Source organism: Planctomycetota bacterium (assembly GCA_018242585.1).
GTDB lineage: Bacteria > Planctomycetota > Planctomycetia > Pirellulales > PNKZ01 > JAFEBQ01.
Map to the genome: position 1 here is coordinate 1 of JAFEBQ010000037.1, position 57671 is coordinate 57671.

Annotated in this window: 44 protein-coding genes and 1 tRNA gene (1 of these 45 running past the window's edge); 26 read left to right on the top strand and 19 right to left on the bottom strand. The window is 62.9% G+C overall.

What is annotated here, in order from left to right:
• Positions 1-339: 339 nt before the first annotated feature.
• Positions 340-1377 carry a hypothetical protein gene (locus JSS27_17520; GenBank protein MBS0210744.1) on the bottom strand — a complete coding sequence of 346 codons (1038 nt, stop codon included), beginning with the start codon at positions 1375-1377 and terminating at the stop codon, positions 340-342.
• A 133-nt stretch (positions 1378-1510) separates the two neighbouring features.
• On the opposite strand from JSS27_17520, the gene JSS27_17525 reads away from it, so the two are divergent.
• A complete protein-coding gene (locus tag JSS27_17525) occupies positions 1511-2374 on the top strand; it encodes a hypothetical protein (protein MBS0210745.1) in 864 nt (287 codons plus the stop codon).
• Between the two features lie 101 nt (positions 2375-2475).
• On the opposite strand, the gene JSS27_17530 is transcribed toward JSS27_17525, so the two are convergent.
• Positions 2476-3192 carry a hypothetical protein gene (locus tag JSS27_17530; GenBank protein ID MBS0210746.1) on the bottom strand — a complete coding sequence of 239 codons (717 nt, stop codon included), beginning with the start codon at positions 3190-3192 and terminating at the stop codon, positions 2476-2478.
• Positions 3193-3413: 221 nt separating this feature from the next.
• Between JSS27_17530 and JSS27_17535 the strand changes: the two genes are divergently transcribed.
• A complete protein-coding gene (locus JSS27_17535) occupies positions 3414-3701 on the top strand; it encodes a hypothetical protein (GenBank protein ID MBS0210747.1) in 288 nt (95 codons plus the stop codon).
• Between the two features lie 77 nt (positions 3702-3778).
• On the top strand, positions 3779-5218 hold the full coding sequence (locus JSS27_17540) for a hypothetical protein (protein MBS0210748.1): 1440 nt from the start codon (positions 3779-3781) through the stop codon (positions 5216-5218).
• Positions 5219-5228: 10 nt separating this feature from the next.
• Here the strand turns inward: JSS27_17540 and JSS27_17545 are convergent, their stop codons facing one another.
• The 3 genes from JSS27_17545 to gmd form a co-directional block, all read right to left on the bottom strand.
• On the bottom strand, positions 5229-6224 hold the full coding sequence (locus tag JSS27_17545; protein ID MBS0210749.1) for an aldo/keto reductase: 996 nt from the start codon (positions 6222-6224) through the stop codon (positions 5229-5231).
• A 37-nt stretch (positions 6225-6261) separates the two neighbouring features.
• The gene (locus tag JSS27_17550) at positions 6262-7818 is read right to left on the bottom strand and encodes an arylsulfatase (GenBank protein ID MBS0210750.1); all 1557 of its coding nucleotides are present in this window, start codon (positions 7816-7818) and stop codon (positions 6262-6264) included.
• A gap of 303 nt (positions 7819-8121) precedes the next feature.
• The gene (gene gmd, locus JSS27_17555) at positions 8122-9114 is read right to left on the bottom strand and encodes a GDP-mannose 4,6-dehydratase (protein ID MBS0210751.1); all 993 of its coding nucleotides are present in this window, start codon (positions 9112-9114) and stop codon (positions 8122-8124) included.
• Between the two features lie 771 nt (positions 9115-9885).
• Here gmd and JSS27_17560 point away from each other — a divergent pair.
• Together JSS27_17560 and JSS27_17565 are read left to right on the top strand one after the other, a co-directional pair.
• Positions 9886-11568 carry a tetratricopeptide repeat protein gene (locus JSS27_17560; GenBank protein ID MBS0210752.1) on the top strand — a complete coding sequence of 561 codons (1683 nt, stop codon included), beginning with the start codon at positions 9886-9888 and terminating at the stop codon, positions 11566-11568.
• Between the two features lie 251 nt (positions 11569-11819).
• Positions 11820-13430, top strand: a complete 1611-nt coding sequence (locus JSS27_17565; GenBank protein MBS0210753.1) for a tetratricopeptide repeat protein — start codon at positions 11820-11822, stop codon at positions 13428-13430.
• 487 nt (positions 13431-13917) lie between these two features.
• Here the strand turns inward: JSS27_17565 and aroA are convergent, their stop codons facing one another.
• From aroA to JSS27_17580, 3 genes are read right to left on the bottom strand one after another with little or no spacing between them, the layout of a single operon-like run.
• A complete protein-coding gene (gene aroA, locus JSS27_17570; protein MBS0210754.1) occupies positions 13918-15216 on the bottom strand; it encodes a 3-phosphoshikimate 1-carboxyvinyltransferase in 1299 nt (432 codons plus the stop codon).
• Positions 15213-16469: a PQQ-binding-like beta-propeller repeat protein gene (locus JSS27_17575; protein ID MBS0210755.1), complete on the bottom strand. Its 1257-nt coding sequence runs from the start codon at positions 16467-16469 to the stop codon at positions 15213-15215. The genes aroA and JSS27_17575 overlap by 4 nt, the downstream gene beginning before the upstream one ends.
• Positions 16444-17667 (bottom strand): hypothetical protein, encoded by a 1224-nt coding sequence (locus JSS27_17580; protein MBS0210756.1) that lies wholly within the window; start codon positions 17665-17667, stop codon positions 16444-16446. The genes JSS27_17575 and JSS27_17580 overlap by 26 nt, the downstream gene beginning before the upstream one ends.
• 262 nt (positions 17668-17929) lie before the next feature.
• Here JSS27_17580 and cysK point away from each other — a divergent pair, with 262 nt between their 5' ends.
• The gene (gene cysK / locus JSS27_17585; GenBank protein ID MBS0210757.1) at positions 17930-18892 is read left to right on the top strand and encodes a cysteine synthase A; all 963 of its coding nucleotides are present in this window, start codon (positions 17930-17932) and stop codon (positions 18890-18892) included.
• 117 nt (positions 18893-19009) lie between these two features.
• Here cysK and JSS27_17590 read toward each other — a convergent pair whose 3' ends face one another.
• The 3 genes from JSS27_17590 to JSS27_17600 all read right to left on the bottom strand — a co-directional run bounded on the left by JSS27_17590 (position 19010) and on the right by JSS27_17600 (position 23881).
• Positions 19010-20023, bottom strand: coding sequence for an endonuclease/exonuclease/phosphatase family protein (locus tag JSS27_17590; GenBank protein MBS0210758.1), 1014 nt, complete (start codon positions 20021-20023; stop codon positions 19010-19012).
• 158 nt (positions 20024-20181) lie between these two features.
• Positions 20182-22560 carry a HEAT repeat domain-containing protein gene (locus tag JSS27_17595; GenBank protein MBS0210759.1) on the bottom strand — a complete coding sequence of 793 codons (2379 nt, stop codon included), beginning with the start codon at positions 22558-22560 and terminating at the stop codon, positions 20182-20184.
• Between the two features lie 49 nt (positions 22561-22609).
• The gene (locus JSS27_17600) at positions 22610-23881 is read right to left on the bottom strand and encodes a hypothetical protein (protein ID MBS0210760.1); all 1272 of its coding nucleotides are present in this window, start codon (positions 23879-23881) and stop codon (positions 22610-22612) included.
• 643 nt (positions 23882-24524) lie between these two features.
• Between JSS27_17600 and JSS27_17605 the strand changes: the two genes are divergently transcribed.
• The 7 genes from JSS27_17605 to JSS27_17635 all read left to right on the top strand — a co-directional run bounded on the left by JSS27_17605 (position 24525) and on the right by JSS27_17635 (position 30791).
• A complete protein-coding gene (locus JSS27_17605) occupies positions 24525-25463 on the top strand; it encodes a histone deacetylase (GenBank protein ID MBS0210761.1) in 939 nt (312 codons plus the stop codon).
• A gap of 40 nt (positions 25464-25503) precedes the next feature.
• A complete protein-coding gene (locus JSS27_17610; GenBank protein ID MBS0210762.1) occupies positions 25504-26685 on the top strand; it encodes an acyl-CoA/acyl-ACP dehydrogenase in 1182 nt (393 codons plus the stop codon).
• 336 nt (positions 26686-27021) lie between these two features.
• Positions 27022-28074 (top strand): redoxin domain-containing protein, encoded by a 1053-nt coding sequence (locus JSS27_17615; GenBank protein ID MBS0210763.1) that lies wholly within the window; start codon positions 27022-27024, stop codon positions 28072-28074.
• 124 nt (positions 28075-28198) lie between these two features.
• Entirely contained in the window at positions 28199-28660 is a 462-nt protein-coding gene (locus tag JSS27_17620) for a hypothetical protein (protein MBS0210764.1), read from the top strand.
• A 42-nt stretch (positions 28661-28702) separates the two neighbouring features.
• Positions 28703-30067, top strand: a complete 1365-nt coding sequence (locus JSS27_17625) for a hypothetical protein (GenBank protein ID MBS0210765.1) — start codon at positions 28703-28705, stop codon at positions 30065-30067.
• 59 nt (positions 30068-30126) lie between these two features.
• Positions 30127-30384, top strand: a complete 258-nt coding sequence (locus tag JSS27_17630; protein MBS0210766.1) for a hypothetical protein — start codon at positions 30127-30129, stop codon at positions 30382-30384.
• A complete protein-coding gene (locus JSS27_17635) occupies positions 30381-30791 on the top strand; it encodes an HNH endonuclease (protein MBS0210767.1) in 411 nt (136 codons plus the stop codon). The genes JSS27_17630 and JSS27_17635 overlap by 4 nt, the downstream gene beginning before the upstream one ends.
• On the opposite strand, the gene JSS27_17640 is transcribed toward JSS27_17635, so the two are convergent.
• The gene (locus JSS27_17640; GenBank protein ID MBS0210768.1) at positions 30792-32117 is read right to left on the bottom strand and encodes a hypothetical protein; all 1326 of its coding nucleotides are present in this window, start codon (positions 32115-32117) and stop codon (positions 30792-30794) included. It abuts the gene before it with no gap.
• 144 nt (positions 32118-32261) lie between these two features.
• Complete coding sequence (locus JSS27_17645; GenBank protein ID MBS0210769.1) at positions 32262-33011, bottom strand: AraC family transcriptional regulator; 750 nt, start codon at positions 33009-33011, stop codon at positions 32262-32264.
• A gap of 187 nt (positions 33012-33198) precedes the next feature.
• Here JSS27_17645 and JSS27_17650 point away from each other — a divergent pair, with 187 nt between their 5' ends.
• The 8 genes from JSS27_17650 (at position 33199) to JSS27_17685 (ending at position 46183) form a co-directional block, all read left to right on the top strand.
• On the top strand, positions 33199-34086 hold the full coding sequence (locus JSS27_17650; protein MBS0210770.1) for a hypothetical protein: 888 nt from the start codon (positions 33199-33201) through the stop codon (positions 34084-34086).
• A complete protein-coding gene (locus tag JSS27_17655; GenBank protein ID MBS0210771.1) occupies positions 34073-34855 on the top strand; it encodes an HAD family hydrolase in 783 nt (260 codons plus the stop codon). Before JSS27_17650 ends, JSS27_17655 begins: the two co-directional genes overlap by 14 nt.
• A 9-nt stretch (positions 34856-34864) precedes the next feature.
• Positions 34865-35770, top strand: a complete 906-nt coding sequence (locus tag JSS27_17660) for an aminotransferase class IV (protein ID MBS0210772.1) — start codon at positions 34865-34867, stop codon at positions 35768-35770.
• 246 nt (positions 35771-36016) lie between these two features.
• Positions 36017-36090, top strand: a tRNA-Ile gene (locus tag JSS27_17665).
• Between the two features lie 115 nt (positions 36091-36205).
• Positions 36206-38344: a site-specific DNA-methyltransferase gene (locus JSS27_17670; protein ID MBS0210773.1), complete on the top strand. Its 2139-nt coding sequence runs from the start codon at positions 36206-36208 to the stop codon at positions 38342-38344.
• Positions 38341-40911, top strand: coding sequence for a DEAD/DEAH box helicase family protein (locus JSS27_17675; protein ID MBS0210774.1), 2571 nt, complete (start codon positions 38341-38343; stop codon positions 40909-40911). Before JSS27_17670 ends, JSS27_17675 begins: the two co-directional genes overlap by 4 nt.
• Before the next feature lie 196 nt (positions 40912-41107).
• Complete coding sequence (locus JSS27_17680; GenBank protein ID MBS0210775.1) at positions 41108-45724, top strand: protein kinase; 4617 nt, start codon at positions 41108-41110, stop codon at positions 45722-45724.
• A 66-nt stretch (positions 45725-45790) separates the two neighbouring features.
• Positions 45791-46183, top strand: a complete 393-nt coding sequence (locus JSS27_17685; protein MBS0210776.1) for a hypothetical protein — start codon at positions 45791-45793, stop codon at positions 46181-46183.
• Between the two features lie 7 nt (positions 46184-46190).
• On the opposite strand, the gene JSS27_17690 is transcribed toward JSS27_17685, so the two are convergent.
• The 4 genes from JSS27_17690 to JSS27_17705 form a co-directional block, all read right to left on the bottom strand.
• A complete protein-coding gene (locus tag JSS27_17690) occupies positions 46191-47171 on the bottom strand; it encodes a DUF4105 domain-containing protein (GenBank protein ID MBS0210777.1) in 981 nt (326 codons plus the stop codon).
• Between the two features lie 200 nt (positions 47172-47371).
• Positions 47372-49234 carry a patatin-like phospholipase family protein gene (locus JSS27_17695; protein ID MBS0210778.1) on the bottom strand — a complete coding sequence of 621 codons (1863 nt, stop codon included), beginning with the start codon at positions 49232-49234 and terminating at the stop codon, positions 47372-47374.
• 46 nt (positions 49235-49280) lie between these two features.
• Positions 49281-50558 (bottom strand): polysaccharide pyruvyl transferase family protein, encoded by a 1278-nt coding sequence (locus tag JSS27_17700; GenBank protein MBS0210779.1) that lies wholly within the window; start codon positions 50556-50558, stop codon positions 49281-49283.
• Positions 50559-50611: 53 nt separating this feature from the next.
• Positions 50612-51337 (bottom strand): polysaccharide lyase family 7 protein, encoded by a 726-nt coding sequence (locus JSS27_17705; protein ID MBS0210780.1) that lies wholly within the window; start codon positions 51335-51337, stop codon positions 50612-50614.
• Positions 51338-51494: 157 nt separating this feature from the next.
• Here JSS27_17705 and JSS27_17710 point away from each other — a divergent pair, with 157 nt between their 5' ends.
• The 3 genes from JSS27_17710 to JSS27_17720 all read left to right on the top strand — a co-directional run bounded on the left by JSS27_17710 (position 51495) and on the right by JSS27_17720 (position 54398).
• Positions 51495-51887: a hypothetical protein gene (locus JSS27_17710; GenBank protein MBS0210781.1), complete on the top strand. Its 393-nt coding sequence runs from the start codon at positions 51495-51497 to the stop codon at positions 51885-51887.
• Between the two features lie 34 nt (positions 51888-51921).
• The gene (locus JSS27_17715) at positions 51922-52557 is read left to right on the top strand and encodes a GNAT family N-acetyltransferase (GenBank protein MBS0210782.1); all 636 of its coding nucleotides are present in this window, start codon (positions 51922-51924) and stop codon (positions 52555-52557) included.
• 560 nt (positions 52558-53117) lie between these two features.
• Entirely contained in the window at positions 53118-54398 is a 1281-nt protein-coding gene (locus JSS27_17720) for an acetylxylan esterase (GenBank protein ID MBS0210783.1), read from the top strand.
• Between the two features lie 143 nt (positions 54399-54541).
• On the opposite strand, the gene JSS27_17725 is transcribed toward JSS27_17720, so the two are convergent.
• Both JSS27_17725 and JSS27_17730 read right to left on the bottom strand, forming a co-directional pair.
• Positions 54542-55756 carry a hypothetical protein gene (locus tag JSS27_17725; GenBank protein ID MBS0210784.1) on the bottom strand — a complete coding sequence of 405 codons (1215 nt, stop codon included), beginning with the start codon at positions 55754-55756 and terminating at the stop codon, positions 54542-54544.
• Positions 55757-55964: 208 nt separating this feature from the next.
• Positions 55965-56519, bottom strand: coding sequence for a hypothetical protein (locus JSS27_17730; GenBank protein MBS0210785.1), 555 nt, complete (start codon positions 56517-56519; stop codon positions 55965-55967).
• Positions 56520-56804: 285 nt separating this feature from the next.
• Here JSS27_17730 and JSS27_17735 point away from each other — a divergent pair, with 285 nt between their 5' ends.
• Positions 56805-57230 carry a hypothetical protein gene (locus JSS27_17735; protein ID MBS0210786.1) on the top strand — a complete coding sequence of 142 codons (426 nt, stop codon included), beginning with the start codon at positions 56805-56807 and terminating at the stop codon, positions 57228-57230.
• A 294-nt stretch (positions 57231-57524) separates the two neighbouring features.
• Positions 57525-57671: the 5' portion of a ketoacyl-ACP synthase III gene (locus JSS27_17740; GenBank protein ID MBS0210787.1), read on the top strand. Its footprint extends 858 nt past the window's final position; the window shows 147 of its 1005 coding nt (coding positions 1-147); it begins with the start codon at positions 57525-57527; its stop codon lies off the right edge, out of view.

Genomic DNA, 57671 nt, shown 5'->3' on the forward strand with positions numbered 1-57671 from the left:
GCGGTGGATTAACTAGGATTTAGCGAAAATACCTCGCCTGGAAGAGTTGCATCTCATTAATACCAAAGTCACCGACGCCGGGCTGCCTGAATTAGCCAAGCTTACGAACCTGAAATCGCTGTGTATCGACGGGGGTTCGATTTCGGCCGATGGAGTCAGTGCGCTACGCGAGGCGATGCCGAACACCAAAGTGTGGCGTCCTCCTTTTCGATAAAGAAGTGCCGTCACGGCTGATGGAATCGATGCGCTCCGCCAGATGATGCCAAACACGAAGATTTGGATGCCGAAACTTCATTAGCAATGTAAGTCATCCGATATCGCCACGCTGACGGCTGTTTATTATTCTGCCTTGATCCACTTCAACTGCACGGCCACGCGCGCGGCCGCGTCGCGGCAGTCGGCCCGGCCCAGTAACTCGCTGCCGTAGACCAGCGCCATCAACACCGCCTTGTTGTCGACCGTCTTGGCGGTGCCCGAGCGCCCCGTCTCGGTGTTCACGCGTGTGCTTCCCTCGGTGACGATTCTCCCCACGGCGTCGATCTTGCTCAGCTCGTAGCTCAAGCCGCGGTCAAGCATCTGGCGAATCGACGCCCGCAGCTTGGCGTCGTCGCAGACGGTGTAGTACCGCGCCGCAAGCATCAACCCGACGGCCTGGTAGCTGACGTCAAAGCCTTGCTTCTCGGGATTCACGCCGCTCGTTTCCTGCAACGCCAGCCCTTCGCGGGCGCTCTCGGCGGCGGCCGTGGCCAGTTCCTTGTCCTTGGTTACCCGCGCGGCCATGCCCCACGCCGCCGCCACCAGCCAGCGGCGGTGCGTGTAGGGCTGGTTGTTCCTGAGGCCTCGCTTCAAGACCTCGGGTCGCCGCATCCAGGCCGCGGCGGCCGCGATCTTGGGCCCGTAGTGCGCCGTCACTTGCCTCGCATCGTCGGCCGGCAATTGCTGGGCCATCAGCACGGCCCGGGCCGACGCCTCGACAAAGAAGCTGGTGCTGTGAAACGGGTCGCCCGTCGTGCCAAAGCCGCCGTCGCTGGACTGGTGGTCAAAGCCCCAATCGATGATCTTCCAACCCAAGGCGACCAGCTTGGGATCGCCGCACAGATAGCCCGCCTCGACCGCGTCGCCACCGTAGCGCTGGGCTTCGATGAACCACTGCTTCAAGCCATCGCGCTCGGCTTCGACGTTGCTCGATGACGCGCCGTTCTCCGAAAACCGGATGTGATGATCGGTGTGCGACGACAGCCGCCGAAAGATCGCCCGGTCGAGCAACGGATCACGGTTCAATTCCAGGAACGTCGGCTCGGCCGCGACGACGGCGCCCGCCAGCGCAAGCAGCCAGCTCGTCATCACCATCACGATCGAACATGTGCGAAGCTTCATGCTGCGATTCCATTACGGCAATGCAAGCAAGTCAAGCCCCCGCCGCTGAACAGCTCTGAAAGCCGCTCCGTAACAATATCTAGGCATTACTCTTTCAGGTTACGCGGCAGCCATCGAACAAGCGAGCAGGGCCATGGAACCTTCACGATTTGGTCAGCGGGAATCAGCCATCACGATCTTTGACGATCCGTCGTTTTTGGAAGGATTGGTCGCCGTGCCCGGCAACCCGCCGGCGGTCGAAATGCCGCTGCGGCGATTGTACGAGTTGGTCGCCGCGGCGCGGCAACCGACGTTCGCCGGCGACTTGGAATTGAAGCACGAATGGAAGGCCCGCCGGGGCGAATATCCGCTGCCGTGTCAGCAATTCGAGTCATTGATCGATGCGGCCCGGGCGCGAGTCGACCGGCTCAGGGCGATGAACACGTTGGCGTCGCCGCCGACGTTGAAGGGCGAACTGGCGCTCGTGGCCGGGGCTCGCTGCCTGCCGCCGAACTATCATCCCAATCTCCCGGTTCGTGTTCGGTTGGCCAAAGCGAGGTTGGAGCGATTGCAACTCGTCGAGCGGCTGCTGACCGAGAATGGCTCGGACGTGCGCCTGGCCGCCGCCTGGCAGGCCCTGGGCGAGGTTCATGGCCACGGGCTGCTGCCGGTCGAGCAGAACGAGCGTGTGGCGCTGGCGGTCAAGCGCGCGGGCTTACTTGGCCGCTTGCAGGCCCTCGAAGCGCTGTCCGATTTTGATCGCGCTAGTCAGTTGGTCACGCTGTGGGACGATTACCTGCTGGCCGACTGTGCCGACGCGGCCACGTTGCGCCTTGAATGGCGGCGTGCTCGCGAAGCGCTCGGCTTTGCCGGATCGGTCGAAGCAGCCTGCCGCAATGGCGACGGCCACGCATTGAACGAGCTGCTGGCCTCGCCCCAGTACGAGCAACTGATGCTCCCCGAGGAATTGACCGCCCTGGTCGAAGAGTTCCACCAGTGTCGCGAACGACGCGGGTAGCGCGGGAGCGGTCAGTGGTCCGTTGTCAGTGGCGGGGAAGCGATTAGCCAGAAGTGGTCTTATCTCGCGCAACTAGCAACCAGCAACTTGCAACTTTTTCCTCACCACACCGGTGCCATGTACATCGGCGGGGGCGGGTAATAGTACATCGGCGGCTGGGCCATCATCAGCGGCGCGGCACCGGTGGCCACGGGTTGCACGCCGCGCGGCGGCGACGACTGCATGGTGGCAATGACGTTCTTACTGACGCCTTGTTGTTGCAGGGCGATCAACTCGCCGGCTTGCAGCGGCTGGATCATGCCGTTGGCGCGGACGTGGTTGACGATCAGTTCCTCATCGACGCCCGAGCGTGTCATGGCGACGACGTCGTTGACTTGCACGCCGCCGGGCTGGATTTGTCGTCCCATCTGGGCGGCGATTTGGGCGCGATTCTTGGCTTCGATCTGATCCAGCCCGTTACCAACCAGGCTGCCGCCGGCCGCGCCGACGCCAGCGCCAATCAGCGCGCCGGCCAGTGGATGTCTGGTTGCGCCGCCGACCAACGCCCCCACGCCAGCGCCACCCAGCCCGCCGTAAAGCGCTCCTTTGTCTTGATAGTAGGGCGACACGCAACCGCCCGCCGCCAAAGCGAGCAACAGCAGAGTTTTCGACAGCGGCGATGACATGGCCGTAGGCACTCGCGAGCGGAGGTGGAAGAACAGCGGGCAGGAATGTTCCAGCGCCCCCGATTCATGGTCAAGGTCGATCTCATTCGGGGGGGCCTGATAGCGGCCGACGCTACCGACGACGAAAGCGATGCCGGCAACGCGATGGCGCAATAACGTGCCGTCCTGATTCGCGCGGAATTGTAATGAAACCTGGCCCAGTCAAACGCCAATTAGAGCTAAGAGTTGAGCAGTGCTGTCGAGCCAGCTGCGCGCGATCGCCGGCGACGATGGCAACTGCTCTACGCGGTGATCGCCGGTTGTCGTATAAGTTCTCAATCGCGTGAACGCAAAGTTGCACCTGGGCAGGATATCAACGAATCAGGAACGAAATCATGAAGGCCGCGATTGCTTCGATCGTCGTGTTGATTGCCTTGTGTGTGGCCGATTCGGCCCAGGCCTATCATCATCACGGCCGCGGCCCGGGCTTCGCGTTTGGGTTCTACGCTCCGCCGCCGGTCTACATGGCTCCCGCGCCGGTCTATGCCGCGCCCGTGGGCCAAGTGATCGCGGCCCCAGCGCCGATGTACGCCGCGCCGGTGCCGGTCTATGCCCCCGCGCCAGTCTATTACTACCCACGCCCCGTGATGCAGCCGGGCATTTCGTTCTACTTTGGGCGATAGGCGACGCCGCACCACATAGCGTAACTTGTACCTTGGGCATGTGGCGGCGCGTGCGCGGAGCCGTCATAATTGTCGGCATGAAACATTCGACGAATCCGCGATCCGTTGTTACGCCTTGCCCCATAGTATTGCCCACGCGGCGCGATGCGCTGGCCGTTTTGGCCGGCGGGGCACTGTCAGCGCTCGCGGCCCCGACGTTCGCCGCCGAGCCGGCAAATTACCGGCTGGCGACGTTTAGCGTCGCCATCACGCCGCCGGTGGGGCATCCGCTGCTGGGCGGCTCGTTCAAGCCTTCGACCGGCGTCGACGATCCACTGCATGCGATCGGTTTCACGCTGCTGGGGCCGGCGAAGCCAATCGTGATCGTGGCGCTCGATTGGTGCGAGCTGCGCAACGACACTTATCAGCACTGGCGCGAAACGCTGGCCGCCGCGGCCGGCACGACCATTGACCGCGTCTTCGTCAGCTCGGTCCACCAGCACGACGCTCCCTATGTCGATACCGGCGCTCAGCGTTTGCTCGATGGCGTGCAAGCCGGCGTGATGTGCGATCCGGAGTATTGCGAAGCGACGCTCACGCACGTTGTCGCCGCGCTCACCAGCAGCTTGCCCCACGCTGAAGTCGTGACGCACTTGGGCCTCGGCCAGGCGCGCATCGAAGGGATTGCTTCGAACAGGCGGATTGTCGATGCCGACGGGCGCGTCAGCTTTCGCCGCTATAGCTCGGCACGCGATGCCGCGATCCGCGCGCTCCCCGAGGGAACGATCGATCCTTGGCTCAAGACGATCAGCTTTTGGCGCGACGAGCAACCGGTGGCAGCCCTCAGCAGTTACGCCACGCATCCGATGAGCAACTATGGCGGCGGCCGGGTTTCCACCGACTTTGTCGGCCTGGCGCGCGAGCGGCGGCAACGCGACGACCCGCGCGTGAAGCAACTGTATCTGACCAGTTGTTCGGGCGATGTCACGGCCGGCAAGTTCAACGACGGCTCGCCGACGGTGCGCGGCGAGCTGGCCGATCGGCTCTACGCTGGCATGAAAACCGCCTGGGAACAGACGCGACGCGTGCCGCTGAAACAAGTCGAGTGCCGCTCAAAGCAAGTCGTGCTGCCGTTCTGGGACACGCCGGCTTTGTCCGAATCGGCACTGCGTGCGAAACTGGCGGATGCGAAGCTGCCTTTCTTACAGCGCGCGATGGCGGCGCTGGGACTCAGTTCACTCGAACGCAATCGCGCAGGTCATGCGATTGACATTCAAGCGATCGACTTTGGCTCGGCGCAGTTCCTGCTGCTGCCGGCGGAGGCGTTCGTTGAATATCAATTGGCGGCGCAACAGATGTGCCCTGACAGCTTTGTCATGGTGGCCGGCTTCGGCGAGTGCGCGCCGGGCTACCTGCCGACGATCTCGGCCGTGAAGGAAGGCTTTCGCGAAGAGCACGGCTACTGCTGGGTCGGCGAAGCAGCCGATCCCATCCTGCGCGAGGCGATGCGCGAGGTGTTGAGTCCCAAGCAGCCGTGACGCACGCCGCTCAATTCCACGCCAAGGCGTTGCGGGTGTGCCAGTAGAGTTCAGAGGGTTCGGCCAGGAACACCAGCCGCCCGGCAGCCTCGGCGTCCCAGCGCACGTTCACTGCGTCGACATTCGACGTTAGTTGCTCTTGGGTGGCCGCGCCGCTGAGAACCACGTCGCACCAGGGCTGAGCCAGCACGGCCGCCAGAGCCAGCGCGTCGACCGTCGTGCCAAGCCTCGCCGCTTGGGCATCGAGGACCGCTCGGCGCGACGCGAAGCCGGCGTCGATGTTACGAGCAGTCAGGCGGCCATTGGCCAGTGCTTCCTTGATGATCACGCCGAGGCCGGCCGCATGGGCTTCGCCGAGCGCCACGCCCGCCGCAGGTTCGAGCAGGTTCCAGGTCGCTTGAACGCAATCGAACAGACGCTCTCCGGCCACTTCAACCCCCAACGCGCGGCAGAGCGTTTCCGCCTGGCGCGGGCCACTCAGCGACAGGCCGATCTTGACCCCCTCGGCGCGCAATCGCGTCAGCCGCTCGTGAACCGCGTGATCCACCAGCACACCGCTGTCGAGCGTGGCGCTGTGAATCTGGTACAGGTCGAGCTGCCGGCCCAGTCGCTCGCGCGTTTCGGCCAGTTGCCGTTCCAAGACCGGCAGGGTGTGATCCTTGACTTCGTGCCGCTCGGCCCGCACCTGCCAATCGGCCGTGTAAGTGTAACCCCATTTCGAGGCAACAGTCACCTCGCTCGGCGCGATGCCGCGCGCCGTCAGCCAACGCCCCAAGAACTCCTCGGCGCGGCCGTACGATCGAGCGGCGTCGAAGTAGCGCACGCCGGCGGCCCAGGCGGCGTCGAGCACGCGGTGGCAATGAGCCTCCATCGCCGTCGCGTCATAGTCATGGTGTAAGTCGCCGGCGTGCCCCAGGTTGATATAGCCGGGCCGCCCCAACGCGGCCAGTCCCAGGCCGAGCGGCGTGACCGATAGCGCGGTGTTACCCAACGGGCGAAGTTGCATAGTGACTTATGAAACAACCCATCAGCCACTCACGGCGCTAATTAGCGCTGGCTGGCTTTTTCTTCTTGCCGACGGCAGGGTTGGCAGGCTTGTCGCTTTGCGCGAGCTGTCTTGCTTGGTCCGCTTGCCGGGTCCAGACGGCTTCTAGTTCGCGAACCCGGTCGGGATACTGGCTGGCCAGGTTGTGCGACTCGCCCCGGTCGACCGCCAGATTGTACAGCTCCCACGGCTGGTTTTTGAGGGCGACAATCTTCCAATCGCCTACCCTCAACGCGCGGTTCCCTTCGTGCAACCACCACAGGTATTCATGTTCCACCGTGCCGTCCTTCGCAAAGGCCGGGACCAGGCTGCGCCCCGGCGGCACCGGAACCTTGGCGCCGGCGAACTCGGCGGGAGCTTTCATGCCGGCCACTTCCAACACCGTCGGGACAAGGTCAATCACGTGGGCCGGATTGTGACGCAACTCGCCCCGGGCCTTCAGGCCTCGCGGCCAATGGACGATCAGCGGCGTGTTGATGCCACCTTCGTGGACCCAGGTCTTGTGCCGGCGCAGTGGCGTGTTGGCGACGCTTGACCAGCCGGGGCCCAGCGACAAGAACGTCGTGGCCGATCCTGGCGGCGCGGCCGGGTCGTGACCTGCGCCGCGAACCATCATCTCGGCGCTCGCGCCGTTGTCGGACAGAAACAGGATCAGCGTGTTGTCGAGCGCGTTCATCGCCCGCAACTGCGCGATCACGCGGCCGATGTTCTGGTCCATGCGATCGATCATCGCGGCATGGATCGCCATTTTCACCGACTGGAAGTCGCGCTGCGCCTCGGATAGTTCGCTCCAGGGGATCGGGCGATTGACTTCGTTCGGCCCCAACTGCTTGATCGCGTCGGGAAAGTCGTACGGCGGGCCGACCTCGCGTTCCATTTCGGGCAACGAGTGGTGGACGATGCCACGCTCGGTCAGGCGCGCGTGCCGCCGCCGCGCTTCCTCGTTCCAGCCGTCGCGGAACTTGTCGCGATACCTGGCGATATCCTCTGGCAACGCGTGCAGTGGAAAGTGCGGCGCGGTGTAGCACAAATAATGAAAGAACGGTCGATCGGCGTACTTCTCGGCATGTTCTTTTAGGCACCGCACGGCATGATCGGTCATCACGTTGGTGACGTAATAATCGTTGGTTTGCGGTGAGGGCTGACCGTCGTCGGTGTTGCCGGCGGCGCGGAAGAAATTGCTCTGACCTGGCGCGCCGGTATCAAAGCTATGATCGAAGCCGTTCTTCAACGGCTCGCCGTCGATGTGCCACTTGCCCGAGTGATAACACCGGTAGCCTTCGGCCCCAAGCAGGGTCGATACCAGCGGGGCCCAGACGGGCCGGGTTCCCTTGCCCCCCGCCGTTGCGACGCCCGGCAAGGCGTCGCGGCGGATTTGCTGGGCGTAGTAGCCGGTCATCAGCGCGCCGCGCGTGGGCCAGCAACGGGCCGTGTTATAGCATTGAGTAAAGCGCAAACCGCCGGCCGCCAGCGCGTCGAGATTCGGCGTGGCGATCGAACTGCCGTAACAGGCCAGGTCCGAAAAACCGAGGTCATCCGCCAAGATGATCAGCATATTCGGACGTTCGCTCGACGGCGCGGCCCAGGCGGCGGCTTGCCAAGCGAAGGTCGCCGCGACCGCCAAGACAGCTACGATCAATGAACGAGCATCCCGGCGCAAGTGCCTGGGAGTCACGCCAAAACGGAACCAACGATGTGGTGACACAGGCGTTGCCTTTCAATGCAAGTCCAGCAAATGCCAAGAGGGCCAACGAGCCGCAATATGGACTGCGGCGCGGCCACGGTCAACTTTTGCGGCTGGCAATGGCAGGCCACGAGCGGACGGCCTGCTGTTTTGACGGTCAAGGCGGCAGTGTGCTCAGCGAACCGAGCATTGGCCGTGCTCGATCTCGAACTGGACCCGTTCCAGATCGGCGTCGACCATCATCTTGACGAGTTCTTCAAAGTTGACCGAAGGTGTCCAGCCAAGCACATCGCGCGCCTTGGTGGCGTCGCCGCACAGATGGTTCACTTCGGCCGGGCGGAATAGCGCCGGATCGATCTCGATGAACTCGTCGGGGTCGAGTCCCACATGAGCGAAGGCGATGTCGACCAGATTGCGAACCGAGTGCTTAATGCCGGTCGCCACCACGAAGTCATCTGGCTGGTCTTGCTGCAGCATCAACCACATCGCCTGGACATAATCGCCGGCAAAACCCCAGTCGCGCTTGGCGTCCAGGTTGCCCAGTTTCAGCTTCTTTTGCACGCCCAGCTTGATTCGCGCCACGGCGTCGGTGACCTTGCGGGTGACGAATTCCTTGCCGCGGCGTGGCGACTCGTGGTTGAACAGAATGCCCGAGCAGGCAAACAGGTCGTAGCTCTCGCGATAGTTCACGGTGATCCAATGGCCATAGACTTTGGACACGCCGTAGGGGCTGCGGGGATAGAACGGCGTGAGCTCGGTCTGGGGCTCTTCACGGACGTCGCCAAACATTTCGCTGCTGCTGGCCTGATAAAAACGGATACCAGGGTCGACCAGGTGAATCGCGTCGAGCACGCGCGTCACCCCCAGCGCCGTGAACTCGCCGGTCAGAAGGGGCTGGAGCCAACTGGTCGGCACGAACGACTGGGCCGCCAGATTGTAAACTTCGTGCGGCATCACCTCGCGCATCAGGTTCACCAGCGACAACTGGTCCAACAGGTCGGCCTGGTGCAGTTGCAGCCGGCCTTCGAGGTGGGCAATTCGCTCGAAGGACTCGGTGCTCGCGCGGCGGACCATGCCGTGGACTTCGTACCCTTTTTCCAAAAGAAATTGGGCCAGATAGGAACCGTCCTGGCCGGTCACGCCGGTGATTAACGCACGCCTGGTCATAGGTTGTTCATGCTCAAGTTGTTCATGCTCAAATGGTGAAGAAAGTCTGCCCCCACGGGTCTGTGTACCGGGTGCCCACAAGTGGGAACCAATCACGCCGCAGGCTATCGCCAGTTTGATAAGCCAGAGCCAGTACGTCAAAAGAGAATCTTGGCCGAGTTGGTCGAACGCGCAAAACAACCGGCAAGACATTCCTTAAGACTGGGGCGCTTGGGCAATCTGTGTTGCATATGCCGGTAATACCGGGCAGGAGTCCGGTGCAAACTCCTGATGCCTCATCCACAAACGAGCGTCGTCGCGACAAGCGTCCGGGGGCAGCCCCGCCTGCGTGGCTCGCTCCGCGCTGGGCGGGAAGCGGCCAACGACGGCGCGCAGCTCCTTTTGGGGAAGCTGGCAAAAATCTTTGGAATAATCCGCAAGACGCGACGCCTGGTGCGCAACAACTAGACAGTTTCCTTTACATTTCGTTGACCCTCGTTCCGGGTAGCCATAGGATAACTAAATCGGGTGTCGTCAGCCGTTCGTGCCAACGACGACACAGGGCCTGGACTGGGTTGGTGTGGGTGGAACGCTGGTGTGTTTTCGAGTGTGCCGAGCAGGAATGACGTCGCCGCGCATGCGAGCTAGCGACCGTTCGACAGGCGTTCGCCGGAGTTAGGTGTTTCGGGCCTTTTCCTCGTTGCAGCCAGCGCCGCGGGCTTCGTGTCTTGGCGCCGCGGGTCGCGCCAGTTTTTCAATCAGCCGTCGCAAGCAAGTTCATTCGGAATCTTCATGGGACGCAACCCCTACCGAGGCTGGCGCCGCAGCATCTGGAAACAGATCGAAGACGTCCTGTCACGCATTGTGACGTTCGTCATCGAGACGTTCCTGATTCCGATACGGCTGGTGTACCAGTGGTGGGGCGCGCTGACGCGCTTGCCGTTCCGCCTTCAACGCCGCGTCCGCAGCGTTTATTGGACGCGGCTGCTTTGGTCGACCCTGTTGTGGCCGATCTATTTCACGATCTGGAGCCTGAATTGGGTCGTCGAAGCGGTCGCCACCTGGTGGCCGCGCGTGCAGTGGATGTGCCTGCTGCAAGGGCTGCCAGCGGTGATCGTGGCCGTGCTGGTGGCCGTGCCGTTGTTCGGCAAGTCGCGCGACGCGCTGACTTATGACATCGAAGCCCGCGGCGCCGTGGCCAGCCATGATTACGACCGGGCGGAAATGCTGTTTCGCGCCCTATTGAAGATGGACCCGGAAGACGACGACTACCGATTCAACCTGGCCCGCGTCTGTTGGGCGCGCGGCGAGCGCGAAGCGGCGATGCGGATGATTCGCTCGTTGGCCCCGCGCAATATGAAAGGTTTCCCGCCGGCCCACTATTGGTTGGCCGAATATCTCTACCTGACCAATCCGCACAACCAGCAGGACATGGCCGAAGTCGACGCCCACCTAAAGCGGGCGATCAGCGGCAGCGGCGAGTATGTCAAACGCGCTCACGCCTTGCTGGGCCAGCGGTATCTCGACTCCGGTCGGCTGGCCGATGCCGAAAAGGAATTCAAGGAAGCAGCCAAGGACGAACCGCGGCTCTGGATTCGCCTGGCCGAGATTCACGCTCGACAGGGGATGATGACCCAGGCCAAGCGCGACGCCGAGCAGGCGCTGAGTCACTTCGGGGACATCGAGAAAAAAGACCCTGAAAACGACGAAGCCCGCATGTACGCCGCCCAGGCGTTGACGTTTTTGGGACAATTCGCCGAAGCGGCCGCCATGCTCGAGGGCGGTCTGGTGATGAAGCAGGACCGTCGCTACACCCAGGCGCTGGGCCAGGTCTATCTGAGTTGGGCCGACGCCACCCGAGCCCAGTCCCGCAGCAATCGCCAGCGTGAGAAAGAACTGCTGCTCCAGTCGTTCAAGTACGATCCGTTCAATCCGCTGTTGCTGCGCTACTTGATCAACGGCCTGACTGCGGACGGACCCGACGGCGAAATGGTTCGCGGCCTGATTCGCGACGCCTCGTCGGCCAACTTGTCTCCTTCCGTGATCAGCTTGCTGTTGGCGGTCGAAGCCGACGCCCGGGGTTACAACGAATCGGCCCGCACCTATCTGGAAAAGGCCAAGCTCCAGGACGAACGCTCCTCGCGGCTGATGTCCGAGTTGGCCATTCACTATGTCAATCAGCCGCCGGCGAGCGACGCCCAGGCCAACGCGCTGGTTGAGTTGGGGCTGCGGGCCTGGCCGCGCGACCCGTTCCTGAGCCACGCTCGGGCGGTGCTGCGGGCGCGGCGGCGCGAATGGCTGGACGCGCTGATGGACATGAACGTGGCGGCCAAGAGCTCCGTCAAAACGAACGATGTGAGCTTTCAACGGCTGTTCGCGCATATCTACCAAGAATTGAACATGGTCGACAAAGCCCAGCAGCACGAACAGCGGGCCCGGCAGATTGAGCTGTCGACCAACACAAACCGCAAATAGCCGAACAACGAATGGCTGAGGAGCGGTACAACTTTTTGCGTCGCGGCGAGTGAACGCCGTGACGTTTGAATTGTCCGAAGGAAATCACTGTCCGAGAGGGAGGAGTTCTGGCAGTCGTGAAATCTGCCGAGCGATCGGTGCCGCATAAGCCTCCGAGGGGGGGAACTGCAAGGCCGGGCCTGCTGGGCGTCGACCGATCGCTTGTGACCAGGGTACGCAACGCTCGTTTCATTTTTCAGGAGTACTTTCGCATGTCCGTATTTGGTTGGAACAAATGGCGCCTGGGCGCGCTGGGCTTGATGCTGAGCGCCGCCTGCTTGCTGGGCGCCAACGCTAGCGCCCAGGAAGACAAGAAGGACGAAGCCGCCGAACGTCAGAAGGCGATGATGCAAATCTACGGTCTCGACGCCAAGCACAAGGGCCCGGACGTGGCGCGACTGCGCGCCGCCTTCGACGCCCTGCAACGCGGCGACGGTGACAAGACCCTCAGCGAACTGGAAGACGCCCGCAAGGCCAACAAGTCGCTGCCGCCGGCCCGCGTGATGCTGGCCCGGCTGCTGTTCGCCGCCAACCAGCAACAATTGGTGACCCTGGCTCGCCAGTCGTTGGAACAAGCGGCCAAGGACGAGCCGAGCGCCCCGGAAGTGTACATCCTGTTGGGCAACGTCGCCCTGAGCGAAGGCCGACTGACCGACGCGCAGCTTGAGTACACCCACGCCTCGGAACTGGTCAGCCCCAAGTTCGCCGACCCCAAGGCGCCGGACGCCCAGCGTTTGATGCGGCAGATTTACTCGGGCATGACCAGCGTCGCCGAGAATCGGCAAGAGTGGATGAAGGCCGTCCAGATGGCCAGCCTGTGGATCGAAAACGCCAAGGACGACGACAACCAGATGGCTCAGGCCAAGCAGCGTCTGGGCCGCGCCATGTTCTTTCGCGACATTGATGGCAAGGATCCCAAGAACGAAACCGACGTCGTCAAGACACTGGAAGAAGCCTATGGCCTGGACAGCAATCTCGAGCACCCGTTGATTTCAATGGGCTTGCTGGCCACGCAAATGGCCACCCAGGTTCGCGCCGAGCGCGACACCAGCAAGTACGAGCGCGACGCGAAGGACTATGACCAGATGGCGCAGAAGTACATGGACCAGGCCGTCAGCGCCGCCAAGAGCGACAGCAAGCTGAATGAGAAGGCCAAGTCGGGCATCTATGCCGCCGTGTCGCAATGGTATCTGGGCCAGGGGAACGAACACCTGAGCCAAGCCGCCGAGTTCGCCTCGAAGGCGTTCCAGGCCGATCCCAAGTCGCCGGCCCTCAAGCGCTTGACCGCGCTGTTGAAGCTGTTGCAGCACGACTATGACGGCGCCGCCAAGGAACTGGAAGCTCTCTACCAGGAGAATCCCAGCGACTTCTTCGCCAGCAACAACCTGGCGTTGGCGTTGATCGAGTCGAAGGACGACACCAGGTGGAGCCGCGCCACCCAATTGGCCGAAGTGAACGCTCGTCAGTACCAGAAGAACCCTGAAGCCCTAGCCACCGTGGGCTGGATCTACTTCAAGGTCGGTCGCGTCCAGGAAGCCGCCCAGTTGCTGCAAGCCGCGGTTCAGAACAACCAGGCTTCGCTCGACACGGCTTACTATCTGGCCAAGGTGTTGCAACGGCTCGATAACCTGAACGACGCCAAGCGCATTCTGCGCCAGGCCGTCGAGAGCAACGGCCCGTTCATGCACCGCAAGGAAGCCGAAGACATGTTCGTCATGCTGGGTGGCGAGTTGCCCAAGCGGACGTCGTCTTCGAGCGACGAGAAGAAGGCGACGCCGGCCACCCCGGCCGCTTCGTCGACGACTCCGCCGGCCGCGAAGTAAGCGGTTGAGTCAATGAGCCTGGTCCGATGGGGCCAGGACAGCGCGTTTTGCATGGCCGCCGGCAACTCCAAGTTGCCGGCGGCCTTTTTTGTTGCTCTCCCGTCGCCGGCATAGCCGGCACACCTCTCCCTTTAGAGCGGGTCCACCATTACTGTAGCGCTGCTAGCGGGCGTGTCCGCTCTATGTTTTACGAACTGCCGTCTTTGCTCGGTTGCGTTTTCGCCGCTACGTCAATGATGGAACCGCTCTAAGGGAGAGGTCGCGAGCGCAGCGAAGCGGGTGAGGGTAAACGCGCGGCAGGCCAACGGACATTCAGCAAAGACGCAGCCTGCGAGGAATATCGATTGGCCCGCGGCGCCGTTACCCTCCCCCTGCCCCTCCCTGAAAGGGAGGGGTGTTCATTGCAAGTGGCGCTGGAACCCTTCCGAAGAGCAATCGCCAATAACATAGCGACTTGTCTCCTTCGTCATTCGGATTTCGTCATTCGTCATTGCCACGAGCTGACCAGCGCCAGGTCGCGGAAAAACTCCGGGTACGTCTTGTTCACGCACGCCGGATCGCGAATCACGACGCCTGGTACTTTCAACCCGACGAGCGACATGCTCATCGCCATTCGGTGATCGTCGTAGGTGTCGATCACTGCGCCGCGAAGACTCGAGCCGTGCAGCTTGGCCGGCGTGATCGTCAAGCCATCCGGGCGCTCGTCAACCGTGGCGCCGAACTTGCGCAGTTCGACCGCCACGGCATGCAGCCGGTCGGTCTCCTTGTGGCGAATGTGCTCGACGTCGGTGATCACGGTCGGCCCCTCGGCGAACAGGGCCACGGCCGCCAAGGTCTGGACCGTGTCGCTGATGGCGTTCATGTTCACCGTCACGCCGCGCAATGACCCACCGATGACGGCAATCTCGTGGGCGCGGCGCTCGACCCGACAGCCCATCTGTTCCAAGACGTCGACCAGCGCCACGTCCCCTTGCAGGCTTTGCGCCGACAGCCCCGACACCGTCACCGTGCCGCCGGCAATCGCGGCCGCGGCGAAGAAATAGCTCGCCGCCGAAGCGTCGGGCTCGATCGCGTAATTCATGCCGCGGTATTTGCCACGCGGCACATCGAATCGGGACAAGGCCGGTTCGGCCCGCGGCACATCAACGCCGAACGAGCGCATTACCGCCAAGGTCATCTCGACGTAGGGCTGTGAAACCAGCACGCCCTCGACCGCCAGTTGCACTTCGCGCTCGGCATACGGCGCGGCCATCAACAGACCGCTGAGAAACTGGCTCGAGATATTGCCGCGAATCGAGGCCAGGCCGCCCGGCAAGCCGCGGGCGTTGACCAGCACTGGCGGGCAATCGTTGGCCGTTTCGCTGCTGACATCGACTCCCAGTTGTTGTAACGTGGCCAGCAGATCGCCGATCGGCCGCTCGCGCATCCGCTTCACGCCGTCCAGGCGATACCGCCCGTGCCCCGCCGCAACCAGCGCCGTCAGAAACCGCATCGTCGTGCCGCTGTTGCCGACGAACAACTCGGCGTTGGCGGCCGGAATCTTGCCGCCACAGCCGGCCACGCGCAGCGTTCGCTGTCGCGCGTCTTCGGTCACTGGAATGCCCAAAGCCGCCAACGAGTCGAGCATGACCCGCGTGTCGTCACTGGCCAACGCGCCGGATAGAACGGACGTTCCTTCGGCCAGCGCGGCGCAGACAAGCGCGCGGTTGGTGATGCTTTTCGAGCCGGGAGGTCGAATCGTGGCCCGCAACGGGCCAGCGGGCTGAATCTGAATCGTCTCGGTCACTGCGTCTCCCGTGGGCCGGCCAGTTTCCACAAGTGAGCGTCGGTGCGAATGAATATTGCGTTGCCCGAGACCGCCGGCGAGCCGAGCACCGCTTCGCCCAGTTTGTTCTCCTGGACCACTTCGCCCTTTTCATCGCCGATCCGCACCACGCTCGTCAAGCCGTCTTGGTTGACACAGTATAAATGGCCACCGGCAAAAACGGGCGTCGTCCAAAAGGTGCCGCGCACGCGCTGCCGCCAGGCCACTTCGCCGTCGGCCAACAGCCCGCAGCTCATCGCGCCGGCCCGGTTCAATGTATAGACCTTGTCGCCGATCACCACGGGGCTGGCGTTGCCAGGTTCGAGCTTGCTCTGCTTCCACAGCACCTCGGCCGAACTGGTTTCGGGCTGGCGCTTCAGCGCCGTCAGGCCACCCGACGCGACCAGAATGATGTCATCATGCCCCAGCGGCGAAGGAATGCCGCCGCACTCCTTGTCATAGCCCCACAACAACTGTCCCGTCGCCGGGTCGTGGGCCGAGCAACCCTGTGGATCCTGCAAGATCAGCAGTTCGCGCTCCCCTTGGTAGGCCGGCGCGATCGTCGGCGAGCACCAGTTGGCGACCTTGGGCCGTTCGATTCGCCAGCGCGTCTCGCCGGTGGCGCGCTCGATGCCGGCCACGAACGAATCTCCCTGGCATTCAAGCTGAACGATCACCAACTCGCCCGAGATGACCGGCGAACTCGACATACCCACATCATTGGCCGCGTCGGGAAAATCGTAGGTCAGCCCCCGATACCAGATCAGATTCCCGTCCAGGTCGAGGCAGGCCAGATCGTTCGACGAGTAGAAGGCATAGACGTATTTGCCGTCGCTGGCCGGAGTGGGCGCGGCCACGGCGCTGGTCGGATGGCAATGGGTGCGCCCGGTGGCCCAAAACTCGCGATGCCAGCGCTGCTTGCCGCTTTCGGCGTCGAAGCAGAAGACATGCAGCAGATTCTGCCCCGCGCCGCTCGAGGCCGTGACGAACACGCGACCAGCGACGACGATCGGCCCGCACACGCCGCGCCCCACCAATGGCGATTTCCATGCTATGTTCTTACCGGTTTCAGCGTCCCACTCAAGTGGTGGCCGGCTGTCCTGGGCGATGCTCGCCGAGCGCGGACCGCGAAACTCGGTCCAGTCGGCGCCGCAGGCGGCTCCCAGCGCCACCAGCAGCGCGCCGAACCAAGCCAGTTGCGCCCGATGGCTAGTTTCGAGCTTGTTGAGTCTCATGCTTCGCTCGCTTGACGTGGGCCGCTGGGTTGGATGTTTTCGACGATAGAACGGCCGTCCCGATGGCATCGCAAACGCGCAACTGGAACTCCCAGTCCTGCGCCCATTTTTCAGTCTGCTCGTTCTGGCAGATTTTCACCAGGATCACGTTGCGACCCGACTTCAGTCGCGCCCGGGCCTGGTATTGATCGATCGACGAGCCCGCGTGGTAAATATGGTGCGTCCCCAGCAGCGTCCCGTTGAGCCAATATTTGCAGGCACAAATGCAGCCTAGCCGAATGTCAATGTCGCGCTCGGCCGGGGCATGGAACTCGACCGCCGCGTAAGCGACGCAGCCCATATCCTTGCCCAGCATGGTGTTCAAGTCGAACTTGCCGTGACGGTCGGCCGACGCGTGCTCGACCCAGCCGATGTCACCTGCCTTGCCCTGGTACTTGGCGGCGAAGTCGATTTCCTTCTCGGGCGGATAGGCCACGTCAAAGCCGACGCCGTTCCGGTTGTCGAACGGCCCGATCAGGCGCCAGTTCATGACAAAACCAAAGTGCTTGGGCAAATCAACTTTGACTTTGAGTTCCCCCAGCTTCTTATCGAGCGCCGCGATCTGATCCAAGTCGCGGGCCGCGGCGAACGCCTTTTCCAATTTCGACACGCCGGACTGTCGCGCCAACTCGTCTTCCTGAGCCGCTTCGATCTGCTGGGTTCCCTCGGCAATCGCCCGGGCGACCGCGTCGCGGCGCAACTCCAAGCTGGGGTCGTCGAGAAAACCAGGAATCAAGCGATCCCCCGCCGTCGGGTCAATCTTGCCGAGCCACTCGAAAGCCAGCCGGCGCGAGCGCGGGCCATGCGTCGTCGTGAGGACATACTTTTCCAAGGCGTCGTGCGGTAACGGTTGCCCTTGCTGCAACGACCGCTCGGCAATCGCATCGACCGCCGCGCGCAAGTAGTTCGCCCCCACGGGGCCGGCCTTGTCGAGCGCCGCTAGAATCGTCGGCAACTCGGCCGGCGTGGCCGCCGCCACCTGGGACCAAGCCGCGGTCGCCGCCACATTGCCCGCCCCTTCGCGGCCGACCTGTTGCAACGCCCCGAGCGCGCCAGCCAGCGGCTCGGCGGCGCTGGTTGGCTGGACTAAAGCGACCGCCAGGACAAACACAGCGGCAGCAAACGCGCCGCGACCAGCAATCAGGAGAACTCGATTCATAATCGCGTCCAAAGTTAGTAGCGCGGCCGGGGAGGAGCGACTTCACCACGGAGCAGGCAGGCAACCAGGGCGTGGGTCAAATACACCATTGTAAATCGCCCCTCCGCGGTGGTGAACCCACACGCCCCCCGCGTGGCAAAAGTCGCGGTTTTTCCCGTGCTTTGCCGCGCGCGTTGGTGTTGACCCTGATTTTCTCGGTCAGTTATACTCCCGCTGTTACAGCAGCATCGTTACTTTTTCCGTCAACTTTGTGAGGAATGCCATGGCCACGGCTGCCGCACCCGCCGGAATTCGGGATGACATCACTCAGTGCATCGGCAACACGCCGCTGGTCAAACTGAACCGTATTGCCCAAGGCTGCCAAGCGACCATCGCGGCCAAGATCGAGAATTTGAACCCGCTGTGGAGCGTTAAGGATCGCATTGCCCGGGCGATGATCGACGCCGCCGAGCGCGATGGCAAAATCAAGAGCGACACCGTCATCATTGAACCAACCAGCGGCAACACCGGCATCGGGCTGGCGTATGTCTGCGCGGCGCGCGGCTATAAGCTGGCCGTGACCATGCCCGAGAGCATGAGCCTCGAACGTCGCCGCCTGTTAAAGGCGCTGGGCGCCGAACTGATCCTGACTCCGGCGGCCGAAGGGATGCCCGGCGCGATGCGCAAGGCTGACGAACTGGTCGCGCAGAACAAAAACTACTTCATGCCGCAACAGTTCAACAACCCGGCCAACCCCGAGGTTCATCGCAAGACGACGGCCGAGGAAATCTGGCGCGACACGGCCGGCCAGGTCGATTTCTTCGTGTCGGGCGTCGGCACCGGCGGCACCATTACCGGCGTCGGCGAAGTGCTCAAACGCCGCAAGCCGGGCGTGAAGTGCGTCGCCGTCGAACCGGCCAACAGCCCGGTGATCACGCAAAAGAAGGCGGGCGAGCCGCTGAAGCCAGGGCGCCATACCATCCAGGGGCTCGGCGCCGGGTTCATCCCGGGCGTGCTGAACGTCGATATCATTGACGAAGTCATTCAGGTAACCGACGACGACGCCATGGAAACGGCCCGCCAGTTGGCCAAGCTCGAAGGGTTGATGTGCGGCATCAGTTGCGGCGCCGCCGCCTGGGCCGCGCTACAAATCGCCCGCAAGCCCGAGAACTCGGGCAAGCTGATCGTCGTGGTGCTGCCGGACATCGGCGAGCGTTACCTGTCGACGAAGCTGTTCCCGGAATAAACGTGATCGCGCCGCGGCGCGATCCTCGGTTGCGAAAACCACAAAACCCCCGACATTAGTTGGGGGTTTTTGTTGCGCGTCGAGTTGAATGATTCAACACCTCCGCATAAGCACCCTTCATTGAATCGGCGGCAGGACGCTCAATTCGACAATGATCGGGCGATGATCTGAACCGCACTCCCGCCCCAATTCGTTGCTCACCACGCGAATGCGACCGCGCAACAAGCAATGGTCGATGGGAAGTCGAAAGTAGATTGGCAGCCACATGGGCCACGTCGGCTGCAGGCCGAACGATCGCCGAGCGTCGCCAAGCTCTCCATCCCTGCACAGGTCGCTAAACAGAGGTGACCACGGCGTGCAATTCAGATCGCCAATCAAAGCCAGTGGCCCGGGTGATTCATTCACTCGCCTAGCCAGGTACTTGAGCGTCACTTTGCGAATGTGAGCCAGGCCAGCATCGGTCGGCGGTGGTGGATGCGCGACGACCAGCGCCAATCGCTGGCCGTCGTCCAGTGGCATGCGCGCCGTGAACACCGCGCCGTCGACACCAAGAGGTTTTTCCAAACGCGCGTCTTCCAGCGGCTGGCGACTCATCACCTGCAGCCCAAAGCTCCCCTCGTCGGGATACGAGTAAACATGCGGGTATTTGGCGCGCAGCGGTTCGAGCCCATTCGCCCACGCATGCGTCACTTCGTAAAACGCGACCAGGTCCGGCTCGATTGATTCGATGTACTTGACCGCCTCTTCATATCGATCGTTGTAAACGTAGACATTGAACGACACGAGCCTGACGGGCGGCGACAACCTCTTGCCCAGCGGATCGTTCGCATCGACCTCGACCGGGCGAGGAAACGGCAGCCAATAGGGCAGCAGCCCCCACAGCAAGTACGCGAACAACACCACGGTACACTCGGCGGCGAAGAACCGGCGACCCAATAGATAGACCACCAGCGCCAACCCCGCGCACAAGGCGAACTGGGCGCGGAAGTGACACAGCAATTCAAGGTGCCACGACCAGCGGGCCGCGAACGCCAGCAACGTCAACAGCGCCAATAGCGCCGTCGCCGAGTGCAACACGATCCAGAACAGGGCCTGCTTGCCGCGACGGGGCGCGGCGGCGTTCGACTTCATTCAGGGTCACCGTTCGACCAGTGAATTCACGGGCCGGCAGTATAACCGAATCGGCCACCTACCGCTTTGACATTACAATGCGGCGGCGTGCCCGTCAGGTTGTGGCGGTCGACTCCGCTACGTCCTTGCCGCGATTCGCCCTGAATGCCGCGGCGAGATTACGGCACGCGGGTCGCGCTTTGCCGCTGCCACCATTCACGCCACAGGCGCGTCCGCTGCGCCACGTCGGGCGCTATCGCGCCCCCGTCGGCCTTGGCGACGTCGCTACCCACCACGCGTGGCAAGGCTTCGAGCGCGGCGCTGCGCACGCCGATCGTATCGTCGAGCATCCGCACCAGCGTCGACGTGAACTGCTCGCCGCCGACCGTGCCCATCGCGGCGGCCGCTTGCCGGCGGATGTCCATGTCGTTATCGGCCGCCAGCCGCTCCAAGGCCAGCACCCCCGACGGCGCGCCAAGCCGGGCCAGCGCGGTCGCCACGTCGATTCGCAACGTCTTGTCCGGCGACACCAGCAACGGCTCCAGCTTCCGCGGATCGGTTCGCATCCCCGGCTGTCCCAACGCACGGACCGCCCCGCGCACCACCCAGGCGTTGTCATCATCCAGGGCCGGCAACAGCACCGTCGCGTGACCGGGCCGAGCGTGGGCCGACAGCAGTTCGCACGCCCCGTGCCGAACTTCCGCGGCCGGATGGGACATGTACGCATAGGCCAGTTGCTCTCCCGCCGGGCCGGCGCGATACGAAGCGGTCAACAACAGCGCGCGACAAACCAGCGCGTCCTGCTCGCCGCGCCCCAACTCCAACATCCGCGCGTTGGTGCAATCGCGCAGCGCCGCGCCGGACGCCACGCGAGCCAACTGCTGGGCCCCGTCGCGCCGTTGAGTGACTTGCTGACTGGCCAGATTGACGAGCGCCGCGAACTCGGCCGCGCGGTCTTTCAAGACTTCGACGTACATCGAGGCCGGCAACGCCCGCTCGTGCTCGACCGTCCACTGGTCACAGGCCGATAACAGCTCAGGCCCCAGCTTGCGCAACTCGTCGAGCACGCGGCGAGTGCCGACGGCCGATGTGTCATGTTCGAGCCGCTGCAGGTCGCGATCCAGGCGCTCGGCCAACTCGGGGCGGGCTGCTTCGACCGGCGGCGGCGTGGTTTCAGCTAAGGCGCCGCGATCGACCTGGCCGAACTCCTCGCTCCACTGCTTTCGCAACTCGGCCAACACCGTCACGCGGCGTTCTTGCGGCGCGTCGGCCGAAAGCTGTTCGGCGGCTGGCCAGCGGCGGCGCAACTGGTCGGTCGCGGCCTGGCGCGTGCCATAGGCCGATTGCTCGTAAGCCATCAACAACAGCGGCCCCGCCGACGCCAGCGGCCAGGCATCAAGCGACGCCACCACGCGCCGCTGGACTTCCAGGCTACGATCCAGCAACAACTGCTCGGCCGCGTGACGCCCGTTCCGGTCAGGCAACTGGGCCAGTGCGTCGGCCACCACGCTGCGCACGCGCCACGACTTGTCGGCCAGGGCCAGCGGCAAGGTCTGCTCGGGTTGTAGCTTCAACAGCCCCTTCGTGGCGGCCGCGCGCAGCTCCTCACCTTCGCGTTGCCGCTCGGCTTCGAGCGCCTTGAGCGCCCGGGGATCGCCGGTCTCGGCCAGCGCGCCGATGGCCACCACGCGCACGTCCAGGTGGTGATCGTGGAGCATGCTTTCAATGGCGTCATAAGCGCCGTTCGGCCGGCGGGCGGCAATCGTGCGAATCGCTTCACAGCGGACGCCCGTGTCGGGATCGCTGCGGTGGTCCATGACTTCCAGCGGCAACTCGGCCTTGGTTTCGCGTTGCCAGGCGGCGACCGCCGCGCGGCGCACGTCGGCCGAGCGACTGTTCAGCGCCCGCTGGTAGCGCGGATTGCCCGCGGGACTGGCGTGCTCGGCCAGCAACCGCAGCAAGTCGGCGTGCAACTCGGGCGCGTAGGCCGTGGCCACCATCTCGGCCTCGTTCCCCAGCGCATCGATCAGGCCAGTTAGATCCTCGACGGCTTTGGGGCCCGCGATCGCGGCCAGCGCTTCGGCCGCGGCGCGCCGCAAGGGCAATCGCAACTCGGCGGCCCGCGTCGTCCGCAACAGAACCTCACGCCCGGCGTCGTCCCCCTGGCGGGCCAGCATGATGGCCGCGTTGGTGGCGACCATCATCCGGCGATCCTTGAGCAGCGGCGCTAGTTGATCGGGTGTCGGCGGCGCGGGCGATTCGACGATTTCGATGGCCTGATTGCGCCAGCGCCAGCGGGGCGCGCCGCGCAGCGGGTCAGGAAGCGTCAACACCCAGGCATCGTTGGCCAGCCGGTCGGCCAGCGCGGCCGCATCTTGTGCTTCAGACGAACCGTCTTTCTTGTCGCCGTCGGCCGGGGCCTTTTCGCCGGTCTGCAAGGGCCAGCGCGTCGACCAAAAATCGGTCGAGAACGGCCGGCAACCGGCGGCGCAAACCAAAACCGCGATCGCCAGAGTGGCGAAACAGTGACGCGGCTCGAATCCATTTTCCCGTCGCATGGCAAATCCTTTTGCCGGGGGCGCGTGCTAATAAAATCAGTGGACGTGCTTAGCGGCCGCCGGCGGCCACTTGCGCGCCGCCGGGTACCTTGCTCTTGATCCACTGCTCGAGATCGGTTCCTTCCTTGCGGAGATCGTTCAACTTGTCGTCGATGTTCTTCCGGGTGTTCGAAGCGATCTCGACCATCTTGGTGACCTTGCCGTCCAGATCGTTGACGATCTGCTTGGTCTCGTTGTTGGCGGCCGAGAAGAGCCCCGAGTTCGCGTCGACCCCCTTCAAGCCCGTGTGAATACAATAGAACTGCGCGGCCAACACGTCGACCGGCTTGGTTTGCGGATTCTCTGGCGAGTTCATGAACCGCTTCTCGGGATCCTCGGTGCTCTTGCAGATGTCGACCGTCAGCTTGCTGGCGCTCAACAACACCTGGCCGGCGTTGGTCGCGGCAAAGGCCCCTTTTTCCAGACAGCCAATCGTCCTGAGCGCCTCGCAGCGCGCGAACAGCGACGCCTCCGAATCGTTCAACAGCGACACCGCCGCGCGGGCCACCTCGGGCTTGTTGGCGTCGGACCATTTCTTCTCGGCCATGATCCCCATCGCTTCGACCGCCGTGCGGCGCATCCAAAAGGTGCCCACCGCGTCGTCGCACTTCAGGTCGCTGGTCAAGAGCTTGATCGTGTCGGTTCGCCCTTTGGCTGTCATGTTCATCGTGGCGTGGCGGCGAATGCCAACCAAAGCCGCGATCCGCACCTCGGGGCTCAACTTGGCGTCGGCCGCGGCGGCTTGCAGCTTTTCGAGCGCCGCTTGCAGCGGCACGCCGTTCTGGCCGCCAGCATCGGGCTCGGTCTGGTCCAACATGCCCAGGATGAGCATGAAGTTGACGCGCACCGCCGGGTGATAGCCCGGATCGTTGGAAAACAACCAGCAACCATCGAGGAGCAACTTATTCAGCTTTTCGTGCAACGTCATGTCCGGCGCCTGACGCCCGGAGATCGCCAAATCCTGGCGAAACTTCAAGACCGCGCGCATCAACGGCAAGTTGCCGATATTCTCCACCCACGTCATTTGGGCGACGCCGTAGGTGTAATACTTGGTGAACTCGATTTCCTGTTGTGGCTCCGTAAAGATGCCGGCGCGCAGATAGCCTTGGACGCGGCCACGCAAAACTTTGAATTCGGACGCACTAATCAAATCGGGCGGGCGGAATTCCTTGTAGTCCTCGGCCACCGCCACGGCAGTTGAAGCCAGGAAGCCAACCATCGCCAATGCAGCCAGCAGCGAGCGGCGACAATTCCAGCGCGGCGCAGAGTGCGACCAATTCATGAACCTAGCGTCCTATCGAAAGGTAGCGTGACAAGCGGGCGAACGCGCAGAGGGCTCGATGTGCCGCCACGGCCAACGGTGCGGCAACATCTTCAACCCCTGTCGATGCTTAGCGGAAATCCAGTATCAAGAATTATAGTCGGGGCAGCGCTCAACTCCCAATACTCTCTGGCGGCGATTTCAAGCCCGCGCCGGCCTGCCTGGCGCGAGCCCAGCGGCAAAACCGCTGCCTGAGGCGGAAATCGCCCGCCGGCATGACTCCCCGGCGGGTGTTCTAACCTGTTTGACGCCAACTGCTAGCGTCAGGTTCCCAGGGTTTCGCGCGGAGCAGCGAAAGGGCGTTTTGTAGTTCGTAGGGTGCATTCCATGCACCTTATACCGACGCTCACAGTGAGAAGACATTGGGGCTTAACTTAGGCCCGCACAGGCCAATTCTCTTTGCTTTCCGGCCTGCCATCCGCAGCTAAGGTGCATGGAATGCACCCTACAAGAAATACAAATGCCCAGCGAGCGTCGTGGCGGTGGTTATTCGATGAGTCGCTAGCGCCGATCCGCAAATTGCTGCTCAATCCCTTGGCCCGAGACGCTATCTTCAGGGGCGCACCTGGACCCTACCACCGCCGCCTGACGGCCGGCCGACGCCATGACGCTGCTGTACACCGATCCGATCTTTTTGGAGCACGACACCGGCCAGCATCCCGAGTGTCGCGCTCGGCTCGAAGCCATCACGGCCCGGCTCGACACCGACGGCTTGGCCGCGCGCTGCCAGAAGCCCGAGTGGCAGTCGGCCACGGTCGACCAATTGGCCCGGGCCCACGCGCGCGACTACATCGACCAGGTCCGCGCGTTTGCCGAAAAAGGTGGCGGCCGCATTGAGGCCGATACGATGGTCAGCCGCCAATCGTACGCCGCCGCCACGCGCGCGGCCGGCGCGGCCATCGACGCCACGACGCGCGTGCTGACCGGCGACGACCGGCGGGCCCTCTGCCTGGTTCGGCCACCGGGACATCATGCCTTGCGCGACGACGCGATGGGGTTTTGTCTGTTCAGCAATGCGGCCCTCGCGGCCCATGCGGCCCTGGCCGAGCAGAAACTGAACCGCGTGTTGATCGTCGATTGGGATGTCCACCACGGCAACGGGACGCAAGACGCCTTTTGGACCGACGGCCGGGTGGGATTTCTATCGATCCATCGCTGGCCGTTTTATCCCGGCACCGGCCGCGCCGAGGAAACCGGCTCGGGGCGCGGGCAGGGAATGATTTGCAACTTGCCGACCGAGATGGGAGTTTCGCGCACTGACTTCCAGGCTAAGTTCGCCTCGGCGCTCGGCGACTTTGCCGCGCGCGTGAAGCCCGAGCTGGTAATCATTAGCGCCGGCTTCGACGCCCATCGGGCCGATCCGATCGGTTCGCTCGGCTTGGAAAGCGAAGATTTCATCAAGCTGACCGATGTGGTCCTGGACGTGGCCGACGCCCACGCCGGTGGCCGCGTCGTCTCGCTGTTGGAAGGGGGATACAATGTGAACAAGCTGGCCGAGTGTGTGTCGTTGCACTTGCAACGGCTGTTGGAGCGACCGGCGTAGGCTTAGCTTCCACAAAATTCTGGCGACGAAGGGTTAAAGGATGAATCCGATTCAACGCAACGCCCTGTTGGCCGATGTCGACACGTTTTGCCAACAACTGCGCCCGCACGAAGAGCTGTGCTACCTGGAGCACCGGCGGAACGATCAACTGGTGGCCACGGCGGCGAAGTTCAACCTGCTGGGTATGCCGATTCCCACGGAATACGGTGGCCGCGGCGCGGACGCCGAGACCTACGCCCTGTGTCTGGCGCGCATTGGCCGCGAAGGGACGGGCGTGCGGACGTTCTTTTCGGGGCACACGTCGATCGGCCAGTATCCGGTCTGGAAATTCGGCAGCGCCGAGACCAAGCAGCGTTACCTCCCGCCATCGGTGCAAGGAAAGTGCGTGATGGCCTTCGGCCTGACCGAACCGGACGCCGGCTCGAACCCCTTGGAGATGACCACAACTTACCGGCGCGAGAAGGACGGCTTCCGCATCTCGGGCGTGAAGTATCTGATCAGCAATGGGGCCGTGGCCGACGCGGTGATCGTGTTTGGCTATCCCGAAGGGACCAGCGGGGCCGAGCGGCGAATGAGCGCCTTTGTCGTCGACACCAGCGGCGCGACGTTCGAGAGCGAAGACCTGCCGGCCAAGTGCGGCATGTACACGGCGAACACCGGCATGTTCCAGATGGACGATCACCCGGTGCCGGCGGCGAACTTGCTAGGACAAGAAGGAGAAGGCTTTCGAGTCGCCATGAAGACGCTGGTGTCCGGACGCTTGAGCGTGGCGTCGGGCTGTGTGGGCGTGATTGAAGATTGCCTGGAAGAGGCGCTCAACTACAGCCGCCAGCGACAGCAGCACGGCAAGCCGATTGGCAAGCATCAACTGGTGCAAGAACACCTGGCCGAGATTCACGTGGCCCAGACGATCAGCCGCGCCGTCGTGGCCCAAGCCGCCGCCGCCAAGCAAGCCGCGGACGAACAGCCCGACAACAAGGAACTGCAAGAGCAAGCCGACCTGATCGTGGCCGAGGCCAAGCTGATCGCGGCGCGAGCGGCCTGTGACGCGGCCGACCGGGCGGTGCAAGTCTTTGGCGGACGCGGCTGGAGCGAGCTGTATCGCGTCGGCCGCCACTGGCAAGACGTGCGCGTCTGCCGCATCTATGAAGGAACCGACGAGATACTGAAGCTGAAGCTCGCGGCCGCGATGCTAGGCAAAGATTTCGCTGCGTTTCATTGACGGGCTGTCCTTTGCAATGACAAAGCGGCGTCCATCGCAACCCTTCTCCCCCGGGGAGAAGGTGGTGAGCGTAAGCGAACCGGATGAGGGTCGCGCCTCAGGCTGACGCGATTTGAAGTGGTGAGTGGACCCTCATCCGGCCTTCGGCCACCTTCTCCCGGCGGGAGAAGGGTTGATGGAAGCTCGCTCGAAGAACTGAGCGGCAAGACGAACAACCTGCTCCACGTTCTTGCAATCGCCTCGGCGGCAACCCACAATGACGCCAGCGCCGCTGGTCTGCGGCTGTTGGGGCGAATGACACATCGGTGCAGGACTCGATTACGGGAGCGCGTCGCCATGCGGCAAGTGATCTGCGGCGGATTGAGCATTGTCGGCTGCTGTTTGTGGGCCACCCTCGTTTCGGCACAGGCCCCGGCGGCCGGCGGCGCGGCTGCGGCGGCCGACACGACCTCGGTCATCGGCAATCGCGCGCCCGAGTTCCCGCAAGCGCCCAGCGCCTGGGTCAATTCGATGCCCCTGTCGCTGGAAGCCGTCGCGGGCAAGGGAATCGTCATGTACTTTTTCCACGCCGCGGACCAGGGGAATCAAAAGGCCTGGCCCAAGGTGCTCGACACCGCCAAGGAATCGGAAGGGAAGCCGGTGCTGTTCATCGGCATCGTGCCAGGCGTCCCCGCGCAAGTGGTCCAAAGCTACGCCCAGCAGTTCAGCATTCCCTGGCCGATGATCGCCGATCAGGATCGAGCGCTCGAAGCGGCCTATGGCGTGGGGACGATTGCGGCCGACAACGCCACGCAGGTGATGTACATTAAAGCCGATGGGACCGTGGGGCGCGGCGACTATCGCGATCTGGCTCGCACGGCCACTTCGGCCGGCGCCGGCGCCAAGTGGAAGCTCGACCCGGCCACCGTGCCCGAGGGCTTGAAGCCGGCCTGGTTCGCGATTGAGTTTGGCGACCCATCGAAGGCGGCGCTGGTCATCAAGAAGGCGCTCACCTCGCGCAAGCAGGAGGAGAAATCCTCGGCCGAGAATCTGAAAGCGATCGTGCAGAACACGATTGAGAAGCTGGCCGAAGAGGCCAAGAAGGCCAGCGACGACGGCAAGAAGTGGGACGCCTATGTGATCTACAACAAGCTAACCGAGGATTACAAAGGCTTCGACCTGCCCCCGGAAGTGCCGACGCAAAAGAAGGAACTCGCCGCGTCGGCGGAAATCAAGGCGGCCATCGCGGCCCGCAAGCAGATCGATCTGGCCAAGAAGCAGATCGCGCTGGGCAAGCCCGCCAACAAGAAGCAGGCTGCCACCGCGCTAACCAAGGTGGTCAACGACATGGCGGGCAATGCGCTGGGAAAAGAAGCCCAGGCGCTGTTGGACACGCTTGGCTCGCCGTAAGCTCCGGCACTTCGCTGACGAACGTCGCGTCGTCGAGGCCAGGGGATTCACCCCCTCGGAAATGGCGCGGGCGAGGCTCTAACGGGCGACTACCCCCTGCTGACTTAATTAGGGCCATGAGAACGTGACGATCCCTGAAAAAATCAGGATCAAATACGAGCCTGACTATCACACCGACCAAATCGGGACGTTTAGCGACGGCCAGCAGTTTATGGCCTTCGTAACCGCTACGCTTCCCACGCCTCCGCCCGTCGATTGGCCGAATCACAAAAGATGGTATGCCGTCTTGCATGCCTTTGACGCTGACGGTGAACACGAAACAACCAAGGCTTGGTTTGCGGGAACAACCGCCGATGGCGAAGCTGCGGTCGTTGAAAAAGCTCAAGCTCGACTCAAGGAACTCATCGCCGCCTTGGGCAAGGTCGAGCACCGCGACGTCGAAATTCGGCTTTTCAGCGTTGAGATTCATGGCCACACCTTTGGCCTGGTCGATGCGTCAGAGCCCGACGAAGAGTACGAGAGTGTCCATCTGCTGCCGAACGACCTCGCGTTCTTCGCGCCCTGGGATGGTGATTACGACACCTAGTGCAACTCCCTGTTGCGTATGCCGATCGAGGAAAGCGACGTAGTGGCTCGACCTGGTACTGACATTTCGCGGCGTGATTGGCTGGCCGGCGCGGCGGCCGGCGCAATGCTTGGTCCTTCGCTTGCTTTTGCGCAATCGACCGGAAAGCGTCGCCCGCGCGTAGCGGCGCTCTTCACCGAGCTGCGATTACGCTCGCACGCCTACAACATCCTGGAAAGCTTCTTCAAGCCGTACTTGTTTTGCGGCGAGTTGGTCGACCCGGGCTGCGACGTCGTCTCGTTCTATGCCGATCAATTCCCCGATGGCGACATGGCCCGGGACGTGTCAGCGCGGTTCAACGTGCCGCTGTACACGACAATTGACCAGGCGCTGTGTTGCGGCGGGCGCGAATTGGCGGTCGACGCGGTGTTGTTGATCGGCGAGCATGGCGACTATCCGCTCAACGAGCACGGCGTGCGGATGTATCCGCGGAAGCAATTCTTCGACCAGGCGGTCGCGGTCATGCGCCGGTCGAACCGATTCGTGCCGCTGTTCAATGACAAACATCTGTCGTACCGCTGGGACTGGGCCCGCGAGATGTTCGACACGGCCCGGGCGAACCAGATGCCGTTGCTGTTGGGCAGCTCGGTGCCGCTGGCCCAGCGGCTGCCCGCACTTGAATTGCCTCGCGACGCCGAGATCGAAACGGCCATTGCCGTCCACGGTGGGCCGCTCGAAGCGTACGGCTTTCATGGGCTGGAACTGTTGCAATCGTTCGTCGAAGCCCGGCGCGGCGGCGAAACCGGCATTCGCAGCGTGGAAGTTGTCGAACGGAAGGGACTGTTTCGGCCCGACATGCTTCGTGGCGACGAGGAATCCCCCTGGTGGCTAGCGATGTTCCGTGCCGCCATGCGCGCCCATCGCGACGCCGACCAGCAAACCGGACGAAAAGGTGGCGACGGTCAGCCCGGTTGCGAAGATCAACGGATCGACCATGCTATGTTGATCAACTACGCCGACGGCCTGCGCGGCGCGGTGATCAAAGTGGGCAGCAGTTCCAGCCGGTGGGATTTCGCCTGTCAGTTGCGCGGCGAGCAGGAGCCGCGAGCCACGGCAATGTACAACGGCCCGTGGGGAAACCGCTGTCTGTTTCGAGCGTTGTCCCACGCGATTCAACATCTGTTCGTGACGGGCCAGGAGCCCTATCCGGCCGAGCGGACGTTGCTAACCACCGGCGCCTTGGCGGCCGCAGTCCAGTCGCACGCCCAAGGCAAGCCGATCGAGACGCCCGAGTTGAACATCACCTACCGCGCGACCGACTGGCGCGCGTTCCGCGAAAACGGCGAGAGCTGGAAAAAGATCACGACCGACACGCCAGAGCCAGCGACCTTTGAACCCGGCGACGCGGCATTGATTAAGGGACGCTAGACGCAAAGTTCCGACAAAACCGGTATCGCATCGCTCGAAGTGAGGGTTAGAATGAAGCGATGAACATGACCAGTATCCTCGATCGATTCCTTGAGCCGGTGACGCAAATTCTGCCGCCTGACACGGCACGGCAGATAGTCGATTTGCGTCTCGATGCGCAATTGCAGGCGCGACTCGACGCCTTGGCGGAAAAAGCCAATCAAGGGACGTTGATGCCGGAAGAGCGCGAGGAATACGCCGAATATGTCGAGGGGCTGGACCTCATCGCCATATTCAAGATGAAAGCCCGTGCCGCGTTGCGGCGTCAGGCGTCATGATCGACGCGGCGACACGAGAGCTGGTGCGGCAAAGAGCGGGCAACCGCTGCGAGTATTGCCTGCTTCCTCAAGACGCCGACGAAGCGCGGTTTCACGTCGAGCATATTTTGGCCCAACAGCACGCGCCGCCGGGCATCGATGAACCCGATAACTTGGCCCTCGCGTGCCATCGCTGCAATCTGCACAAAGGGCCGAATCTGAGCAGCGTCGATCCAACGACCGGCGACATTATTGTGCTATTTCATCCGCGCCGTGATCAATGGCGCGCGCATTTTGCGTTACAGGGAGCGGCGATCACCGGATTGACGCCGACCGGACGGGCGACCGCCCAACTGTTGCAATTCAATGCGCGGCGCCGACTTGAATTCCGCGAGGGGTTGATCGCCGAAGGACGATTCGGCGTCTAGCTACCGCGGCAAGGTCTCGAGCATCCCAATCGCGGCCCAGGTGCTGGCCCAGTAGGTGTAGACGGCGTCGCCGAGCTTGGTGTCTTCCTTCTTATTGGCGCTGATCACCTTCAGGCCTTGCGGCCACGAGCCATCGGCGGCCTGGTTCGCCACCAGGTATTGCCAGGCGCGCCCCACCGCGGCGTCGCGGCCGTCGCACCCCAAGCGGCCGAGGCCGTACAACACCATGCCGGTCGTGTAGGCGTCGCTCTCCTCGCGCTCTTTGAGATAGCCCCAACCGCCATCGGCGTGTTGCAATTTGATCAGTTCGGCCGTCAGTTCCTTGGCGCGATCATGCTGGCTGTCGGCTTCAGCTAATAGCGTCTCGAGCAGCAATTGCTCGGTCGTCACGCCCGGCTTGGCTGCTTTGAGGAACTCGCGGCCCCGTTGCAAGGCGGCTTGGGCATCGGCGGGCAAATCGCCGGCCGACGCCAATGCCCAGACGGCCCACATCGCGGTGACCACCTTGGCCTCATCCAGCGAACGCTGCTGCCCGCGGAACTGGCCGGCGATGGGCCACGAGCCGTCTTTGGCCTGGAACTTGGCCATGCCGGACAAAAGCTCCAAGCGATCTTCCGCTGGCTTGTTCGCGGCGCGATCAGCGCGGGCCAACAGCAACGCCGTCTGTTGGTTGGCGTCGCCCGAGGAACCGGCCCCTCCCTGCTTGGTCTTGGCGGCCGCGTCGGTCACTGGCTTGCCGTGCGCCGCCAGTAATTCGTCACCCAGGTTTTTCGCCAGCGCGGCGTCGAAATCGTCGGCGAACACGAACCGCTGATCCTTCAGCTTGCCAAGCTTTTTGGTGACTTCTTCGGGAAACTTCTTGCCATCTTCGAACTTCTTCAGCAGGTCGCCGGTGACGTTAAAGAACACCGCGCGGCGCAGGCCGTTGCTCGTGGCCCATTCGCTCCAGCGCGCGAGCTTGGCCGTGTCGACCGGCAGTCCCCGTTCGTGGGCCGACTGCGTCGCCCAGACCATCGACGGCACCTGGTGGCAACTGATGCAGGCGTTCTTTTGCATCCAGGCCAGCCCTTCGCGCTCGATGAAGGGCAAGCTTTGCTCGACGGCGGTTCGGACCTGGGCCGGCGTCGCCGATCCGTCGGGCACTTTCACCGCGGGAGTCGACGCTTTGGAAGTGGGGCCTGCGGCAGGCGCGGCCTGGGGCTTTTTGCTGGCTGTCGCACCGGCCACGGGCGTGTCTTCCTCTTTCGACGCCGGGTCGGCGGCAAGGGCCTGGCCCAAGGCAAACAGCGCGAACCAACCGATCACGGCAAAGGCAGGCGACTTCACGGCAGGAAACTCCGACGGCAGGGGAGCGGGCGAGATATTAAGTATAACGAACGGCCGTTACACCTGTTTTCCCCGCGGTTTTGACCGGTAAAGGTCACTTCGCACCAAGCCGACGAGTTACGAGGTATCGAAGGCGGCCGGCACTCAACCGGTTAGTTGGCGCGTCTGGCGGAACGCATTGGGCGAGACGCCGACCGTGCGCTTGAAATTGCGCGTGAACGCGCTGTGGTCGGCATAGCCGCAGTCGAACGCGATCTGGGCAATCGGCTCGTCGGTCGTCAACAGCCGGCGGCTGGCTTCGTCGAGCCGGCATTTCTGAATGAACTGGGCGGTGGTCAATTGAAAGACCGCGCGCATCCGCTGGTCAAGTCGATAGATCGACAAGCGCTCCCGCGCGGCCAGTTCGCCGACATTCAATTCGTCACTCAAGTGAGATTGCACATACTCAACCACTCGTGCCATCAGCGCGTAGTCCGGCGACTGGGCGTTGGGGCCGATCAAATCGCGTGACACGCCGACCAGCCCCAGCGCCTCGCCGCGCCGGCCCAGCAGCGGAATCTTTTCGGTTAGGCACCAGCCTCGGACCCCACCGGCGCGAAGGTGCAGTTCCAATCGATCGTGAATCGGGGTGCGCGAGGCGATGACCTGCTCGTCCTGGGTCTGGTAATGCCCGCCCAGGGGCGCAGGAAAGATCTCGCTCGTCGTGCGGCCGATCAGCGATTGCTTGTCGGGCACGCGACAGCGCTCGACCAGTGTCTGGTTGACCACCACATACCGGGCTTGCCGGTCTTTGACGAAGAACACCACGTCAGGCAGGCAATCGAACAGCGCTTCGCCCGTGAATGTCACTGGCAAGCTTTCGAAAAACGCCCGTTGAAACTCAGTGGTTGTCATACGGACTATGCGCAATACAAAGTGTCGGCTCGCGGCAATGGTAAGGGTTACTGGACGCGCCAAGTCTAGAATACACCCTGGTTCGGCCACGGAGAACTACTGTCCCCTAGCCCAGGTCATCGCGATGCCAATGTCTCATCTGCGAACACTGTTAATGGGTGTTTTCTCCTGTATTTCTGGTTCCTTGATGTCTGCCGAGTGGGTCGTCACCGCGCCGCCGACGGAACTGAAGTTGCCGGCGCATTATCAGAAATACGTCAGCGTCCACGGCTATCCGGTCGTGGCCTGCGCACGGGTCAACGACTATGCGCTGAAAGAAGCGGCCTATCTGGTCGATCAGATGCTGGCCCATCGGCCCGATGTGCGCGAGGCGATGATTCACAGCGGTTCGCGCTTGATCGTCATGGCTCACGACGAGTTCACCACCGATGTGCCGGAACACGCCCGATTGAAACCGAAGGATTACTGGGACGCGCGAGCCCGCGGCCTGGGGGGCTCGAAGACCGATCCGGTCTGTTCGTGCGGTGAGGAGAACTTGCTCGGCTACGTGGGGGATCCGTACAGCGCCGAGAACATCCTGATCCACGAATTCGCCCACAACATTCACCATCGTGGACTCGAGAACCTGGACCCGACGTTCGACACCCGGCTCGAAGCCGCCTATCAAGCCGCGATGAAAGCCGGCTTGTGGCGCGGCGTGTACGCCAGCACGAACCGGTCGGAGTATTTCGCCGAGGGGGTGCAGTCCTGGTTCAACAACAATCGCGAGCACGACAGCGATCACAACCACGTCAACACGCGCGACGAGCTGATCGCCTATGACTCGGCCTTGGCGGCGCTGTGCCGCGAAGTATTTGGCGAGACGGTGCTGGTCTATACCAAGCCGGCCACGCGGCTGCGCGATCACTTGGCTGGTTACGACCCTGCGCAAGCCCCCAAGTTCGTCTGGCCCGAACGACTCAAGCGACAGCGCGAGGAGATCGCCGCCAAGGCGCGCGAGCGCAATCAGAAAGCCAACCAGTCATCCACCGCGTCCCCGCAACCCGCCGCGAGCGACGCCAATGCCCGACAATAAACCACTGCGAATCGCCATGTGGTCGGGGCCGCGGAACATCTCGACGGCCCTGATGCGAAGCTGGGAAAACCGGCTTGACACGCTGGTCCGCGACGAGCCGTTCTACGCTTATTACCTGGCGCTGACCGGCGCGCCACACCCCCTGGCGGCGGAAATCATCGCCCAAGGCCCGACCGATTGGCGCGCGGTCGTCGAGGAAATGTGCCACGCCCCGCTCGGCGGCCACGCGATTCACTATCAAAAGCAGATGACGCATCATCTGTTGCCCGAGGTCGATCGCAACTGGCTCGCCGCGCTGACCAACTGCTTTCTGATTCGTCATCCGGCCGAGGTGATCGCCTCGTACTTGAAAAAGAATTACCGGCCGACGGCCGAGGATCTGGGCTTTCCCCAACAGCTTGATATCTTCGCCACCGTCGAGCGGCTGACCGGGACGACGCCCCTGGTGATCGACGCGGCTGATGTGCTCCACGACCCGCACGCCATGTTGACAACGCTTTGCGAGCGGCTAGGCGTTGAGTTCAGCGAGGCGATGATCGCCTGGCCGGCGGGCTATCGGTCGAGCGACGGCATCTGGGCGCCGCACTGGTATGGCGAGGTGGTGCGCACGACCGGCTTTGCCCCTTATCGGCCCCAGCCGCGCGAAGTGCCCGACGACCTGCGCGAGGTCCATACCGAATCGCTGGCGTGCTACGAACGACTGTACGCGGTTCGTTTGCTGCCGTCGTCGGCCGCGCGCCACGCCAAATCTCCTTCGCTCAGCCGTTAGGCGAACCCCATGCAACAACAATTCAACGCGCGGAATCGCGAGCTGATCATCAACATCAACGGCCGGCTGCTGCACCGCAACGAAGCGGGCATCAGTCCGTTCGACTCGGCCGTGCAGGGCGGAGACGCGGTCTGGGAAGGGTTGCGACTTTACCGCGGTCGCATCTTCCGGCTCGACGCGCACTTGGACCGCTTGTTCGGCTCGGCCAAGGCGTTGGCCTTTGCCCACGTGCCGACCCGCGAGGCAATTGTCCTGGAAATCGAGCGCACCTTGGCCGCCAATCGGATGTTCGACGGCGTCCACATCAGGCTCACGCTCACCCGCGGCGTGAAGGTCACCTCGGGCATGGACCCGCGACTCAATCAGAACGGGCCGACGTTGATCGTGCTGGCCGAGCACAAGCCGCCCGTCTACGACAAGTCGGGCCTGACTTTGATGACAAGCTCGGTGCGTCGTCCGCCCCCCGATTGCCTGGACCCCAAAATTCATCACAACAATCTGCTGCCGAGCATCTTGGCCAAGATCGAAGCCAACGCGGCCGGCGCCGACGACGCGCTGATGCTCGACCAGCGCGGCTTCGTGGCCGAGACGAACGCCACGCACGTGTTCTTTGTGGCCCGCGGCGTGGTGCATACTAGCCGCACCGTGGCCTGTCCCGAGGGGATCACGCGGGCCGCGGTGCTGGAACTTTGCGGCCGGCACAACATTCCGCACGACGTCGGCGATTACACGTTAACCGACATCTATCGGGCCGACGAGGTGTTTTGCTCGGGCACGATGGGAGAACTGGCCCCGGTGCTGAAGGTCGACGGCCGCACGATCGGCACAGGTCGCGTCGGTTCGATCACGCAACGACTGTCGCAACTCTTTGCCGAGTTGACGGCCAGCGAAGGGACAATCGTGGCGGTGGAATAACCCCGCTCAAGGCGACGTGGCCAAGGCCGCGCCATTTCGTCACGTTCTCGGTCGAGCCGGTGAACAACCCGCCATCGGTGCGCGGCTCGGCGCTGCCCACGAGGACCAGATCGCAATTGCCGCCGGCGCTGGCGTTGATTCATAGCGTGGCGTGCGGAATAAAGGCGTCGAAGATACCGCCGACCGCGGGGACATGCCAGTCGCCTGACGGTCGGGTATACTTCGGCATTGATGCCCCACGAACGCGGGCCCGTAGCTCAGTCGGTTAGAGCAGGGGACTCATAATCCCTTGGTCGCAGGTTCGAGTCCTGCCGGGCCTACTCTCGTCACCTGAACCTTTGTCGATCCGTAATGCGGATGGCTCGTTGTATTGCTCGCGACCGCAACGACAGCACCAGATACATCACATCGCAGATGCACAACTAAGGAAAGCTCGTGTCCCGATTGACTGATCTGGTTGCCGAGACCAAGGCCAAAGACCCCCGACTTGGCGCTGACCTCGAGCGCGAGCTTCGGGCGCTGTCGTCGCGGCTGCCGTTTGGCCTGAACTTCGAGCGCCATCGACCCGAAGCAGTCGAGTTGCCCCAACGACCGTTACGCCGAGGGGACAAGGTGCGCGTGCTGCCGCCGCGCGGTTCGACGGCCAAGGGGGACCAGCGGCTATGGCTGGTCAAGGCCATTCATAGGGCCAAGCAAAAGATGGCCGATCTGGAATTGCTGGACGCTGATCAAGTCGAAGCCTGTACGGTAGCGGCGGACGATCTGATTGTTGTCGCGGAATTCGGGGACACGATCTACCCAGGCCTGGCGTCCACGGGAAAAGTTGCGCGCGGTGGCGACAAGCCCTGGCACACGGTCATCAACGGCGAGAACTACCATGCCTTGAAAGCGCTGACTTGGACACACCGGGGGAAGGTCGACGCTATTTACATTGACCCGCCCTACAACACGGGGGCCAAGGATTGGAAATACAACAATGACTACGTCGAAGGGGACGACCTGTATCGGCACAGCAAGTGGCTGGCGTTCATGGAGCGGCGTTTGCTGTTAGCCAAGGAGTTGTTGAATCCGGCGGATTCGGTGCTGATCGTCACAATCGACGAGAAGGAATACCTGCGGCTGGGGTTGTTGCTGGAGCAAGTGTTTCCAGAAGCGGAAATAGAAATGGTCACATCCGTGATCAGCGCCAAAGGCGTGGCACGGTTTGGCGAGTTTTCGCGAGTAGAGGAGTTTATCTACTTCGCGCGCATCGGCGTGTCATCTGTTCAACTTGGTGAGCAGAACATGCTGGACGATTCTCGTTCAGCGACCGCGCAAATCGGCCGGGATATTGAATGGCTTGGACTTCGGCGGCGTGAGCCAACAGCAAAACGCGGAGCGCGTCCGAACCAGTTCTACCCTATCTTCGTGAATGCGGACTCAGGATATATTCACTCCATTGGAGACCCAATAGCTGATGAAATTGATCGTCACGGGGTAATAGCTCCGAAAGGGGCATATGGAGTGTGGCCTTTAAGGCCGAATGGGGGTGAGGGTCTCTGGGGGATAACTCCCGAAACTGCAAAACGGTATTTCAAAGATGGGTTCATTCGCTCACGCAACCACAAACCAGAAAGAAAACAGGCGGCCATTCACTATTTGCCAAGCGGAACGGTTGACGCGATTAAAGATGGGCGCATCGACATTGTCGGTCGTGACCCTGATGGGGCAGTGCAGGCAGTATATCGGGAACGAAAAGGGGTTATTCCAAAACGGGTTTGGAATATGACGTCCCACAACGCCGAAAACGGTGGTTCGTTAGTTCTTTCCAAGCTCATCCCCAATCGCCGATTTCCATTTCCTAAGTCGCTTTACGCGGTTGAAGATGCCCTGCGATTCTTCGTTAAGGATAAACCGGAAGCGGTGATCCTAGATTTCTTTGCTGGCTCCGGCACGACGGCGCATGCGGTGATGCGACTCAACAAGCAAGATGGCGGCAATCGCCAGTGCATCAGCGTCACCAACAACGAAGTCGGCGCCGAGGAGCAAAAGGCGCTGCGAGAAAAGGAACTGCGCCCCGGCGACGCCGATTGGGAGCAATGGGGCATCTGCGACTACATCACCAAGCCGCGCGTGCAAGCCGCCATTACCGGCAAGACGCCAGACGGGCAGCCCATCAGGGGGGACTACAAGTTCACCGACGAGTTCCCGATGGCCGATGGCTTTGCGGAGAACGCGGAATTCTTCACCCTGACCTATGAAACACCGGTCGCGGTGAACTACCAGACCGCCTTCGCGCGGATCGCCCCGCTGTTGTGGCTGCGCGCGGGGAGTGTGGGCCGACAAATCGAAAAACAGCCCGCCGCCGGCTGGGAGGTGGTGGATAGCTACGGCCTGCTGGTCGAACTGGACAAAGCCACCGATTTTCTCAAAGCAGCGCGCAAGGCCAAGGCGCTGCGGGTCGCTTATCTCGTCACCGACGACGAGCGGCGTTTTCAGGCGCTGGCGCGCCGGCTGCCCGCAGGCGTCGAAGCGATCCGGCTGTATGAATCGTACCTGACCAATTTCGCCTTCGCCAACGGTGACGATCCATGAAGTTCACGCTGAAAGACTATCAGGACGAAGCGGTTCGCGACGTGCTGGGTCACTTGAAGAAAGCCCGCAAACGCTGGCGCGAGGAGGGGGACCGCCACGCCTTTTCGCTGACGGCGGCCACGGGCGCGGGCAAGACGGTGATGGCGGCCGCCGTGTTTGAGGCGTTGTTCCACGGCGACGACGGCTACGACTTCGACCGCGATCGCGGGGCGGTGGTCCTCTGGTTCAGCGACGATCCGTCGTTGAACGAGCAGACGCGCTTTCGGCTGCTGGAATCGTCAGACCGGCTACGGCATACGGACCTGAAGGTGGTGGAAAACACCTTCAATCTGGCCCAGTTCGAGGCGGGCAGGATTTATTTTCTCAACACGCAGAAGCTGGGGAAGAACAGTCTGCTGGTGCGCGGCTTTGAGAGCGACGAGGAAGGCAGCCTGTTTCCCGGAGCGCGGCCTGATCTTCGAGCCCACACGATTTGGGATACGATCCGCAACACCATTGAAGAGCCGGCGCTGACGCTGTACCTGGTGCTGGACGAAGCGCATCGCGGCATGGGCAAAGAAAACCGCGAGAAGTCCACCATCGTCAAGCGACTGATCAACGGCGAAAAGGGAGTGCCGGGCATCCCCGTGGTGTGGGGTATTTCGGCCACGGTCGAGCGATTCAACAAGGCCATGGAAGGGGCTCAGGGGCGCAGCACTCTGTCGTCGGTGACCGTGGACCCCAGCCGTGTGCAGGAGTCCGGCTTGTTAAAAGACACGATTGTGCTGGACATTCCCGACGAAGCGGCGGGAGACTTCGACACCGTGCTGGTGCGGCGCGCCGCCGACAAGCTGCGCGAGTGTACCGAGGAATGGGCGGCCTATGCCGCGCAACAGGAAAACAGTGAACGGGTGTTGCCGTTGATGGTGTTGCAGGCGCCGAACACGCCCAACCCCAACGATATCGGTCGCGCGCTGGACACAATTTTCCAGCAATGGCCGGACTTGCCGGAAACGTCAGTGGCGCATGTGTTCGGCGAACACAAGACACAGAAGTTCGGCAAGTATTCCGTGCCCTACATCGAACCACAGCGTGTGCAGGACGACACCTGGGTGCGTGTCCTGATTGCCAAGGACGCCATCAGCACCGGCTGGGACTGTCCTCGCGCCGAGGTGATGGTGTCGTTCCGCCCGGCAAGCGATCAAACCTACATCGCGCAGCTGCTAGGCCGCATGGTGCGCACACCGCTGGCGCGGCGCATCCCCGGTAACGACAAGCTCAACGCGGTGGATTGTCTGCTGCCAAAGTTCGACAAGGAGACGGTCGAAAGTGTCGTCAAGGCATTGCGCGAAGGGGGCGGCGACGCACCGCCGACGGGGCGCGTGCTGATCAACCCGCAGGAGATGAAGCCCAACCCCGCGGTGCCGCAAACGGTGTGGGATAAGTTCGTCTCGCTACCTTCGCAGACCCGGCCGCAGCGTGGCGCGAAGCCGGCTATCCGACTTACGGCTCTGGCGCATGAGTTGGCGTCAGATGGGTTGCTGCCAGGCGCGGGCGGCAAGGCGCACGCGGCGATGCACAAGATGCTGGATGATTTCATTGCAACGCGGAAGCAGGCGTTCGCCGAAAAGCGCGCAGCGGTGATGACCGTCGAGGGGCGTACGATCATTGCCGTTTTGCAAACAGGCGAGACGCGCGACGACCGGTTCCAGATTGACGCGGATGACGCCGTGGTCGGCGACGCCTACCGTCGTACGGCGCGAATCGTCAGCCCGGACATTGCCCGCACGTACACGATGATGGTGGCGAAACGCAAGCCGGAAGCGGAGGACGATCTCGACGACGCGTTGATTGAAGCGCGCGAGGATGTGGCTGCGCTGCACCTGTTGGAAAACTTGCAAATCCTATTCGATGCCGAAGCCAAGAAGTTGTCTGATGCCTGGCTTGCGGAATACCGTGACCGCGTTAAGGAACTGCCCCATGACCGACAAGAGGCTTATCGGCAAATCGTCGCGCTCAGCACCGAGCCGCAGGATGTGGATTTGGCGCGGCCCGTGTCACGTTTTGAGCCGACGAAGGCGCGCGAAAAAGATGGGGTGGAAACAGATGTTCCGGCTTACAAGCAGCATCTGCTGTGCGACGAGAAGGGGTTGTATCCCGCCGAACTGAAGGCAGGAGAGAAAGCGATTCTGACGGCTGAAATGAAGCGGAGCGGCTTCATTTTTTGGTATCGCAATCCTGACCGTCCCAGCCAGGATTCCCTCGGCATTTCATACACCGATGGTAACGACACCAGAATCGTCAGGCCGGACTTCATTTTCTTTGCGGAGCAGGACGGCAAGGTGGTGGTGGACATTGTCGACCCACATAGCTTTCACTTGGCCGATGCGTTGCCCAAATTGCAAGGCTTGGCTAAGTACGCGGAAACTCATTCGCAGCTTTACCGCCGCATTGAAGCTGTCGCAGAAATGGGCAGCAAGCTGCGCGTGCTGGATTTGACCCGCGCCGACGTCCGCCAAGCGATTTCCGAGGCGACGAGCGCAGAAGCTCTTTACAAGGGCGCAGTCGCGGGTGACTACGACTCGTGAACCATCGCTCCCCTTTTGGCCCTTGGCTGCGCTCAACGGTGCAACCTGGCGCGTCGAAACCTACAGTCGCAGACGCTTGAAAAGGCTCTCGGGGAGCGGAAACTCGCGACAAATCGTCGCACCCACGGCTCCAAAAGATTTTAATTCGCGCGCCAAGCAGCTATTATCAGTGCCCTATTAGCAGGGGGCAGACTTCATGGCGCAAACGGCGGAACAACTGGGCAAATCCATCGTCGACGCCGGCATCATGCCGGCCGACGAGTTGAAGGCGTTTTGGGATGCGCTCCCCGTCGGGCAGCGCCCCAAAGACGGCGACGCGCTGGCCAAAGTGCTCGTCGAGCGCGGCCTCTTCACCGAGTTTCAAGTCAAGCAGATTCTCGCCGGTCGCGCCTCGGCGCTGGTGCTCAATCAGTACCTGCTGATCGACAAGATCGGCGCGGGCGGCATGGGGCAAGTGTTCAAGGCCCGGCATCGCAAGATGAAGCGGCTGGTGGCGATCAAGCTGCTGCCGGCGGCGCTGGTCAAGGACAAAGACGCCATTCGCCGCTTTCAGCGCGAAGTCGAGGCGGCCGCGCGATTGTCACATCCGAACATCGTCGCCGCGCATGACGCCGACGAATGCCGCGGGCAACACTACCTGGCGATGGAATACGTCGAAGGTCGCGATCTGTCAGCGCTGGTCAAAGAGCGCGGGCCATTGCCCGTTGACGAGGCGCTGAACTACATCGCGCAATCCGCCCGTGGGCTGGCGTTCGCCCACGCCGAAGGGGTGGTGCATCGCGACATCAAGCCGGCCAACTTACTTGTCGATCACAAGGGGGTGGTCAAGATTCTGGACATGGGCCTGGCCCGGTTCGAGGACGCCAACGCTCAGGATCAGCAGTTGACCAACACCGGCGCGGTGATGGGAACCGTCGACTACATGGCCCCGGAACAGGCCACCGACACCCGTCACGCCGACGCCCGCAGCGATATATACAGCCTAGGCTGTTCGCTGTATCGCATCTTGACGGCTGAAAGCGTGTTTGACGGTGATACGGTCGTCAAGAAGATTCTGGCGCACATGAACGCGCCGATCCCGTCACTCGTGGCCAAGCGCCCCGACGTGTCGCCCGAGGTGGACCGCATCTTCCAGAAGATGATGGCCAAGCGTCCCGAAGACCGCTACCAGCAGGCCGATCAACTGGTTGCGGAACTCGACGCCGCCCGCGGAGTGAGCTCGTCGGTTACGATGAGCACCTCGGCCAGCGCCACCAGCGATCCGCAGTTGCGGCAGTTCCTCAATGCGTTCAACCCCGAGGGGGGCAACTCGCCGAGCCTCGGTGGCGCGGGCAAGGTCGTCGACTTCGCGGACAGCGCGACGGCGGCGTTCGGCAATCAGCAACTGAAGAGCTTGATGGGGAATACTCTTTCCACGTCGCGAGCCGAGCTGGAAACCGACCCCAAAAGCCAGATCAATATCCCTCTGCACCGGGCGGCCCTCGCGGCCGCCGGTGGCAAACGCCCCCCCTGGAAAAACCCGCTGGTGCTGGCCGGCGCGGGCGGAGCATTCCTGCTGATCGCCTTGGGAGTCTGGCTGGTCATCAAGGACGACAAGGGAAAGGAAGTGGCCCGCGTCGAAGCCGTGCCGGGCGTCACAGTACCGGTTCCCAAAGGCGGCACGGTCGAAGTGAAGGCTGAACCAACCAAGGAAGAGTCCCCGACATTTCAGATTGGCGGCGGCAACACATCCACCCCGGCGAAGCCCGGCTCGGCGAAGCCGGCCGCGACCTCCAGCGCGTCGGCGCCTGCGGCCGCCAGTACGACGGCTCCGACCACGGGACCGTCGATCGTCGAGGCGCTCACCTCGCCCGATTACGTCTGGACCGCGCCACAGAACCTGGGGCCGAACGTCAATGGCGACAAGGAGGAAAAAGGCCCGGCCGTCTCGGCCGACGGGCGGTGCCTGATCTTCAGCTCGTACCGCAGTGGCGGCGGCGATCTGTTTGAATGTCGGCGTAACAGCGTGAACGATCCCTGGGGACCAGCGAAAGCGCTCGATACCGTCAACGCTCCGGTGAACTTCGATTACACTCCCTGGCTCAGCGCCGACGGGTTGACTCTGCTCTACTCGACTTCCGGCTCCCACGGGAAATTCAAGGCATTCGGTAGCGGCGACATTTGGCAAACGCGCCGGGCATCTCGCGAGGCGCCGTGGGAAACGCCGGTCAATCTCGGCGAGGTGATTAACACGGCGGCGAACGAATTGTTTCCTCGGCTCTCGCCCGACGGCCTGACGTTGTTCTACTGTTCCCAGCAACAGGATCTTTGGCAGTCGCGCCGCAAGTCGATCGACGCCCCCTGGGAGAAGCCCACCGCTCTGGGACCGGCCGTAAACACCAAGCCCGGTGAACAGTGCTCCCAGCCGCTGGCCGACGGTAAGTCATTGCTCTTCCTGCGCGGATACACGAATGAGGCGGGACTTTGGCTGGCCCAAGCCGAGACCAATGGCGGCTACACCGTTCGCCAAATCGAATTTCCGTACCCCGATTGCGAGTCGTTCTGGTTGCTGGCCGACGGACAAACGATGCTGTTCAACAGCAAGCTCCCCGGCGGTCTAGGAGACAGCGATCTATGGATGATTCGCCGCGTGCCAAAGAGTCAAGCTGCGGTAGCGGCGGCTCCAGCCATCCCCGCCGATGCGCTGGCGTTCAACGGTCATCGTTATCGCTATGTTCCGAGTGGCCCCATCAGGCATCGGGAGGCCAGCAACGCGGCCGAGGCGCTCGGCGGGCATCTGGCCACAATCACCAGCCAGGCCGAGAACGACGCGGTCAAATCGTTGTTCGCCGTGCAACTCAGCAACGAACCGCAACTTGCCTGGCTGGGTGGTTACCGCAGTCTTGGCGAAACCGACTGGCAGTGGCAGAACGGCGAGCCGTGGGGATTTACCGCCTGGGCCCCAGGCAAGCCGTCCAAGGGTAACAATGTTAAACACAACTTTCGGCTGGTATTTCGTTTCAGTAAGTCCGAGTCGGGCTGGGATTACCGCATCTATGACGAAAATGACGTGGCAGGTTACGTCGTCGAATGGGACACGCTGGGCGCGTCGGCCGACAGCGCCGGCACGGTTGATCTGCTGGCCGCCATCGACTTGGCCAAGCACGCCACCAAGGGTGGCTGGAAGAAGAACGGCAACGTCCTGCTTAGTCCGAAGTGGAACGCCGCCATCGAATTGCCCGTGGAGCTAGCCGCTTCCTATCGAATGGAGTTAGTCGCTCAGCCAACCGGCACCGGCAAGCACGAACTGAACCTCGGTCTGCCGGTCGGCGCCTCCTCGGTGCGACTGGCGATGGACGCTTGGGGAAAAGATATTTCGGGTCTCGATCGCATCAATGGCAAAGTCGGGAACGCCGCGGACAATCCCTATCGCTATGACGGGCGGACGTTTCCGGTCGGGCAGCCCACGCGCGTGGAAGTGGAAGTCACGCCGACCAGCGTGAGGGTCAAGCGCGAGGGGACAGAAATCATTCGCTGGTCAGGCGATCCAGCCTCGCTCAACACCAATGAAAATGAATTGAGCTCTTATGGCACCCATGCCGACAAGCTTTGGTTGGGTACGTTCGCCAGCGAGTTCCAGATCAGCAAGCTAACGTACACGCCGCTGGCGGCCGCGAATGTGTTCGTGGGGGCAAAGCCGCCGGTCGTGGCGCCAGAACCGAAAACGATCGACCTGCTCCCCCTGGTCGATGTGAAGCGCGACACCGTGGCCGGCGATTGGACCAAAACCCCGACCGGGCTCTCAATTCCCAGTCAAATCAATCAGGATACCGGCGGCAAGGGATATCCTCGCTTGCAATTGCCGTATTCGCCGGCCGAAGAATACGACCTGTGGCTCGAGTTCACGCCGACCAAGGGACAAAACGGAGTGGGCTGCCTGTTGGCCGCGCAGGGGCGCGAGTTTTGGCTGCGCATCGATCGCAAGGCGGCCGGTACGAATGAATGGCACGCTGGCTTCGGTGCGATTGATAAGAAAAGACTCGAAGAGTCGCCCGAAAGCGTCAAGCAAGACAAGCAACCATTGCTGAAAAACGACCAGCGCTATCAGCTTACAGTCGAAGTGCGCCGCACCGGTTTGCGCGCCGTGCTCGACGGCCGGCCCTTGGTTTCGTGGACCGGCGACTGGCGGCGGTTATCGATCAATGACAGCGCAGAGAGAGTTCCCGAACGGCAGCGGCTGGGATTGATCGCCTACGCACGGGCAGCAACCTTCCACAAGATTGCCGTCCGCGAAGTGACCGGCGCGGGCACCCTGACCGCCGCCGCCAACGCCCCCGCCGCGCCGGCCAAAGCTGTTGTTGCCTGGAACACCCCCGAGTTTCAGAAGTGGATCGCCGACACGCAAAAGCTTACGGCCGAGCAGCAGGTGGAGGCCGTCAAGGCGAAGTTGCTGGAGCTGAATCCTTCGTATCGGGGCAACGGCGCGCCAAAGATCGACAAGGGCGTCGTCACAGAGTTTGACCTGCCGAACGCCGGCGTCGCCGACATTTTTCCATTGCGGGCGTTTAGCAAGTTGAAGTCATTGCGAACGGACGGGGCTAATGCCATCAGTGACTTGTCGCCACTTCAGGGCTTGCCGCTCGCAACTCTACGCTGCATGCAGAATCCGATAGCCGACTTGTCGCCGCTGGAAGATTGCGAGACTCTGAAAAACCTGAACGTCACCAGGACCAAAGTTACCCCTGCCTCTGTCGCCGACCTGCAAAAGGCCTTGCCCAATTGCAAAATCGAATGGGACGATCCGACCAAGGCGGCGCCTGCGCAGACGAAATAAGCGGATCACCTCTGGCTTTGCCTAGGGCATTGGCGCGGTCGCGGGGATCGAACGAAGGGCACGACCTTGGATCAGCCAGCGTCGGTTGAGATCGTCGGCAAGCGCGGGTTCTATCGGCCGGCCGGCGCGATGACGCTCGAACAGGCCGTGCAGGACTGCGGCGAGGCCATTTCAATCGCCTGCCAGCGGCGACTCACCGAGTTGGTGCTCGACACGCGGCAACTGGTCGGCTTCGAGACGCCCGACGTCTTCGACCGCTTCTTCATGGTCACCGATTGGACCCAAATCGCCGGCGGCGTTCCAATCAGAATCGCCTTCGTCGCGCGATCGCAACACATCGACCGGCGTAAGTTCGGCGTGACCGTGGCGACGAATCGAGGCCTGCTGGTCGACGTCTTTGCCGACGAGGAAGCCGCTATCGCGTGGCTCGACGGCGCGTCGCGCTCGTCGAGCGCATAAGCGGCGCTCACGCCCTGGGCACGATCATCTCGGCGCGGATTTGTTGCGAGAAGTCCAGCGCATCTCCCGCCGCCAACGCGCGTTCGCGAATCTCGCTGCGAGCCTGCAACTCCTTGAACGGCAACCGGTCATCGAGGAAGCCCAGCCGATACATCGTCCGCGCGGACAAGCCATTCAAGAAAATCCCGGCCTTCAGCCACCACGGCACGCTGGCGTGCCCGTGATAGAACAAGTTGGTGGTGCAGTTGCTGGTGATCGAGTTGTACCACCGGGGATGATCGGCCAGCGCGTCGGCCCGGTGGACATAGTCGAGCAACAGGCGTTGCAAATGTTCGGGCGTCATGCGCAAGCGGTACATATAGACCCGCTCGCGACGGATGTTCGTCCGCAAGCGCAGGATGTCCCGCTCGTCCCCGAGCACGAACATCAATTCGTACGAGCGGAACAGGCCCCACAACGGCGAGTACGACTGCCAGCGCTGCCGGCGCGCCTCGACCGAGACGCACAAGAATTGTCCATCGTCGAAACCGAAGCTGACCAGCGTGTGGGCCATAACCGGGCCCGACCAGTGCGACAAGAAATAGTCGAGCGATGTCAGTCGCGACAGGTCAAACGTGCGTTCCTCGTAGCGCTCCGTCGGCGCGCCCGAGGCCGAGTAAGCGAAATCGCGGAAGTTCCGCACTCGCAGCGTATTGCCGCTCAGTTCGACGAGCGGAATCGCCACCATGCCCGTGGCCCAGTCGCGCTCGTTGCGCGGGCGCAGCGCAAACCACCACGCCAGCGCCACCGCCAGCAGCACACCCCAGACAGCCACCCCCCAAGGCATGAACGGCAACGTCGCCAGGCTGACCGCCACCGCCACGACGGGGACTGCCGACACACACCACCGCAACCAAGGGCGACGCACGTGATAATGAACGGCCAGCGCCATCCAGATCGTCGAGGGGACGATCACCAGCCCGATCAACAACGCCGCCAGAAGATTCATCGCTTGCTAAGTCCGTCGAAGTTGCCGGGCCGCCGGCTGGGGTGTATCAGTCATCAAACGCCGCCCCATTTTCCGTTATTCCCGCGCAGGCTGGAATCTAGTGGTTGCGATTACCGTCTAGATTCCCGCCTGCGCGGGAATGACGCCCTGGATAGGCACGCGATAACGAATCTAAAAACGCCTTTGACTGGCTGCGGCGGTCAACTTCGTCGTCGCGGTTGGGTCAGCAAGCGCTGTTCCAGATCGACCAGCCGTTGCTTCAACTCGGCCACGATCTCGCGCGCGGCCGCCTGGCCCACGGCGGCGATCTCGGCGGTGCGGTGAAACTCGGCCAGGCCGAAGCCAGAGGTGTCGGGCTTGATCCAGAAATCGACGGCGCGATTGCGCATTTTGCCGAGATTGTGCGCCTGGGACTCGAAGATGCGGAACAGCGTGTCGAGCGCGCTGGCGTCGCGCATCTTGCTGGTCGGCATGTTGGGACGATTGCCGGCAAATTCGGTTCGCACGCGACTCGACACATCGACCCCGATGACAAAGTCCGCGCCGTGCTCGGCCAGCACGTCGGCCGGCAAATTGTTCAGTACGCCGCCGTCGACCAGCGCCATGCCGTCGCGCAAGATCGGCTTGGAGACGATCGGCAGATTGATGCTTTCCAAAATCGAGTGGACCGCGTCGCCGCGCTGACGAACGACCGTCTGGACTTGCACCAGGTCGACCGTGACCGCGTTGAACGGAATGGGCAACTGTTCGAGTTGCCAGTCGTGCAAATACTTCCTCAGCTTGGCATCCCAGGTGCGGCGACGATATTGCGAGACGAGATACCAATTGGGCCACTTCGGCAGCAAGTGAAAGAACCGCGAGGCCTTCAAGTCGCGCTCAAAGTTCGCAATGGCGTCGGCCGGAGGCATGCCCGAGGCGTACAGAATGCCGGCCATCGCCCCGGCGCTAGTGCCCGACATCATATCGCATGAAATGCCCGCCTCTTCCAGCGCCTGCAACACGCCAAAGTGGGCCATCCCTTTCGCGCCGCCGCCGGCCAGCGCGATACCGATCGAGTAGCCGCGCAGCGCGCGGACTAGCCGGTCGAGTCCTTGGCGCTCGAGCCGATTCAACTCGCCGCCGCTGGTTTCAACGCGGACCTTGATGTCGGGCGTCTTCAGCTCCAGCTTGGTCCACAATGGCGCGACGGGCGTCGCAGCGTCGAGCAGCCACACGACTCGCACTCGGTCGAGCAAGCCAGCGGATTGTGACGCCCCGGCATGGAAGTCATGGCTCGACGTGGTCGCGTCGGCCGCTTCGAAGAACCAGAGGATTTCATCGCTCCCCTGCAATTGCCGCAGGTCGGCCGCGCGACTGGCGCCGGGCGTCCAAAGGACGATCTGTCGATCAATCTCCGCCGCAGGGGGCTGTAGCAGCGGGGTATCGCTCTCGGCCAGCGCTTCGACCGGAAAGCTCTCGGGCCAGCCGCCAGAAGCTTTCACGGCGGCCACGTCGCAGGCCATGACCCGCAGTCGCTCGCCCGCCGCGACCAGTCTCGCGACCAAGCGCCCCGCCAGACGGTAGCCACGCGGCGAGGTGACCACGATTCCCAGTCGCGGCGAACGCAGATTGCGCGAGGCCACGCCGGTCACGGCCTTGAATCGCTCGCTGAGCGTCAGGAACAGGTTTTGCATCAGCCGGGGATAGGTCTTCACCCAGTCGTGCAACAGCGCCGCCGGCGCGACAAGCAGCGTGCCATGAGTGCGGGCGGTAAACCGAGCCGGCCGTGTGGTGGAGTGTTCCAGAATGGCGATCTCGCCGACGGTTTCCCCTTGCAGCACGGTGCCCAGCAGGGTTTCACGCCCCCGCGCGTCAGTGACGAAGGCGTCGAGTTCCCCTTCGGCCACGACCCAGAACTCGGTGACTTCATCACCGGCCAAGCTGAGCGTCTCGCCGGCCTGAAACGGGCGCACTTCGACCTGGCTGGCGAGGGAGCGAAGCTGCTCGTCGTCCAAGCCAGCGCACAGACGCACCCCTTTGAGCCAAAGAATGACACGTTCCATATCCACCGGTGAAGATGTCATCTTGCGCCCTCAGACTTTCCAGATTTTTGCCGCGTTCCAACGCTTCCTACGTCAACCCAACCGCCTGACGAACCATGGCCATCGTCTCGCGCTGACGGCGTTCGACGAACTCGCGCGCCTGGGCCGCCTTGGCCTTGGCGGCCGCCTTGTCCTGGGCCATGGCCAGCGCCGCCGGCGCCACGCGCGGCAAGTCGGCGTCGTCGTCCAGCGTGAACAGCCACTCTCCCAGGCCAATGTCCCGCCACATGAAGCCCTTGTTGGTTTGCTCCTGCCAGCGGCAGACAATGGCCGGCACGCCGTGGCCGATGCACATGATCGGGCTGTGCATCTCGTTGCCAAACAAGCCCGCCGAACGGACGTAGGTGCTCACCGCTTCGTCGGTGTTCCAATAGTTTTCACGCCACACCACGCGCCGCTTCACGTCGGCGGGAAGCTTGTCGTAGATCAGCTCGCGCCCGACGGCCATCTGAGTGCGATCCTCGGGGCAGAGCAGAATCTTCATCGCGGTGTTGCGGACGATCGCTTCGACCGCTTCACGCAGCGGCTTGTGATCGTGCTCTTTCATTTCCTCGTTGCGGGCATTCTTCGCCTCGTCGAATGGACGCCCCTGCTTGATCAGCCAATAAGGCGTGTATCGCAACCGCGGTATGCAGCACAGGAACTTTCCTTGCTCCAAGCCGTTGGCCTTCAAGAAAGCTTCGGCCTTGGCGTCGTCATGCAGGTCGCAGGCAAAGGCGGCGTCGGGGCCGTACTCCATGACCGGTGATTTGCAGCCCAGCGACCTGGCGTTGCCCAGCGAGACCGAATCGCGAAAGAAAACGAACTGCGCGCCGCTTAACAAGTCAACCGTGTGCTGCGCGTCGGTCGTCATCGAAATACCATACACGCCGTACGGCTTGCCGGTTTTCTCCTTCCAACTAGCCACGTCCTTCTCGGCCACGAAACCCGAGCCCGAGCCGTGCAGCAGGAAATCGCAGGTCTGCATGGCGGCAGCGCGGTCCTGGGGAGCGATGATTGTCAGCTTGGGAAACCGCTTCATCAGCAGTTCAGCGACGCCAAAGTCGACGACCGACGGCCAAAGCGAGACCTGGGCCTCGGGCAGGTATTGCTCCAGCAGCTTCAAGACGCCCGGCGTGTGGGCGATGTCGCCGATGTTGACGGTCTGCCACGCCGAGCGGACCAGAATGTGGGGCGGCTTTCCGGCGGCGGCCCGAGCACGCGTCGCCGGCAGTATCGAGCCCGCTATGGCCACGGCCGACGCGGCTTGGCAAAACCTGCGACGCGAGACGCGGCTCGTTCCTGGTCCAACATTTGGCGGTTTCATTTCAAAACGCTCCGGTCTTGAGTGTAAGAACAATTGAGCCCGCTCGCGCGGTTTTACTTTCCCGATGTCGGCGTGTGGACCAGCGCGAGCTTGCGAATCACCACTTCGCCATAGGCGCTCGGCGAGTCACCTTTCTGCACGTTCGATTGCGTATAGCAGCCCGCCTTGAAGTAGCAGCCGTGGCGCGGCTGTTCCCAATCTAGCTTGGGCGTGCCGTTGTACCAGACTTTGACATGGCCGTCGCTGGCTTCGATCTTCAGGTCGAAGAATGTTCCCAGCGCGTAGTTCGAGTCAAGTCCGACGTCACCGGTCAGGTTGCGCTCGACGAACAGCTTGTGTCCTTCCAGCCGGACCATCATCAGATCGTCCTTGGCGTCGTGAATCTGGGCGCAGACGACGTGCGGCTTGTAATCGGGCAAGTGAGTGACCGCCAGCGTGGCCGTCATGACGTGCGACACGCCGTCGTCGGTAGCCCAAACCGCTTCGGATTCTTTCTTGGCGTTGCCATACACCTCGCGCAGCTCGCAGCGCGGAAACTTCGATCCCTTAGTCGTCACTCCGCCGCACGGTGCGCGAAACACGACGCCTTTGCTCTTCGCGTCAACAAAGAAAGTCGTCGGGTCGACGAACGCAGTCAGTTCAGGATGGCGAATCTCCTGAGCGACGCTCGAACCGGGGCCGGCCACGGGAACGGTCAGCTTCCAATGAGTCAGGTCGAGTATCTTCGCCGGCACATCGGCGGCCACAGCCCAATCGGTCGTACCAAGTCCAATGGCCATTACAACGAAGCGCAAGACTTGCCGTTTCATCTGCTTCATCCGAATGGCACCAGGTATAGAATGGAGTCCAAATCGATCGGTCCAGTTTAACAACTCGCCGCAACAACATCGACTGAGCCATTTTTGAGCATCATTCTCTACGCATTACAATCGTGGGATGAGTGAGAATCCCTATCAACCGCCAGCCGTTGATGGCCTGCCTGGGCTGAACAGCAATGACGCCTGTCAGGGGCAAACGGCCGTGCCGCGGACAGCTTTGCGCTGTGGGATGATCGCCATCGTGGGGAGCGTAGCGCAATTTGCCGTCTGGTGCGTGACTGATTTTATCTTCGTTCGGTTCGCTCCTGAGCGGATGAACGATTCCGACTGGTTGCTGTTCATACCACCCATCATATTGGCCATAGTCGCGTGTCAGCTGCTTCGCCACTTGGATTGGGGCCTCCGATTTGTCCTGTCGGTCGGCACCACGTTCATGGCGTATTTTGGCACGCTGCTGTTGATTTTATTTCTGGGCATCTCTTTTCATCTCGCCATTGGTGGGCGGTTGTAGCGGGTACGAGAATCAATCGAGGCAGGCGAGTGCCGTGAGTTACTCCATTGATCCTCTCCACAGCGAGTCACAACCAGTCACCTTGACTGTGGACGAGGTCGCCCAGGCCGGCAAGCTGCTGACCACAGCCTTCTGGCACGATCCCTGGTTCGCGACGCTGGTGGATGAAAAGCGTCGCGAAAAAGTCCTGGGAACATTGTTCCGCGCGCTGGTCCGCTATGCGCTCGACTTTGGCCGGGTCGAGGCCATGCCCGATCAGTCCGGCGTCGCGTGCTGGCTCTCGCCCGAGCAGCCGCACTTCGGGACGCTGGGCCTGGTGCGACGAGGCATCTGGCCGTTACCGTTTCAGCTCGGCCGCCGCGATTTTGAGCGGTTCATGCGCTACTCGAACCACGTCGTGGCGTTGCACCACCGCTGGCAGCCCGGGCCGCATTGGTATCTGGCGCTGTTGGCGGTGGCGCCGGGCCAGCAGGGGCGCGGCATCGGCAGCCGCCTGCTCGAATCGACGCTCCGGCTTGCTGATGAGCGTGGCCAGCCGTGCTACCTCGAAACCCAAAACCCGCGGAACGTGCCGCTTTACCAGCGACATGGCTTCACGGTGTTGGAAGAGTCCCAGACGCCCGAGGCCGGGATTCATGTCTGGGCGATGCGCCGCGAAGCCCGCCGCTAATGCGCGCGATGGATCATGGCGTCCCTCCGCGCAGCCACGGGGAAACTCCCGCCCACTCCTCCCTCTAATCGTCACAACCGGCGCCGTTGCCCCTGGGGACATTCGCTCGGTATCCCCAGCCTGCTTGACGGTATTCAGGCTGGAATCAGTGTGGAATCAAGGCCGCTTCACGATGGCTGAATGCAACTCGATGGCCGACCGCGCCGCCACGGCGAAGCGCTCGATCGCGCAATTGGCGAATCACCGATCACCGCTTGCTGGCAATCCTAGGTTTCTTGTTACGCCGTTTCGCCGATTTGGCGAAATGCGTCCTTGGAGAAGTCGTGGCGCAACCAGGCGAAGCAAGCCTTGTCCGACGCGATCCAAAGCCTGAGCCCATAGTTCGCGCGGCGATTCGCGTGCCGGCTTTTGTTGGCGTTCCCTGCGCGGCACGACTAGAATGCCGCATTCCTACACTCCCGCCAATTTCCCCTGTCCCATGTACTTTCAACATGAACACCTCCTTGCGCTATCTTTGCCTTTCAGGATTGACTTGCAGCCTGATTGTGAGCGTTGCCGCCATGTGTGAAGCCCAGCCTGCTGGAGCCAATTACGACGAAGCCCAGGTGCCGGCTTACACGCTGCCCGAGCTGTTGAAGTGCGAGGACGGCACACCGGTCACGACGGCCGACGCCTGGACCACTCGTCGACGCGGCGAAATCCTCGAACAGTTTCGCTCACAAGTCTTCGGTCGCAGCCCGGGCCGCCCCGCCGGCATGAAATGGCAAGTCACTTCGAACGACTCGGACGCGCTCGACGGCAAGGCCACGCGCCGCGAGGTGACGATCGATCTGCTCGGCGACGACACGGGCCCCCAGATGCACGTAATGATCTACCTGCCTAAGCAGCCGGCACGCGCGCCAGTGATCCTAGGCTATAACTTCATGGGCAATCACACGATCCACAAGGATCCAGGCATCACCCTGTCGCAAGCCTGGATGCCGGCCAAGGCCCCCGGCGTGGTCGACAACCGGGCTACCGAAGCCTCGCGCGGGTCGCGCATCAGCCGCTGGCCGGTCGAGAAAATCGTCGCCGACGGCTTCGCGCTGGCGACGGTGTATTACGGCGACGTCGAACCTGATCACGCGACCGGCTGGCGCGATGGCATTCGGGCCAGGTTGCTTCCGTCGGGCAAATTGCGCGCGCCACAGGCCAGCGATGCCGACACCAAGTCGACGACCGGCGCGCCGGCCGACGCCGCGCCGGACGATTGGGGAGCGATTGGCGCTTGGGCCTGGGGGCTGAGCCGCGTGCTCGACTACCTGGAGACGGACGCCAACGTCGACGCCGGGCGTGTGATCGTGTTTGGCCATTCGCGCCTCGGCAAGACGGCGCTGTGGGCCGGCGCCGAGGACACGCGCTTCGCCGCCGTGATCTCGAACAACTCGGGCGAAGGAGGCGCGTCCCTGGCGCGACGTTGCTATGGCGAGCGAACCGCGAACCTGAACAAGAGCTTTCCCCATTGGTTCTGTGGCAACTACAAGCAGTATTCCGACCACGAGGAGCGACTGCCGGTCGATGCCCACATGTTGATCGCCCTGTCGGCGCCGCGGCCGGTGTACGTGGCCAGCGCCGTCGAAGACCGCTGGGCCGATCCACGCGGCGAGTTCCTGGCGGCGCTGGCGGCCGAGCCGGTCTATCGGTTGTTCAAGCTGCCCGGCCTGGGCGTCACCGAGTGGCCGTCGGTCGATACGCCCGTCGGGCAGCAAGTGCGGTATCACGTCCGCACCGGCAAGCACGACGTGCTGGAATACGACTGGGAACAGTATCTGGCCTTTGGGCACAGCACGCTCGGTCGTTGAAACACCCGTTGCGAGCAATTCTTGTAGGGTGCACTTTGTGCATCTTAGTTGCGCGCTGCAAGCCAATGAACAGCGCGCGAACTGTATTGGCTTGGAATGCGAAGATAAGGTGCATGTAATGCACCCTACAAATTGCGCACTTTCTATTTGTACACCGAGACGCCGGGGGCGGCGGTTCCAGTAGCGCGTTGCTCGGCGGCGCCATTGCCGTACAGTCGCTCGACGATGGTCCGGAAGATAAACGGCGCCCAGATGGCGCGCGTGTAAAGCCCGTGCCCGGCCGCGTGCGCGAGCACGAGCCACGATTGCACGCCAAAGTCGACCAGCAGCGTCGGCCCGGTGTCGTGGACGCGCGGGCCGGTTTTCCAGCGCTCCCACTGCCCCTGTGGCTCGACGGTCCCTTGCAGCACGTCGGCCAGCCGATGGTCGGCGTGCCAGGCGCGGCGCAGCAGCGGAATCGGCGCGAAGTTCGTGCCGGCGATGCCGACCTGGGCGATGACGTCCCCCTGCGAGCCGCGCAGCCATTCAGTCACCGTGAGCGGAAACGCGGCACAGTAGCGATTCTTGGCCCCCTCGCGCGGGCGATGCGACATCAGGTGCAGCAATCGCCCGCAACCGGCCAAGTCCCAGCCATAGCGCACCGGAGCGCCCAACGAAACAACATCCAGCGTGCGAGCCAGTTCCGGTCCATGCCCAGCCAACAGCCACTCGCGCACCTGAGCCCAATGGGGAAAATGATCGTGACCGCCCGAGGCCGGCCGCCAGTAGCGCTCGGCCGCCTGAAAGAACGAGTCAACCTTATCGGTGCTGGCGGCCAGCAACTGAGTGACCAAGGCCAGCAGGTTGCCTCCGTGGCTGTGTCCCAACAACAATCGTCGCGCGCCGTATACGGTCGGCTGTCGCGCCAGGTAATCGATCAGCCGAACCGCGCCGTCGGCCCGGCCCAGATGGTGGTTCTCGCTGTTCCAAATGAATCGTTCGACGGCAACCGATCGTGACGTTTCGGCCGAGAGCCAAGCTTGCAGCTCGGGGGCCGAGCGCGGCGGATAATTGCCGCGATCCCCCAGCACCAGATCGATCACCGATTTGATCACCCACTCCAGCCCGTCGGCGGCGCGGGGACTCGCGCGGCGCAAGGCCGCGGCCAAGCCCGCGCCGTCGTTGCCGCCAAACGTCCCGTGAATCAGCATCACGCGGTCAACGTCGGCAGCGACCAACTGGCGACCGACCTGGGCCAGTTGCTGGCGGAACTCGGCGCTGTCGAGCGGCGGGCAAGGTTCGGCGCGGAGAAACTCGGCCCGGCTCGTGTCCGGCTGGCGGGTGTATCGTTGATGGCGAAAGCGGGGCTGCTCGGACATCTTGGTCGCTACGTACGTGGCTCGGCCGTGGCCGTCGTGGCTGGGGAGCGCATTTCGCGCGGTTGCTGTGCTGCAAGTACGCAGAAGTCTCGCCGATTGATTGCCGCTGTGTCAAAAGGGTGGTAGCAGGCGCGCGGACCGATGGCTTTGCGGCTAAGCGGCGACAATCTGAGTTGCGCCGTAAATCGTTGTTCTAGCCGAGCATGCGCTACGCGGCCCGGCGGTGGGGCGTACGGACGGCGCGGCGCTCGATTTCCTGGCGTGCCAGCGGCTCCCAGACGGGCTCGTCACCGGTGCGCGATTCGACGAACACCTGGGCCTCGGGCGACAGGACGCGCGGCACGTAGAACCAGGTTTTCTCCAGCGCGGCCGCGTTCTGGTCGGCGCCGATCAGCACCAAATCGTGCGGCCCCAGGCTATTGGCCGCTGCCGAGAGGGCCGAGAACGGATCGCCGGGCAGCAGCCTGACCCGCGCGCCCGTGGCGGTGAAATGCCGATGGGCCAACTTGAGCGACATGCCAGCGCCATGCTCGGGCTTGCGCATCTCGAACAGGTCGATGCCCGAGTAGGCGATTTGCGCCTCGGGCGAGCGCGACTGGGCCAACTCGATCAACCGCTTGGCGCGCTGACCATTGCCCAACCCCAGTTCCAGAATCCGCGCGACGCCGGCTTCCCAAATGGCGCGGAGCAACACTCGCTCGTGCGCCGGTTTGGCAAACCCTAACTGATACCAATAACCAAGCTTAGCGCGCCAAGCCGCCATGATCGTCACTTGCCCGGAGAGCGTGCGAAGGTTCTCTCCAACAAGTTTCGGCCGTCGGCGCGTCGCCGGTGTAATCGAAATGATCGAACCGATCGGACCTCGCGCGCGGCGCCAAGCGGGGCAAAAATTGACGCCGCACGCTCCCCGGCGAAGGTCGGCACGCTAGCGTCAAGGTTTTCGCAATCGGCAAATTCCGCCGATTTGCTAAAGCCCTTTCACCAGCGCGACGATAACGACGAATGACAGCAGTTTGAATCACGCGCCGGTTCACTTGGGTCGAGCACGATGCACTTCGTTGGCCATCAACGTACAACTTCGCGACCTGCCTGGCGGCAACGCCGGTTGATCGTGCTGTTTGCGTGCGCTAGTTTGATGCTGGCGCTGTCGAGCTTGTTTCCCCAAGTCGCCTGCGCGCAGCGACAGATCAAGACCGTCGACCCGCCGCCGACGCCGAACTGGCTGGGCCTGCCCGGTCGGCCGACCCCTCGACAAGCGGCGCCGGGCAAGGGGGACGATCTGCCGCAACAAACAAGCTGGCCCCAACCCGCCGGCGCGCCGATTGCCAGCTCGGTTTACGCTTCGCCGCGGCCGCTGCCGGGCATGAGCCTGCAGCCGAATCAGAGCCCGCTGTTCAGCAATCTGGGCTCGGGCAACGACGCCAACGGCAAGCCCAAGCCGCGAGCCACGCGACGCCGGCCGGTCGGCTTCTAAGGTCGCACGATCTGCGGCAGCGAAGCCCCGATGTAGGTCATGGCCCGCTTGGACCATTAAATCGTGGCCAGGGGTCGGATTTCCTTGCCCGCTCGCGACTTGGGGCGGATTGACCGTGCCGCGCGGGCCTGATACTCTCGCTGGTTCACCGTCTTGGTGACCCAGTTGGTCCCTGTGCGCGCCGGAACCGGAACCCGGCGGCACGTCGGCCGCAGGCCCTGCGCCGCCGTGGCGATCGGCCGTTGCGGCCCGTCTCTTGCCACCCGCCGTGCCTGGTTCGTCGAGGAGTGCTTCGTGAATTACGCGCGGGTCGGGCCGATCTCCATTCACTTGCCCGTCAAGGTCGAGAACAACAATCAACTGCGCGCCGAGCACCCCGATTGGAACATGGATCTGATCGAGGTAAAGACGGGCATCCTCGAACGTCACATCGCGGCCCCC

Coding starts and splice junctions, on each gene's coding strand:
- JSS27_17520 (MBS0210744.1), bottom strand. CDS start 1,377: ATGAAGCTTCGCACATGTTCGATCGTGATGGTGATGACGAGCTGGCTG.
- JSS27_17525 (MBS0210745.1), top strand. CDS start 1,511: ATGGAACCTTCACGATTTGGTCAGCGGGAATCAGCCATCACGATCTTT.
- JSS27_17535 (MBS0210747.1), top strand. CDS start 3,414: ATGAAGGCCGCGATTGCTTCGATCGTCGTGTTGATTGCCTTGTGTGTG.
- JSS27_17540 (MBS0210748.1), top strand. CDS start 3,779: ATGAAACATTCGACGAATCCGCGATCCGTTGTTACGCCTTGCCCCATA.
- JSS27_17545 (MBS0210749.1), bottom strand. CDS start 6,224: ATGCAACTTCGCCCGTTGGGTAACACCGCGCTATCGGTCACGCCGCTC.
- JSS27_17550 (MBS0210750.1), bottom strand. CDS start 7,818: ATGCTGATCATCTTGGCGGATGACCTCGGTTTTTCGGACCTGGCCTGT.
- gmd (MBS0210751.1), bottom strand. CDS start 9,114: ATGACCAGGCGTGCGTTAATCACCGGCGTGACCGGCCAGGACGGTTCC.
- JSS27_17560 (MBS0210752.1), top strand. CDS start 9,886: ATGGGACGCAACCCCTACCGAGGCTGGCGCCGCAGCATCTGGAAACAG.
- JSS27_17565 (MBS0210753.1), top strand. CDS start 11,820: ATGTCCGTATTTGGTTGGAACAAATGGCGCCTGGGCGCGCTGGGCTTG.
- JSS27_17575 (MBS0210755.1), bottom strand. CDS start 16,469: ATGAGACTCAACAAGCTCGAAACTAGCCATCGGGCGCAACTGGCTTGG.
- JSS27_17580 (MBS0210756.1), bottom strand. CDS start 17,667: ATGAATCGAGTTCTCCTGATTGCTGGTCGCGGCGCGTTTGCTGCCGCT.
- cysK (MBS0210757.1), top strand. CDS start 17,930: ATGGCCACGGCTGCCGCACCCGCCGGAATTCGGGATGACATCACTCAG.
- JSS27_17590 (MBS0210758.1), bottom strand. CDS start 20,023: ATGAAGTCGAACGCCGCCGCGCCCCGTCGCGGCAAGCAGGCCCTGTTC.
- JSS27_17595 (MBS0210759.1), bottom strand. CDS start 22,560: ATGCGACGGGAAAATGGATTCGAGCCGCGTCACTGTTTCGCCACTCTG.
- JSS27_17600 (MBS0210760.1), bottom strand. CDS start 23,881: ATGAATTGGTCGCACTCTGCGCCGCGCTGGAATTGTCGCCGCTCGCTG.
- JSS27_17605 (MBS0210761.1), top strand. CDS start 24,525: ATGACGCTGCTGTACACCGATCCGATCTTTTTGGAGCACGACACCGGC.
- JSS27_17610 (MBS0210762.1), top strand. CDS start 25,504: ATGAATCCGATTCAACGCAACGCCCTGTTGGCCGATGTCGACACGTTT.
- JSS27_17615 (MBS0210763.1), top strand. CDS start 27,022: ATGCGGCAAGTGATCTGCGGCGGATTGAGCATTGTCGGCTGCTGTTTG.
- JSS27_17630 (MBS0210766.1), top strand. CDS start 30,127: ATGAACATGACCAGTATCCTCGATCGATTCCTTGAGCCGGTGACGCAA.
- JSS27_17635 (MBS0210767.1), top strand. CDS start 30,381: ATGATCGACGCGGCGACACGAGAGCTGGTGCGGCAAAGAGCGGGCAAC.
- JSS27_17645 (MBS0210769.1), bottom strand. CDS start 33,011: ATGACAACCACTGAGTTTCAACGGGCGTTTTTCGAAAGCTTGCCAGTG.
- JSS27_17650 (MBS0210770.1), top strand. CDS start 33,199: ATGTCTGCCGAGTGGGTCGTCACCGCGCCGCCGACGGAACTGAAGTTG.
- JSS27_17655 (MBS0210771.1), top strand. CDS start 34,073: ATGCCCGACAATAAACCACTGCGAATCGCCATGTGGTCGGGGCCGCGG.
- JSS27_17660 (MBS0210772.1), top strand. CDS start 34,865: ATGCAACAACAATTCAACGCGCGGAATCGCGAGCTGATCATCAACATC.
- JSS27_17675 (MBS0210774.1), top strand. CDS start 38,341: ATGAAGTTCACGCTGAAAGACTATCAGGACGAAGCGGTTCGCGACGTG.
- JSS27_17680 (MBS0210775.1), top strand. CDS start 41,108: ATGGCGCAAACGGCGGAACAACTGGGCAAATCCATCGTCGACGCCGGC.
- JSS27_17690 (MBS0210777.1), bottom strand. CDS start 47,171: ATGAATCTTCTGGCGGCGTTGTTGATCGGGCTGGTGATCGTCCCCTCG.
- JSS27_17695 (MBS0210778.1), bottom strand. CDS start 49,234: ATGACATCTTCACCGGTGGATATGGAACGTGTCATTCTTTGGCTCAAA.
- JSS27_17700 (MBS0210779.1), bottom strand. CDS start 50,558: ATGAAACCGCCAAATGTTGGACCAGGAACGAGCCGCGTCTCGCGTCGC.
- JSS27_17705 (MBS0210780.1), bottom strand. CDS start 51,337: ATGGCCATTGGACTTGGTACGACCGATTGGGCTGTGGCCGCCGATGTG.
- JSS27_17710 (MBS0210781.1), top strand. CDS start 51,495: ATGAGTGAGAATCCCTATCAACCGCCAGCCGTTGATGGCCTGCCTGGG.
- JSS27_17720 (MBS0210783.1), top strand. CDS start 53,118: ATGTGTGAAGCCCAGCCTGCTGGAGCCAATTACGACGAAGCCCAGGTG.
- JSS27_17725 (MBS0210784.1), bottom strand. CDS start 55,756: ATGTCCGAGCAGCCCCGCTTTCGCCATCAACGATACACCCGCCAGCCG.
- JSS27_17730 (MBS0210785.1), bottom strand. CDS start 56,519: ATGGCGGCTTGGCGCGCTAAGCTTGGTTATTGGTATCAGTTAGGGTTT.
- JSS27_17735 (MBS0210786.1), top strand. CDS start 56,805: ATGCACTTCGTTGGCCATCAACGTACAACTTCGCGACCTGCCTGGCGG.